Annotated in this window: 58 protein-coding genes, 1 tRNA gene, 1 pseudogene and 1 other annotated feature (1 of these 61 running past the window's edge); of the genes and pseudogenes, 34 read left to right on the top strand and 26 right to left on the bottom strand. The window is 39.6% G+C overall.

Features of this window, described 5'->3' with window-relative positions; genetic code table 11:
- The 5 genes from liaF to HPC67_RS02945 all read left to right on the top strand — a co-directional run.
- Positions 1-628: the 3' portion of a cell wall-active antibiotics response protein LiaF gene (gene liaF, locus HPC67_RS02965; RefSeq protein ID WP_217585935.1), read on the top strand. It extends 104 nt beyond the left edge of the window; 628 of the gene's 732 nt are visible here — the last part of the coding sequence; the start codon falls outside the window, past its left edge; the stop codon is at positions 626-628.
- On the top strand, positions 625-1668 hold the full coding sequence (locus tag HPC67_RS02960) for a sensor histidine kinase (RefSeq protein ID WP_217585934.1): 1044 nt from the start codon (positions 625-627) through the stop codon (positions 1666-1668). The genes liaF and HPC67_RS02960 overlap by 4 nt, the downstream gene beginning before the upstream one ends.
- Complete coding sequence (locus tag HPC67_RS02955; protein ID WP_217585933.1) at positions 1661-2293, top strand: response regulator transcription factor; 633 nt, start codon at positions 1661-1663, stop codon at positions 2291-2293. Before HPC67_RS02960 ends, HPC67_RS02955 begins: the two co-directional genes overlap by 8 nt.
- A 411-nt stretch (positions 2294-2704) precedes the next feature.
- Complete coding sequence (locus tag HPC67_RS02950) at positions 2705-2911, top strand: YuzI family membrane protein (protein ID WP_217585932.1); 207 nt, start codon at positions 2705-2707, stop codon at positions 2909-2911.
- A gap of 65 nt (positions 2912-2976) precedes the next feature.
- On the top strand, positions 2977-3735 hold the full coding sequence (locus HPC67_RS02945; protein WP_217585931.1) for a YjbA family protein: 759 nt from the start codon (positions 2977-2979) through the stop codon (positions 3733-3735).
- Between the two features lie 155 nt (positions 3736-3890).
- On the opposite strand, the gene trpS is transcribed toward HPC67_RS02945, so the two are convergent.
- Complete coding sequence (trpS, locus tag HPC67_RS02940; RefSeq protein ID WP_217586245.1) at positions 3891-4886, bottom strand: tryptophan--tRNA ligase; 996 nt, start codon at positions 4884-4886, stop codon at positions 3891-3893.
- Between the two features lie 55 nt (positions 4887-4941).
- Positions 4942-5120 (bottom strand) — a binding site (T-box leader).
- Positions 5121-5236: 116 nt separating this feature from the next.
- Positions 5237-6163, bottom strand: coding sequence for a polysaccharide deacetylase family protein (locus HPC67_RS02935; protein WP_217585930.1), 927 nt, complete (start codon positions 6161-6163; stop codon positions 5237-5239).
- Between the two features lie 165 nt (positions 6164-6328).
- Between HPC67_RS02935 and HPC67_RS02930 the strand changes: the two genes are divergently transcribed.
- The 9 genes from HPC67_RS02930 to pepF all read left to right on the top strand — a co-directional run bounded on the left by HPC67_RS02930 (position 6329) and on the right by pepF (position 16960).
- Positions 6329-7588, top strand: a complete 1260-nt coding sequence (locus HPC67_RS02930) for a hypothetical protein (RefSeq protein ID WP_217585929.1) — start codon at positions 6329-6331, stop codon at positions 7586-7588.
- Between the two features lie 11 nt (positions 7589-7599).
- The gene (locus HPC67_RS02925) at positions 7600-8271 is read left to right on the top strand and encodes a response regulator transcription factor (RefSeq protein WP_217585928.1); all 672 of its coding nucleotides are present in this window, start codon (positions 7600-7602) and stop codon (positions 8269-8271) included.
- Positions 8259-9665 (top strand): sensor histidine kinase, encoded by a 1407-nt coding sequence (locus HPC67_RS02920; RefSeq protein ID WP_217585927.1) that lies wholly within the window; start codon positions 8259-8261, stop codon positions 9663-9665. Before HPC67_RS02925 ends, HPC67_RS02920 begins: the two co-directional genes overlap by 13 nt.
- A 210-nt stretch (positions 9666-9875) precedes the next feature.
- A complete protein-coding gene (locus HPC67_RS02915) occupies positions 9876-11114 on the top strand; it encodes a putative glycoside hydrolase (RefSeq protein WP_217585926.1) in 1239 nt (412 codons plus the stop codon).
- A 195-nt stretch (positions 11115-11309) separates the two neighbouring features.
- The gene (locus HPC67_RS02910) at positions 11310-11903 is read left to right on the top strand and encodes a GNAT family N-acetyltransferase (RefSeq protein ID WP_217585925.1); all 594 of its coding nucleotides are present in this window, start codon (positions 11310-11312) and stop codon (positions 11901-11903) included.
- A gap of 384 nt (positions 11904-12287) precedes the next feature.
- Positions 12288-12683 carry a transcriptional regulator SpxA gene (spxA, locus tag HPC67_RS02905; RefSeq protein ID WP_156643685.1) on the top strand — a complete coding sequence of 132 codons (396 nt, stop codon included), beginning with the start codon at positions 12288-12290 and terminating at the stop codon, positions 12681-12683.
- Positions 12684-13024: 341 nt separating this feature from the next.
- Positions 13025-13708 (top strand): adaptor protein MecA, encoded by a 684-nt coding sequence (gene mecA, locus HPC67_RS02900; protein WP_217585924.1) that lies wholly within the window; start codon positions 13025-13027, stop codon positions 13706-13708.
- A gap of 181 nt (positions 13709-13889) precedes the next feature.
- Positions 13890-15083 carry a competence protein CoiA gene (locus tag HPC67_RS02895; RefSeq protein ID WP_217585923.1) on the top strand — a complete coding sequence of 398 codons (1194 nt, stop codon included), beginning with the start codon at positions 13890-13892 and terminating at the stop codon, positions 15081-15083.
- Between the two features lie 59 nt (positions 15084-15142).
- Positions 15143-16960: an oligoendopeptidase F gene (gene pepF, locus HPC67_RS02890; protein WP_217585922.1), complete on the top strand. Its 1818-nt coding sequence runs from the start codon at positions 15143-15145 to the stop codon at positions 16958-16960.
- Between the two features lie 118 nt (positions 16961-17078).
- Here pepF and HPC67_RS02885 read toward each other — a convergent pair whose 3' ends face one another.
- The 4 genes from HPC67_RS02885 to HPC67_RS02870 form a co-directional block, all read right to left on the bottom strand.
- Positions 17079-17258, bottom strand: coding sequence for a hypothetical protein (locus HPC67_RS02885; RefSeq protein WP_217585921.1), 180 nt, complete (start codon positions 17256-17258; stop codon positions 17079-17081).
- Positions 17259-18077: 819 nt separating this feature from the next.
- Positions 18078-18980 (bottom strand): ClpXP adapter SpxH family protein, encoded by a 903-nt coding sequence (locus tag HPC67_RS02880; RefSeq protein WP_217585920.1) that lies wholly within the window; start codon positions 18978-18980, stop codon positions 18078-18080.
- Between the two features lie 17 nt (positions 18981-18997).
- Positions 18998-19378 (bottom strand): globin domain-containing protein, encoded by a 381-nt coding sequence (locus tag HPC67_RS02875; RefSeq protein ID WP_217585919.1) that lies wholly within the window; start codon positions 19376-19378, stop codon positions 18998-19000.
- Between the two features lie 83 nt (positions 19379-19461).
- Positions 19462-20040 carry a CYTH domain-containing protein gene (locus tag HPC67_RS02870; RefSeq protein ID WP_246569592.1) on the bottom strand — a complete coding sequence of 193 codons (579 nt, stop codon included), beginning with the start codon at positions 20038-20040 and terminating at the stop codon, positions 19462-19464.
- Between the two features lie 186 nt (positions 20041-20226).
- Between HPC67_RS02870 and yjbM the strand changes: the two genes are divergently transcribed.
- The 3 genes from yjbM to HPC67_RS02855 are packed head-to-tail and all read left to right on the top strand — an operon-like array spanning position 20227 to position 22655.
- Positions 20227-20835 (top strand): GTP diphosphokinase, encoded by a 609-nt coding sequence (yjbM, locus tag HPC67_RS02865; RefSeq protein WP_217585917.1) that lies wholly within the window; start codon positions 20227-20229, stop codon positions 20833-20835.
- Positions 20836-20892: 57 nt separating this feature from the next.
- The gene (locus HPC67_RS02860) at positions 20893-21711 is read left to right on the top strand and encodes an NAD kinase (protein WP_217585916.1); all 819 of its coding nucleotides are present in this window, start codon (positions 20893-20895) and stop codon (positions 21709-21711) included.
- A gap of 41 nt (positions 21712-21752) precedes the next feature.
- Complete coding sequence (locus HPC67_RS02855) at positions 21753-22655, top strand: RluA family pseudouridine synthase (RefSeq protein WP_217585915.1); 903 nt, start codon at positions 21753-21755, stop codon at positions 22653-22655.
- On the opposite strand, the gene prpE is transcribed toward HPC67_RS02855, so the two are convergent.
- Both prpE and HPC67_RS02845 read right to left on the bottom strand, forming a co-directional pair.
- Positions 22645-23385 carry a bis(5'-nucleosyl)-tetraphosphatase PrpE gene (gene prpE, locus HPC67_RS02850; protein WP_217585914.1) on the bottom strand — a complete coding sequence of 247 codons (741 nt, stop codon included), beginning with the start codon at positions 23383-23385 and terminating at the stop codon, positions 22645-22647. The genes HPC67_RS02855 and prpE overlap by 11 nt on opposite strands.
- A gap of 155 nt (positions 23386-23540) precedes the next feature.
- Positions 23541-24710, bottom strand: a complete 1170-nt coding sequence (locus HPC67_RS02845) for an FtsW/RodA/SpoVE family cell cycle protein (protein WP_217585913.1) — start codon at positions 24708-24710, stop codon at positions 23541-23543.
- Between the two features lie 239 nt (positions 24711-24949).
- On the opposite strand from HPC67_RS02845, the gene mgtE reads away from it, so the two are divergent.
- Positions 24950-26305: a magnesium transporter gene (mgtE, locus tag HPC67_RS02840; protein WP_217585912.1), complete on the top strand. Its 1356-nt coding sequence runs from the start codon at positions 24950-24952 to the stop codon at positions 26303-26305.
- Between the two features lie 86 nt (positions 26306-26391).
- Positions 26392-26898 carry a CotO family spore coat protein gene (locus HPC67_RS02835; protein WP_217585911.1) on the top strand — a complete coding sequence of 169 codons (507 nt, stop codon included), beginning with the start codon at positions 26392-26394 and terminating at the stop codon, positions 26896-26898.
- A 99-nt stretch (positions 26899-26997) separates the two neighbouring features.
- On the opposite strand, the gene HPC67_RS02830 is transcribed toward HPC67_RS02835, so the two are convergent.
- The gene (locus HPC67_RS02830) at positions 26998-27453 is read right to left on the bottom strand and encodes a CotY/CotZ family spore coat protein (protein ID WP_217585910.1); all 456 of its coding nucleotides are present in this window, start codon (positions 27451-27453) and stop codon (positions 26998-27000) included.
- Between the two features lie 202 nt (positions 27454-27655).
- On the opposite strand from HPC67_RS02830, the gene HPC67_RS02825 reads away from it, so the two are divergent.
- A complete protein-coding gene (locus HPC67_RS02825; RefSeq protein WP_217585909.1) occupies positions 27656-27868 on the top strand; it encodes a hypothetical protein in 213 nt (70 codons plus the stop codon).
- Positions 27869-27898: 30 nt separating this feature from the next.
- Entirely contained in the window at positions 27899-28276 is a 378-nt protein-coding gene (locus HPC67_RS02820; RefSeq protein ID WP_217585908.1) for a hypothetical protein, read from the top strand.
- Between the two features lie 92 nt (positions 28277-28368).
- Here the strand turns inward: HPC67_RS02820 and HPC67_RS02815 are convergent, their stop codons facing one another.
- The 6 genes from HPC67_RS02815 to HPC67_RS02790 all read right to left on the bottom strand — a co-directional run bounded on the left by HPC67_RS02815 (position 28369) and on the right by HPC67_RS02790 (position 34914).
- Complete coding sequence (locus HPC67_RS02815; protein ID WP_217585907.1) at positions 28369-29076, bottom strand: DUF421 domain-containing protein; 708 nt, start codon at positions 29074-29076, stop codon at positions 28369-28371.
- 317 nt (positions 29077-29393) lie between these two features.
- Positions 29394-29816, bottom strand: coding sequence for a GNAT family N-acetyltransferase (locus HPC67_RS02810; protein ID WP_217585906.1), 423 nt, complete (start codon positions 29814-29816; stop codon positions 29394-29396).
- Positions 29816-30334, bottom strand: coding sequence for a YjcG family protein (locus HPC67_RS02805; protein WP_217585905.1), 519 nt, complete (start codon positions 30332-30334; stop codon positions 29816-29818). The genes HPC67_RS02810 and HPC67_RS02805 overlap by 1 nt, the downstream gene beginning before the upstream one ends.
- 158 nt (positions 30335-30492) lie before the next feature.
- Positions 30493-31218, bottom strand: coding sequence for an alpha/beta hydrolase (locus HPC67_RS02800; RefSeq protein WP_217585904.1), 726 nt, complete (start codon positions 31216-31218; stop codon positions 30493-30495).
- Positions 31219-31373: 155 nt separating this feature from the next.
- Positions 31374-33194 carry an ABC transporter ATP-binding protein gene (locus tag HPC67_RS02795; RefSeq protein WP_217585903.1) on the bottom strand — a complete coding sequence of 607 codons (1821 nt, stop codon included), beginning with the start codon at positions 33192-33194 and terminating at the stop codon, positions 31374-31376.
- Positions 33184-34914, bottom strand: coding sequence for an ABC transporter ATP-binding protein (locus HPC67_RS02790; RefSeq protein WP_217585902.1), 1731 nt, complete (start codon positions 34912-34914; stop codon positions 33184-33186). Before HPC67_RS02790 ends, HPC67_RS02795 begins: the two co-directional genes overlap by 11 nt.
- Before the next feature lie 526 nt (positions 34915-35440).
- On the opposite strand from HPC67_RS02790, the gene HPC67_RS02785 reads away from it, so the two are divergent.
- From HPC67_RS02785 to HPC67_RS02770, 4 genes are all read left to right on the top strand, one after another.
- Positions 35441-38116 (top strand): SpaA isopeptide-forming pilin-related protein, encoded by a 2676-nt coding sequence (locus HPC67_RS02785; protein ID WP_217585901.1) that lies wholly within the window; start codon positions 35441-35443, stop codon positions 38114-38116.
- Positions 38117-38147: 31 nt separating this feature from the next.
- Positions 38148-39833 carry a SpaH/EbpB family LPXTG-anchored major pilin gene (locus HPC67_RS02780; RefSeq protein WP_217585900.1) on the top strand — a complete coding sequence of 562 codons (1686 nt, stop codon included), beginning with the start codon at positions 38148-38150 and terminating at the stop codon, positions 39831-39833.
- A 360-nt stretch (positions 39834-40193) separates the two neighbouring features.
- Complete coding sequence (locus tag HPC67_RS02775) at positions 40194-41051, top strand: class C sortase (RefSeq protein ID WP_217585899.1); 858 nt, start codon at positions 40194-40196, stop codon at positions 41049-41051.
- Entirely contained in the window at positions 41051-41740 is a 690-nt protein-coding gene (locus HPC67_RS02770; protein ID WP_217585898.1) for a class C sortase, read from the top strand. The genes HPC67_RS02775 and HPC67_RS02770 overlap by 1 nt, the downstream gene beginning before the upstream one ends.
- Before the next feature lie 193 nt (positions 41741-41933).
- On the opposite strand, the gene HPC67_RS02765 is transcribed toward HPC67_RS02770, so the two are convergent.
- Positions 41934-42866: a hypothetical protein gene (locus HPC67_RS02765; RefSeq protein WP_217585897.1), complete on the bottom strand. Its 933-nt coding sequence runs from the start codon at positions 42864-42866 to the stop codon at positions 41934-41936.
- Between the two features lie 668 nt (positions 42867-43534).
- On the opposite strand from HPC67_RS02765, the gene HPC67_RS02760 reads away from it, so the two are divergent.
- The 3 genes from HPC67_RS02760 to HPC67_RS02750 all read left to right on the top strand — a co-directional run bounded on the left by HPC67_RS02760 (position 43535) and on the right by HPC67_RS02750 (position 45287).
- A complete protein-coding gene (locus tag HPC67_RS02760) occupies positions 43535-44245 on the top strand; it encodes a hypothetical protein (RefSeq protein WP_217585896.1) in 711 nt (236 codons plus the stop codon).
- Positions 44246-44272: 27 nt separating this feature from the next.
- A complete protein-coding gene (locus HPC67_RS02755; protein WP_217585895.1) occupies positions 44273-44413 on the top strand; it encodes a hypothetical protein in 141 nt (46 codons plus the stop codon).
- 286 nt (positions 44414-44699) lie between these two features.
- A complete protein-coding gene (locus tag HPC67_RS02750; RefSeq protein WP_217585894.1) occupies positions 44700-45287 on the top strand; it encodes a thioredoxin domain-containing protein in 588 nt (195 codons plus the stop codon).
- Between the two features lie 233 nt (positions 45288-45520).
- On the opposite strand, the gene HPC67_RS02745 is transcribed toward HPC67_RS02750, so the two are convergent.
- The 5 genes from HPC67_RS02745 to HPC67_RS02725 form a co-directional block, all read right to left on the bottom strand.
- Positions 45521-45898, bottom strand: coding sequence for a thiol-disulfide oxidoreductase DCC family protein (locus HPC67_RS02745; protein WP_217585893.1), 378 nt, complete (start codon positions 45896-45898; stop codon positions 45521-45523).
- A gap of 22 nt (positions 45899-45920) precedes the next feature.
- A complete protein-coding gene (locus HPC67_RS02740; protein ID WP_217585892.1) occupies positions 45921-47156 on the bottom strand; it encodes a transglutaminase-like domain-containing protein in 1236 nt (411 codons plus the stop codon).
- The gene (locus HPC67_RS02735; RefSeq protein WP_217585891.1) at positions 47157-48134 is read right to left on the bottom strand and encodes an HTTM domain-containing protein; all 978 of its coding nucleotides are present in this window, start codon (positions 48132-48134) and stop codon (positions 47157-47159) included.
- Positions 48135-48160: 26 nt separating this feature from the next.
- Positions 48161-48820 (bottom strand): DUF5819 family protein, encoded by a 660-nt coding sequence (locus HPC67_RS02730; protein WP_217585890.1) that lies wholly within the window; start codon positions 48818-48820, stop codon positions 48161-48163.
- A gap of 89 nt (positions 48821-48909) precedes the next feature.
- On the bottom strand, positions 48910-49209 hold the full coding sequence (locus HPC67_RS02725; RefSeq protein ID WP_217585889.1) for a hypothetical protein: 300 nt from the start codon (positions 49207-49209) through the stop codon (positions 48910-48912).
- Between the two features lie 594 nt (positions 49210-49803).
- Here HPC67_RS02725 and HPC67_RS02720 point away from each other — a divergent pair.
- Complete coding sequence (locus HPC67_RS02720) at positions 49804-50634, top strand: manganese catalase (protein ID WP_217585888.1); 831 nt, start codon at positions 49804-49806, stop codon at positions 50632-50634.
- Between the two features lie 189 nt (positions 50635-50823).
- On the opposite strand, the gene HPC67_RS02715 is transcribed toward HPC67_RS02720, so the two are convergent.
- Complete coding sequence (locus tag HPC67_RS02715; protein WP_217585887.1) at positions 50824-51339, bottom strand: DUF3231 family protein; 516 nt, start codon at positions 51337-51339, stop codon at positions 50824-50826.
- Positions 51340-51469: 130 nt separating this feature from the next.
- On the opposite strand from HPC67_RS02715, the pseudogene HPC67_RS02710 reads away from it, so the two are divergent.
- A pseudogene (locus tag HPC67_RS02710) lies at positions 51470-51748 on the top strand (tyrosine-type recombinase/integrase); the annotation flags it as partial.
- A gap of 73 nt (positions 51749-51821) precedes the next feature.
- Here HPC67_RS02710 and HPC67_RS02705 read toward each other — a convergent pair.
- Positions 51822-51894 (bottom strand) — tRNA-Val (locus HPC67_RS02705).
- Between the two features lie 281 nt (positions 51895-52175).
- On the opposite strand from HPC67_RS02705, the gene HPC67_RS02700 reads away from it, so the two are divergent.
- Complete coding sequence (locus HPC67_RS02700; RefSeq protein WP_217585886.1) at positions 52176-52748, top strand: Maf family protein; 573 nt, start codon at positions 52176-52178, stop codon at positions 52746-52748.
- Positions 52749-52845: 97 nt separating this feature from the next.
- Here the strand turns inward: HPC67_RS02700 and HPC67_RS02695 are convergent, their stop codons facing one another.
- Complete coding sequence (locus tag HPC67_RS02695; protein WP_246569590.1) at positions 52846-53109, bottom strand: hypothetical protein; 264 nt, start codon at positions 53107-53109, stop codon at positions 52846-52848.
- Between the two features lie 120 nt (positions 53110-53229).
- Here HPC67_RS02695 and HPC67_RS02690 point away from each other — a divergent pair, with 120 nt between their 5' ends.
- The 3 genes from HPC67_RS02690 to HPC67_RS02680 all read left to right on the top strand — a co-directional run bounded on the left by HPC67_RS02690 (position 53230) and on the right by HPC67_RS02680 (position 55703).
- Positions 53230-53880 (top strand): tetratricopeptide repeat protein, encoded by a 651-nt coding sequence (locus HPC67_RS02690; protein ID WP_217585884.1) that lies wholly within the window; start codon positions 53230-53232, stop codon positions 53878-53880.
- 101 nt (positions 53881-53981) lie between these two features.
- Positions 53982-54185 (top strand): hypothetical protein, encoded by a 204-nt coding sequence (locus tag HPC67_RS02685; protein ID WP_217585883.1) that lies wholly within the window; start codon positions 53982-53984, stop codon positions 54183-54185.
- Positions 54186-54221: 36 nt separating this feature from the next.
- Positions 54222-55703 (top strand): alkaline phosphatase family protein, encoded by a 1482-nt coding sequence (locus HPC67_RS02680; protein WP_217585882.1) that lies wholly within the window; start codon positions 54222-54224, stop codon positions 55701-55703.
- 81 nt (positions 55704-55784) lie between these two features.
- Here HPC67_RS02680 and HPC67_RS02675 read toward each other — a convergent pair whose 3' ends face one another.
- Together HPC67_RS02675 and HPC67_RS02670 are read right to left on the bottom strand one after the other, a co-directional pair.
- Positions 55785-56981 (bottom strand): class I SAM-dependent rRNA methyltransferase, encoded by a 1197-nt coding sequence (locus HPC67_RS02675; RefSeq protein WP_217585881.1) that lies wholly within the window; start codon positions 56979-56981, stop codon positions 55785-55787.
- A 213-nt stretch (positions 56982-57194) separates the two neighbouring features.
- Positions 57195-57647 carry a hypothetical protein gene (locus tag HPC67_RS02670; protein WP_217585880.1) on the bottom strand — a complete coding sequence of 151 codons (453 nt, stop codon included), beginning with the start codon at positions 57645-57647 and terminating at the stop codon, positions 57195-57197.
- Between the last annotated feature and the right edge of the window lie 24 nt (positions 57648-57671).

The raw sequence follows: 57671 nt of genomic DNA, 5'->3' as shown, positions 1-57671 counted from the left end.
AGCTTTATTTGCGGCTTTGTTTATATATATTGGGAGAAAAAACTACAGTCAATTATGGGGCAAAATTATGTTCTGGCTCGGAGTGGTCGGATTACTTTTGTCGATTTTAAATATGTTGGCAGTACGTTTTTTTATCATTGCAGCCATTGTGATTTTTGTTATTCAATATTCCAAGTCCCAAAAAGAAGCTGATCATACGGCTCCGCATTTACCGGGCTCACAAGACGATATATTTGACCCTGTCGTAAAGATCACCCCTTTATTTAACCATACATTATACGAAGATCAAAAGACTGTTGATATGTCCTATCAATGGAAGGATGTCAATATTCACGGTGGCGTCGGCAATCGGGTGATTGATTTAAGTAATACGGTCCTTCCAAATGACACAGCGATCATATCAATACGTCATTTTGTCGGTAATATCGCTGTCCATATTCCATATGATGTCGATGTTAGTGTTCATCATAGCGCTGTTTTTGGCCGTGCCTTTATTTTAGGGAAAGACCATATAAGATTAATGAATCAGTCATTACATTACCAGACAGAATCGTATGATACAGCGACAACACGCGTAAAAATTGTCACCTCAGTATTTTCTGGAGATATTGAGGTGAAGCGGATATGAACACGGTCATACGCCATGTGTTAACGATTATTTTCTTTACGCTACTAATGTCCTTAATGACGGTGACGATTGTGCTATTGGCGTTCCCACCTGATGATTGGTCGTTGATTTTTGATCGCAAGCTCAATGACATACCTTTTTTAGCCTTTGTTTTTGGTGTTCCGATTATTTTTGGAACCATTATCGGTTTAATTATAAGCTTATATTGGCGTCAACGTCTGAAGCATGTAGAGCATCAATTGTCACACGTGGAAAAGGGACAGTATCCAATTTCGTTTGAAGGGTCTTATCGAGAGCTTGGAACGATTGAAGATCATATTGAACAGATACAGAAGAAAATGCTACAGCAGACCGAACAAGCTCAACGTTTAGCAACGGAACGGGCGAACGATCGGGATAAGATTCTTCAGGAAATTGTCGTCCAGGAAAGAAATCGCTTAGCACGTGAATTACATGATTCTGTTAGTCAGCATCTTTTCGCGGCATCGATGATGATGTCAGCGATTAATGAGCTAGAACCGCCTGATGATCCGTTTGTAGAACGCCAATTGAATATGGTGGAAAAAACGATTCATCAATCACAGCTTGAAATGCGGGCATTACTCCTGCACTTGCGCCCAGTCGCATTAAAAGATAAATCATTACAGGAAGGTATTTCTGAGCTTCTTAATGAACTTACCCAAAAGGTTCCACTGAATATTGAATGGCACACAGAGAATTTCACGATCGACAAAGGGATAGAAGACCAATTGTTTCGTATTCTGCAGGAGTCTGTATCAAATACCTTACGTCATGCAAATGCCTCAAGCCTTGATGTAACACTTATGAAGCGGGACAATTGGGTTATTTTGCGCGTGATCGATGATGGTGTCGGATTTATCGTTAATGACGTAAACAGTGGCTCCTATGGATTGGAAAACATGCGTGAACGTGCACTTGAAGTCGGCGGTACATTTAAGTTAATAAGCTTGCCTAATCAAGGAACACGTCTAGAGGTTAAGGTTCCTGCACTAACAGAAGAAGGTGACGACAATGATTAAAGTATTGTTTGCCGATGATCATGAAATGGTTCGGATCGGTGTTTCCTCATATTTATCCACACAGCCTGATATTGATGTCGTCGCTGAGGCTGATGATGGCGGCGCCGCTGTTGAACGCGCCCTTGAACTGAGGCCAGATGTGATTTTAATGGATCTCGTTATGAAGGAAATGGACGGCATCGAAGCGACGCGGCAAATTATTTCCCAATGGCCTGAGGCGAAAATTATTATCGTAACAAGTTTCCTTGACGATGAAAAAGTGTATCCCGCTCTTGAAGCAGGCGCAACGAGCTATATGTTGAAAACGTCAAAAGCAAGTGAAATAGCCAAAGCGATTCGAGCAACATATGATGGACAATCAATATTGGAACCAGAAGTCGCCGGAAAAATTATGACGAACATGAGAAAACAATCAAATGCCCCTTTACATGAGCAATTGACAGAGCGTGAAAAGGAAATCTTACTACTCATTGCTCAAGGGTACACGAATCAGGATATTGCTGATCAATTATTCATTGCCCTCAAAACAGTGAAAGTTCACGTCAGCAATATTTTAGGAAAGCTTGAAGTTCATGACCGCACCCAAGCCGTCATCTACGCCTTTAAGCATGACCTTATAAAATAATGGTATAAAAAGCCTGAAGGAAGTGCCCTCTCGTTGACCACTTCCTTCAGGCTTTTGTCTGTGATTCGATTGTTAGGTCCGCACAACGCATAAAACAGCTTTCGACCGCATATAATCCTATTTAGCCGCATATATCAGTAAAGCACCGCATAAGTGTAATTTAAGCCGCATAATCAAAAAAACAGCCGCATAACCACCCATCCACACGCATAACCCTGAAAAACGCCGCATAAACCGCCTTGCATGCGACAACGTTTTCCTCATAAAAACAGTACGTCCCACTTTCTTTATGAAGACCTTGCCACTGCGAATGACATCATCTACAAACACACCAACAAACATCACTCATGAATGACGCTCCCAAAGCATATGATTTAAAAAAAGGACCATGGACAAGCGTGGGGTGATGGTGTGGGGTATATTGTGATGTTTTTAATCGGTTTTGGACTAGCTGTTTCCGGAGGCGTCACGCTCATAGCATATATGAATTTTCTACCTGCTGGTGTTAGCTGGCTGGAGTATTTAATCTTTATTAAAGATCGGATAGAATGTTACTTTTTGCCTGTTGGTATCTTCCTAATGGCGCTTGCATTATATCGATTTCCAAACAACCCTTAAGAATATTTTTTTCGATTCATGGTCATAATGTATTTTAAGTTCTAGTAAAAAGCGAGGGTTGTTTTATGTTATATTTGCACGATGTCTGGGTAAATTGGTTTGAAGGTGAAGAAAATGGCTATAATGTATGCTATTTTCATGAGTGGCGTAAAGAAGACAAAATAGAACTCCTTGACCAAGTTCCATTATTGTACATAACGAAGCCGTTATACCAATATATTGAAAATGACATGCATGACATTCCCCAGTCTCTGCTGGATGCGATTTACCGACGTGCATATGCTAGAAAAGGTCAAATTCGCAAATGCCTTGACTATGCATGTGTTGTGACGGATGGCGTGGATATTATGGCGTTAGACACAGCAGGCTATAGCATTCCTATTAAAAAAAGCAGGTTAATTCCACGTCAAGAGCAGCTCGTTTTTGACATGGTTCAGAACATCAAGCCTCTGTCATACCAATTTGATGATAACCATTATGAAAAAAAACATCATATGCTTTCAATGTCACCAGACCTTGTTTTTGGACTGACACGTAGAGAGCGTCAGTTGAAACAGCTCATGATGATGGGACTCGATCAACTCAAAACGGCTAATCGAATAAAGGAATTACGATATTGGTTAACTGAATGGGATCCGAAGCAATATCCGTACATTCATTATATGGATGAGGAAAAGGCGTGGCATACGTTGTATAACAGTGTTAAACATGGGTGGAGTTCAGCGCATGAAGATTTTTGCAAAAAGCTCGTGAAAGGACAGCCGTTCCTTGAAAAAATGTGGGAGTTTGAGCAGAAGCAAAAGCCAACGTCCAAACAGCAGTAAAGTGTTGCACTCAATTGACGCGATTGAAAACAACATCGTATAAACATCCCCGTTTTATTGTTACACAGCTGCAGAACCTCATTTTATCACTGAAAATAAAAGTAAAACGAGCCTACCCCTTCGTAGAAACGATCGGGTAGGCTCGATTTTTGCCTCTATTTACGCTTTTTTACACGACCGAGTCCCATCGCTTTTTTAGCTTTGGCGACTGTTTTATTTGCTGTAAAGGAGGCCTTTTCAGCACCCTCATCAAGAATGTCATCGAGCTCATCGGAGTCAATTAGCTCATAATATTTCTCTTGAATTGGTGCGAGCTTTTCAATGACAGCGTTGGCGACATCTTGCTTGAACACCCCGTAGCCTTCACCTTCATATGCCTGTTCTAATTCAGCAATCGTACGACCCGTACAGCTTGCCATTATCGTTAATAGGTTTGACACACCTGGTTTATTTTCTTTGTCAAATTTAACGATGCCTTCAGAATCGGTTACGGCACTTTTAATTTTCTTTTCAATTTGCTTCGGTTCGTCAAGCATTGAGATATATGCTTTCGTATTTTCGTCAGACTTACTCATTTTCTTAGTCGGGCTTTGCAGTGACATGATCCGAGCGCCGACTTTTGGAATGCTGATCTCTGGTACGGTCAAAATGTCATTAAAGCGGTTGTTGAACCGCTGGGCTAGGTTTCGAGTAAGCTCTAAATGCTGCGTTTGATCCTCTCCAACCGGCACGATATCTGTGTTATAGAGTAAAATATCTGCTGCCATTAACGACGGATAGGTGAGCAATGCTGAAGACACACCTTCTTTACCTTCAGATTTATCCTTATACTGGGTCATACGCTCAAGCTCACCGACATAGCTGATTGATTGTAGCATCCATCCCATTTGCGTGTGAGCTGGAACTTCAGATTGAATGAATAAAGTCGCTTGTTTCGGATCAATACCAGATGCTAAATATAAAGCAGCCAGAGATCGGATTTGCTTGCGTAGCTTTAAGCGATCCTGTGGAACCGTGATTGCATGCTCATCAACGATACAGAAATAACAATTATGATCCTTTTGCAGCTCAGCAAACTGTGTTAGTGCGCCTAAATAGTTGCCTAGCGTTAAAATACCACTTGGTTGAATACCTGAAAAGATTGTCTTCATCATACGTTCGCCTCCAAATTATTTTTAACGACAAAAAAGCCCATCCATTCCCTGTAAAAGGGACGAATGAACCGCGGTGCCACCCTAATTATTCTGCAGCTAATGCAGAATCACTTTAAACGTTAATCAGCTCCAAAGTCCAATTCCAATTTGCCTTGATACTTGTTTCCACCAACCACAAGCTCTCTAAAATTCAGCGGGCAAAAAGTACTACGCCTTTTTCATTGCTAATGATGCTATATAGACTTTGTACCATTATATATACTCTTTGTATGAAGTGCAAGAGGAAAGTCGCCATTAAGAGGTCTAGCAGAGACATTCATGCAACTCGCATTTATGATACAACGTAATCAAACCCCAAATTGTACCGGTGTCATTTCCTCATGAATCGCCTTCATCTCATAACCGTTATCCACAAAATAGTGCAGCAATTTTTCTAAGTGAGCTGCCGTTGTTGGCTTTTCATGCATTAATACGACCAGTGGTTCTTTGTTAAAACGTTCGTTAATTTGCTGGATCGTATTCTCGACAAATTCACCATTTTTATATTGCCAGTCCCTTGAGTCTACATTCCAATCCCAAATGATAAGCTGATTGTGATTCGCTGCAGTCTTAAAAGGGGGTGTGATATAAGGCTTAGAACCATATGGTGCCCTGACTAAATGGGTATTAACCCCCACTGTTTCTTCTATAAAACCGATCGCTTGGTTCATCTCGTTTACAAAATGCTCGGGCGATTTGTATACGTTTGAAATCTGATGTGTGACACCATGTACCCCAAGTGAGTGGCCCTTTTCGTGCATGGACTTAATGATCTCAGGGTTCCGTGTCATATTAGGCTCAAGCATGAAAAACGTCGCCTTGGCATCATATTTATCAAGAAGCTGTAAGATGTCAGCTGATGCATTCGGGTGGGGACCATCGTCAAAGGTTAAATAGACGACCTTCCCTGTTTCTATCGGTTGTTCAGAGGGTTCATCCTCGGTTTGTTCTTCCTTATTTTGAACGTCCTCATTTTGCTCTACATCATTTTTTTCTTCCTCAGAATGTGTTGGGTCTTCATGAGGTGTCGTATCTTCTTTAGGTGATTCTGTCTCTTTTTCAGAGCCCGCCGTCTCCCTGTCATCGTTTGTAATCGAAGCCCCAATACTTTGATCGGCTACGACCATTTGATTGGAAATAAACAGCAACACGACTAAAGTGCAAACAATTAAAATGCCAAGCACTAATTTCCCCCAATGATTTAATCTTGTCTTTTTTTGTGGTGTTATCGACATTTCTCTCTTCCCCTCGACATGTGATATCTATCATTATGGTAAGATAAATAACGATTCACTGAGTTACATTAAAATGACAATATATCTGTAACCTTTTTGCCATTTTTAATGGCGTGCAGTGCGATATACTATACTATTAGGATTGATGATTAAGGGATGATTAAGATGACGATATGTTTGAAACGGCTTTTCTTTATAGGAGCGTTTATCACGCTAGGAGGGTGTTCGGTATTTCATGCAAATACGGATTTAATGTCACCCCCTCAGCTATCCGTTGCAAAAGAAGAAATTAGGCAAGCGATTTCGCTCTATTTGCCAGAAAACGTTGAGCTGCAAATGCCATTAAATCATCAGGATGGCAGTCCGATCGAGCTTGTTGATTTAAATGGAGACGAAGAGGATGAAGCGGTGGTGTTTTATAAATCCCAAGGCCAAGCTGATATCGTCAAAGGCATTGTGTTACAAAACAACAACGGTTGGGAAAAAATCGCAGATATAAGAGGTGAAGGAAAGATATTAGTTGATTTAACGTTTGATGATTTGACGGACGACGGTCATAAAGAAATACTTGCAGGATTTGCATATACGGAGGACTCGAAGGATTACGGGTTAATTGTCTATGACATCTTTTCAAGTTCGAAACCGAGCATTTTACTCAATAAACCGTATTCACATTTCCTCGTTGATGCGTTTGAACAAGTAGAAAAGAATAACCTCGTCATTATTAAATTTGTTAAAGAGCACAAAAATACAGTGTCCTTATATGACTATCGAAACGAAGCTATTGTCGAAGTTGATCAACTGGAATTAGATCATTATATTAATGGCTACTACAATGTGATGAGTGGTCAAATAACTGAGAAACAAAAAGGTCTCATGCTTGATGTCGGCTTAGGGGCGCACTCTGCCCAGACGTTTATCATTTCTATAAGCGACGATGAAATGACAAATTGGTTCAGCTTTGATAACGATCCGACGTTTAAGGCATCGGCCGTATTGAGTGCGGATACGAACGGAGATGGCATTCTTGAATACGGCATATTGGAAGAGCCATATATGGAAGAACCGCTCCCATACGCGACGACGCCATTTATTACGGTCTATTATCAATTACATGATGATGGATCATCTCATGTTGTATCCAAAGCGTACTATGATTATGAACATCTTTATAAAGTGTCAATTCCATTGGATTGGCCGAGACTCCAAATTGACCGGTCGGATGACCGTAAACGCATTGAAATAAAACCCGCAGGAACAGATGTCGTGTTTTTGGATGTTTATGTCTCAGAGGATAAGCGACCACGCGGAGATGGTTGGTTTGTTTTGGCGGAGACAGAAGAGTTTGTATATCTATCTAAAACAACTAAAAAAGAAAATCGGCGGTTGTTTCAGCTGCTACAACCATTAGATATGGCTAACTGAGGGATGACGTTATGGAAAAGATACTAATCATTGAAGATGAAGCGAATATTAGAGGGTTTATTACTATTAATTTAAAACGATATGGTTTTTACGTTTTAGAAGCAGCATCTGGAGAAGATGCATTTCAAATTTTAGACGCGCATCAAGATATTTCGATTCTTGTTTTGGATATCATGCTACCAGGGATGAGTGGATTTGAAGTGGCAAAACGTATCCGCGAAACAAATGAACGTATTGGTATTATCATGCTCACGGCGAAAACGATGGAATCAGACAAAGTATTTGGTTTGGTGAATGGTGCTGATGATTATATCTCAAAGCCATTTAGTCCTAATGAACTCATTGCAAGAATCAATTCCCTTTTACGGCGGGTTAATGTCATTGAGCATAAAGTGGATTTAGGTGTGCAGCTAGATCGAGAAAAACGCTGTTTGCGAAAAGATGGCGCCACGATTGAACTATCTCCTACAGAGTATCAAATTTTATCAATACTTGACCTTGCTAAAGGGAAGGCCGTTAGTCGAAACGACATCTTAGATGATGTGTGGGGATTAGATTTTCCTGGCGATCCGAAAATCGTGGACGTGAACATTCGCCGAATTAGACGAAAGATAGAAGATTCACCGTCTGTTCCAGAACATATTCAAACCGTATGGGGCTATGGGTACAAATGGGAAAAATGATAAAACGGAAGCCTGGAATCCAAAAAAGGCTGATGAAAATCCACTTCATTGTTATTACGTTAACGGTTGTTTTATTCGAATGTGTCGTCTTTTTTAGCTTGTACCAATATTATTATAAAAACACAGAGCAAATCGTGTTATCACACGCAAAAAACTCAGCTAATTTTGCGACGCGATTTACAGATCTTTCACCATATAACCTGAAACATAAAATTCCGGATATGATTAGAGAATTTCAAATACAGGGTGCAGAAATGCAAGTTGTTTCACCAACAGGAACGATCCTAGCTTCGTCAACAGGGTTTCTCCAAGAGCATACAATAGATAGCACCACACTTAAAAATGCGTCTATTGAACAGCCAAGTGTATGGAAGGGAAGGAATGACGAGACAAGTGAACGGATTATGGCAATCGTTGTTCCGGTCAAATTTGAAGGCCAGCCAGCAATCTATTTTCGCTATGTAACATCATTATCTAATATTGACCATGCTGTACAACGACTAAGTGGTCTGGCAATTACGATTGGATTGAGCATTATTGTGGTTGTTTTGCTGTTAAGTCGAGCATTGGCAAAAAAAATTACGGCGCCTTTATCAGATATCACGGAAGCTTCCAAGCGATTTGCCAGAGGTGACTTTGACACGAGTATTAATGAGAACTATATTGGCGAATTAGGTATACTTGCAAAATCCTTTAATGAAATGAGCCACGCACTTTTAAAACAGGAACAGGTGAAAGACCAATTTATATCTTCCATTTCTCATGAACTACGGACCCCTTTGACGAGTATTAAAGGATGGAGCGAGACGTTACGCTTCGGAGATATGGACAACCATGAAGAATTGAATACAGGCATTACAATCATCACGAATGAAACAGAAAGGCTCATTCAATTGGTAGAAGAACTATTGGACTTTTCAAAAGTGAACCAAGAGGTCTTTCAAATTGATCCTCATAAATTTAGCATAAATCAATTAATAACAGAGGTCTCACAGCAATTTGACAAGCAATTGAAGAAAAAAGGAATTGAATTGACTGTCTATGCAACTAACAATGTTGACATTGTTGCGGATTATAATCGTCTGAAGCAAGTATTCGTTAACGTGCTCGATAATGCCATCAAGTATAGTCACATGAATAGCTCAATTAACATTGAATGCGCGATAAAAAAGAATTATTGTACGGTATCTGTTGAAGATTTTGGCCAGGGTATAAAGGCTGCAGATTTACAACACATAGCGACGCCTTTTTATAAACCAAATAATAACGTGACAGGAGCAGGACTCGGATTGGCGATTAGTAAGCATATTATTGAACGTCATCACGGGCAGCTAGTGATTGACAGCATATATGAAAAAGGGACAAAGGTGACGATTAGCCTACCCATAAAATAAAGGCTTGACCTGTATCGTCACTATCATGTGGTGTAACTTTTTTGCCTGATGAACCGTCTCTTTAGAAGACTAAATGCACGTGTTGTTCAGTTGTGCGCATAGAAAACGTGAAAATATTGGAAAAACGCCATCTTTTTATGTTTTCTATTCAATTTTATATGCGTGTCATATATAATAGAAACCTAGACTATAATAGGAGATTGATAGTACATGAACCGTAAACAATTAATAATACCATTGACATGTATGTTAGCTGCTCTGGCACTGATGTTTGTACCTTTTGATTCTACGAAAGTGCACGCTGAATCACAAGAAACGGCCAAATCGATTGGTTTACACAAGGAACGACAAACAGCAATCGAATTACTTGATGAACAAACAGATTTTAAGCGGTTCACGTATGATTCAGGTCTCCATTTTGAATATCCTGATGCAGTTCGCGGTATCTATGTAACGGGTCCTTCAGCAGGTGGTAGTAGATTTGAAAGGTTGTTAAAGCTTGTTGATGAGACCGATTTAAATGCGATGGTTATTGATGTCAAGGAAGACCATGGTAATTTAACATTTAAGCCTGAAGAAGGATCACCATATGAAGACATTGCAGTCAACTATATAAATGATCCGCGGGCAATGCTAGAAGTGCTTGAAGAGAAGGGAATCTATCCGATTGCTCGAATTGTTGTTTTCAAAGATTCAGTGTTAGCTAAGAGCCGACCTGAATTATCGTTTAAAGAAAATGGCAACGTTTGGGTGAACCGTAAAGGAGAAGCCTTTGTGAATCCATACATGAAAGAAGTATGGGAATATAATGTAGACATTGCTAAAAAAGCAGCTGAGCTCGGTTTTAAAGAAGTTCAGTTTGATTATGTTCGTTTTCCTGAAGGATTTGAGCGCTATGCCGATCAATTGGAATTCGGCACAGGCGACTATTCTGATTTTGAGCACGGCGGTGTCAAACGACGTGTTGAAGCTGTTACTGACTTCGTAAAATATGCAAAAGAAGAACTTGACTATTATGATGTTGATGTGTCAGTTGATATTTTCGGATATGCAGCAGATGTTGTTGAAACGCCTGGTATCGGCCAAAACTTCTTGAAAATATCTGAAAATGTTGATGTGATTTCATCCATGATCTATCCGAGTCATTGGACCAATAACTATTTTGGAATTCCTTTTCCAGATAAAGAACCATACCGCTTGGTGACAGAGTATGCGAAAGTAGAAAATGAGCTGTTAGCACAGTTAGAAGATCGCCGTCCTATTTCTCGTCCTTGGATTCAAGATTTTGATGCACCGTGGCTGTATTCAGGCGCAACATTCCGCTATGGCAAAGCTGAGGTTGAAGCACAGATCAAGGCGTTGAATGAGAATGGGATAAACGAATTCCTTCTTTGGAACCCTGGCAATACGTATACAGAAAATGTTGATTACACACCAACAATGAAGTAGGGTAGCAACAATGTTCATTTGAACAAACAAGGGTCTATTTTAAAGACATTTACTGAAATTAAAAGGATGAAGTAGGTGAGTGGTTCTCAATCGCGTTCAGCATGCATAACGGCTATATTTTCTGAAAAGGCCGGTTTAACATCAGAGGAAATGTCGTGTATACTGAAAACGATTAAATAGTGAAGGAGACGTTTAATGGATTGGTATGAAAAGTTGAATCAATATTTCCCGATAGAAGAAATGAAGTCGCAGGCACATATGGAAATGCTTCTCGATGAAAAAGCAGACGTGTACCATAAAGATGAAGGGCCGTATCACGTATTAATGTATGCTGAGTTTGACACATTCATCTTCATTGATTATGTATGGGTTTCCTCTAAATCACGGGGACAAGGCATTGGACACCAGCTTATAGAAAAGCTGAAAATGCGCAACAAACCGATCATTTTAGAAGTTGAACCTTTAGATTATGACGACACAGATACAGCTAAACGGCTTCATTTTTATCAAAGGGAAGGGTTTACCCATGCACAATCTATTGGTTATAATCGCCGTTCATTAGCAACAAATGAGAAAACCCCAATGGAAATATTATATTGGTCACCTGCAAATGATACGGAACATGTCATTTATGAACAAATGAAAAAAATGTATGAAGATATTCACACGTATAAGGATAGAGAACTGTATGGAAAATCCTATCAGCCTGTTGATGAAGTACTCGTTTTTGATAAAAACAGAAGTACGAACAACATTTTTGATCATCTAAAGGAAGCCAATCAGGCATAGGCTAGAGACGTGCCGGATGAGTTGATCTCGGCATGTCTCTTTTTTTACATAATACATTTTGGAAAAAGTTATATAAAAAAGGTTTAAACTAACATTATTGGGGAACTTTAAAGATAAACACGAAAGGTCGTTTCGTTCAGTTGTTCCAAGTGTTATATACTTGATAAACTAAAATATATATGCTTGATCAACAAAAAGACAGTATTTAGGGTCAAAATAAGAACAAATTGTGAACATTACCGTTAATTTTTGTCTTTTTTTTGAAATAACCTACCTTTCGCTTGACAAGTATAGTATAATTTAAATGAAGATAAATTAAACTTATTATCAAATAAGATTGAAATATGTTTAAAGCATTATTTCAGAATGAGGAGTGAGATTACCATGGTCACACTATACACCTCGCCAAGCTGCACGTCTTGCCGAAAAGCAAAATCTTGGTTGGAAGAGCACAACATTCCGTTTACAGAGCGGAACATATTCTCTGAATCGTTGACGATGGACGAAATCAAGGAAATCTTACGAATGACTGAGGATGGAACAGATGAAATTATTTCCACACGTTCCAAGGTCTTTCAAAAGCTTGATATCAATATCGATCAATTACCACTGAAGGATCTATTTGATTTGATCCAAAAAAATCCGGGCTTGCTTAGACGCCCAATAATTCTCGATGAAAAGCGTCTACAGGTCGGTTATAATGAAGATGAAATACGTCGATTTCTGCCAAGAGAAGTACGTACCTTTCAGCTGCGTGAAGCACAACGAATGGTTAATTAATGCCGTGTTGATAGACAATATGTAAAATAGATAAAAAAACGCAGGTTAGTTACATCATGATCTGCGTTTTTCTTGTGATTTAGAGCGGTTTTTTAGTGACAAAATAAGTTTAATCGTATAAAATAGGATATTAATTCAGCAAAACTAGGCATTTAAATTTTCAAAATGCCGTACGATATCATACAATGGAAAATAAGACGATATATATAAGCACAAAGTCAATCGGATGGGGATAACCCTTTTACCGAAGCGGCACGAATTTATACGCGTTCCATCCCATTTCTAGATCAGTTAGATATTGGTGGAGCTTGCCAATTCAAAAATGAAGGGGGAGAATGTTTATGGAAATAGAACGCATTAATGAAAATACGGTTAAATTTTATATCTCATACGTTGATATTGAAGATCGTGGATTTGAACGCGAAGAAATCTGGTATAATCGCGAACGGAGCGAACAGCTTTTTTGGCAAATGATGGATGAAGTCAACTATGAGGAAGATTTTAATGTTGATGGTCCGTTATGGATACAAGTTCAAGCGATGGAAAAAGGCTTAGAGATTATTGTAACAAAAGCACAAGTATCCAAAAATGGTGAACAGCTGGAGCTTCCTGGAGAGAACGGAAAGACGATTGATTTAGGTGTCGATGAAAAAATTGAAGATTTGCTTGAAGACAAGTTTGGCAACGAAGATCAAGATTCATCTGAGGAGAATGAGGATGATCACTTGTCACTTACGTTAAAATTCCGTGATTTCGAAGACGTCATTCAATTAAGTCATTATATGTCTGGTGAATTAGAGCACGTTGAAAACAAGCTCTACCATTACAACGATCAATACTATTTATATGTTGCATTTGACGAAGAACTGATGGACGATGATGCTCAGGAAGACGTTATGAGTGTGTTGTTCGAGTTCGCTGAGGACACAGACATAACGGTTCATGTACTCGAGGAGTACGGCAAAACAATCTTTACAGATGATACGTTTGCCCAAATTAGAACACATTTTCCCGCACGCATATAGACACTTGTTAACGCAGGTGTCTATCTTTGTTTTTTTATAAATACCCCTCAAACCCAATTTCATCTTCTGTAATCTGCATCACATCAGATCTATTCCATGATGCTGCAACACTTTTTCATTTTTCCAATTAAACACACTTTACCCCACAATCAATAGGATTTAACGGAGGTGCATGTTAGTTATGCTGCAAGCTAAAAATGAATATGGCAAAATGGTAACACCGGCTTTATTAACGCGTCAAGATATAGCGAATGAAAGGCATAAACCGTTTTCCTGCCCAATCTGTCAACAGCCCGTCATCTTAAAGGCCGGTTCAAAAATGATTGCCCATTTTGCGCATCGATCTAGTCGTGATTGTCCCAATCAAGATCAAGGAGAAGGACGCTATCATGAAGAAGGAAAACTCCTCTTGTATCAATGGCTTCGAAGACAATTCTCTCACACGGTCCTCCTAGAAAAATGGCTCCCCGATATTCAGCAGCGACCAGATATTTATCTTACTATTGGTGAACGACAAATAGCGATAGAATTCCAATGTGCGCGCATGTCACTTGAACAAATTGCCAAGCGTAATAAAGGATACCAAAACAGACGTATTACCCCGATATGGATTTTAGGTGCAAGTCATTTAAAGCGTATTCAACAGCATCATATTCGATTGAGCCCGTTTACAAAGCAGTTTATTCATGATTTTTTTGCCGGGCATCCACCTGTATTATATTTTTTTAATCCTCATTCCGCCGAGCTTGTTATCATGAAAGACCTTTATGAAGTAAATCCCTCGCAAGCCATTGGACAACTGAGCTTTAATCGCATTCATGAACTGTCATTTAGTGACTTATTTAAAGCAAACGGCTTATCGCTACATACATTATTAACGTTGTGGGAGAAGGAGAAACGTCGCTTTCGTTTGACGGTACCTCAGCGGCTATACGGCAATAATCTCGTTTGGCATCAATGGTTATATGAGAAGCGGTCACATCGAGATAGACTGCCTGCGATTGTATACTTACCCGTGTCGTCACAGCACTTAATGATAACCCCGCTATGGAATTGGCAAAGTAGGCTATGCCTCGATTTTCTTATCCCTTTACCAGTTGGTCACACGTTTACACTTCAGCAATGCATCCGCTTGTTAAACAACCATATATTTCCTCAAATTCGTTCTACTCAACTTAAACCCACTCATAAAAGCCATCCAATTAAACAATATTTACAATGGTTCATCCACCTGAATATGATCACCGAAGTGTCGCCCAATGTGTTTGTAAAACAACTTCCTATTTTAGAGCCCGATCATATTGAAGCAAGTCTTCGTGCCGATCAACAATTATTACAGAAACTTTATGAAAAATTGAGCGCAATAGAAGCATGAACGATGATTTTTCAGTTATAATAGTAATGTATACCAATTTTTGATTTGGAGGAGATATGATGGCGGACGCCACAAAGGAATTACCAAAACGTGATGAGATTCCTGTTGAATTAACATGGGATTTGGAAGATATTTTTCCAAGTGATAATGCATGGGAAGAAGAGTTTAAAGCGTTAAAAGAAGCTTTTCCGAAGATTGCAGAGTATCAAGGTAAGCTTGGAGATTCAGCTGAAACGCTTTTAAATGTTTTTCAACTACAAGATCAATTATCTGAACGTTTGGGCAAATTATTTACATATGCACATATGCGTTATGATCAAGACACGACGAATGGATTTTATCAATCGCTCAATGCTCAAGCTGAATCGCTTTTAACGTTAGCGTCCAGCTCAATGAGCTTTATCGTTCCAGAAATTCTTGATATTGACGAAGCGGATTTACATCGCTTTATTGAGGAGAATGATGGTCTAAAGCAGTATCAGCATATGCTTGATGAAATCAATCGTCAACGTCCACATGTTTTAAGTCAGAAAGAAGAAGCGCTACTCGCTCAAGCTTCTGAACCGATGGGAAGCACGTCTCAAACATATATGATGCTGAACAATGCTGATTTAACGTTCCCGACGATTAAGAATGACAAGGGAGAAGATGTTGAGCTCACTCATGGACGTTATATCGGTTTTATGGAATCACAGAATAGAGATGTCCGTGAAGGTGCGTTTAAAGCGATGTACGACACATATGAAAAATTCAAGCACACCTTTGCATCAACACTTGCTGGACAAGTCAAAGCAAGCAACTTTAGTGCCAAAGTACGCAACTATGATTCTGCACGACATGCAGCACTGGATGGCAACAATATTCCAGAACAAGTATATGATAATCTTGTAGAAGCCGTGAACGAACGCCTGCCGTTGTTGCATAGATATGCTGCATTAAGGAAAAAAGTACTTGGTGTTGATGCATTGCATATGTACGATATGTATACACCGTTAATTCAAGATGCAGATATGAAAATTGATTACAAAAAGGCACAGCAATATGTGGTTGACGGTCTTGCACCACTTGGTCAAGAGTATGTCGATATCGTCAAAGAGGGCTATCAGAATCGCTGGATTGACGTTATGGAGAATAAGGGTAAGCGTAGTGGTGCTTATTCATCCGGGACATATGGCACGAATCCATATATCTTACTGAATTGGCAAGATACCGTGAACGATATGTTTACACTTGCACACGAGCTCGGACATTCTGTGCACAGCTATTATACGCGTGATGCACAACCATATCGCTACGGCAACTATTCAATATTTGTAGCAGAAGTCGCATCAACGACGAATGAAGCTTTACTTAATGAATACATGCTCAATCACCTTGAGGATAAACAACAAAAGCTGTACATCTTAAACAATTTCCTCGAAGGCTTCCGTGGGACAGTTTTCCGTCAGACGATGTTTGCGGAATTTGAACATGAGATTCATAAACAGCAGCAAGAAGGTGTCGCGCTAACAGCAGATAAATTAAGCGAGATCTACTACAACTTGAACAAAAAATATTTTGGTGAAGACGTTGTGTCAGATGATGCAATTGCAATGGAATGGGCACGAATTCCTCATTTCTATATGAATTATTATGTTTATCAGTATGCTACAGGCTATTCAGCTGCAACGGCATTGGCTGCTGACATTCTTGAAGGAAAAGAAGGCGCAGTTGATCGTTACATTAACGATTTTCTACGTGCGGGTAGCAGTGATTATCCAATTGAAGTGCTTAAGAAAGCAGGCGTAGATATGACCTCAAAAGAGCCGATTTTAGCTGCGCTTGATGTATTTGAAAAGAAGTTGACTGAAATGGAAGATATGCTCTTGAACGATTAATGATAAGAGAAGCCGCCTGAGATCGTAAACTCAGGCGGCTTCTTAATATGATTAAACATAGACACATGGATAAGCATTTTTGCAAAGTGAGAGAAATAAGCACATAGTGGGTGTTTTGTTAGCGCATGCGGCCACGATACGTATTTCGGTGTGAAAATGAAAATATGGTCGCATAGATAGATATAAATAAAAGCGGTAACGTAATGTAAAGTGGGATGAGCTGCATTAGCCCGAAAATGTTCAATACAAAGGCGACGATTGTTAAAAAGAAAAAAATAACCGGGTATAGATTGCTCATATTGATCAGCCCCCATCCAAATCTAATTATTAATATATAATATGGTGTCTAAATCTCAAATAGAAGTATGACATCTTTGTGAACTGTATAACAAGGTATTGATTACAGAAGGAAAATCCGCTATTATAATAAGTGAGATCAATCCCAAACAATAAACCCCTTTGTTTGCTGTGTGAAATCTCCCACCCCCCTTTGTTTTTTATAAAACAAAGTATGAACGGGCATACACATCGTGTATGCCCGTCTTTTTTTTGTGTATTGATCACAAAGAGGCGGGGCAAGAGAAGACTATTTACATGAAAAATGACGCTGAAAGACGAGTTGGATGACGGAGGTGCTGCTCTTCTCGTTTATGCGGCTGGGAGAGCGGATATGCGTTTGGATTGCGATTTATGCGTCTCGATGGGCGGGTATGCGTTTGGATTGCGATTTATGCGTCTCGTTGAGCGGATATGCGCTTGAATTTTGATTTATGCGTCTCGATGGGCGGTTATGCGTTTGAATTTCCAGTTATACGTCTCGTTGAGCGGATATGCGTTTGGTTTGCGATTTATACGTCTCGTTGAGCGGATATGCGGCTGGATTTCCGTTTATGCGGCTTGAGCATTGTTCGTCTTTTGCATTAAGCCTTTTGTTATGTCACAGCCTCAAAACGACAAAAAACACACCTTGAGCTTTTTAGCCCTAAAAGGTGTGTACCCGCTTGTAAACTGAAACATTCGAACGAATTAGTTTTAACCTATATCAAACGTTGTCACTTATAGAAGATCTATGTTTAATACACAATAGACCCATTTTATTTAATGATACTTGCGCCATTCAGTCTCGTGATCGATATTCCCAGAATGATCCGTGATTCGTGACATGTTTTTTTACTTTTTGTCTGATTTGTAATTTCTTCAGTTCCCGTTCAGCTTTTGTCGTTGACCAATCATATACGACAGCGATTTCTTTTGTTGCCACAACTTTATAATGTGATAAAAGCAGCTCTAGTGGTGGCGTTGTTGATGGGATGAGGCGTTTATCGAGCATTTGCTTGAGGACGCGTACGTATATCTCATATGGGTACAAACCAGATATTTTAATGCCCGGCTGCTCTGATGTCGGATTAAAAAACACCATTGTAGGGATGTAGTCCACGTTCATTTCATTTGTTAGCTTAAAGTCACTTTGGAGTGCTTTTTTGGCTGTATCAGAGTACAAATCGCATTTAAACTCTTCAATGTCTAGCTTTGCTTCTTCAGCACAGTTTAACAAGACGCTCTCTTCTGAGATGTTTTGTTTTTTCAAAAAGGCATTTTCTTGAATCTTTCTTAAAAAAAGCCGTCCTGCTTTTTTTCCTTGGAGTTCAGCCGCCTTTATGGCTAGTGACGCTCTCCGTGGGGAAATAAATGAATGGTCCTTCCACACATTCGTATCGCAGCTCATACCTGTACGTAATGCTGTTCGTTCCCACATATCCTTGAGTTTGCATGGTTTATCAAACGGTTCAAGATTCATAGCAAAAACATGACCGCTGACAATTGGGCGTATCGTAAAAAATCGCCCATACTCAATGCTTAATTTTTTTAAGTATGGTTCGAGCGACCAGCACTCGGCACAGAGGGGATCAACAAATACATACAATTCTAATGGTTTTTTAACAACATTAACATAACTGTATGCTGCTGACGATGTGTTTGCATATTCAAAGCGTTTGAGCTCATCATGATACGAATTCACATCGATTCTCCTTTCTGTTATTCGGGTGTATTCATCATATGATTGGCGGTCATCGTTAGTTTTTCAAACATGGCAGTCCGATATGGTTCTGGAACTTCAGCTTCTTCCAGAGCAGCATCCATACATGCGAGCCAGGCATCCCGTCTTTCAGGTGTAATTGGAAAAGGCAGGTGACGGCGTCGCATCATTGGATGACCTCTTTCTTCTGTATAAGCCTTTGGACCACCAAAGAATTGTGTTAAAAACATACGCTGTTTGCGTGCTGTTTCAGTTAAATCTTCAGGGAAGATAGGTGTGAGCAACGGATGGTTGCCAACACGGTTATAAAATGCAGTGACGAGACGATCAATGGTTTCATAACCGCCAATCGCGTCATATATTGTTCCATGGGTAATCATAGATTAGCTCGCTTCCTTAAAATTGATATAATGATATTGTATCAACGGCGTTAACACGGGGCAACCGAAGAGGGCTCAGGCCGTTATTGACTCAACTCGGTAAACAATCGCTCAATTTTATTTGGTGTCTTGCGGATAGGAATGTTATGCTCAGAAAGTAACTCATTAAAGACGGTAGAAACAGCTTCTTGCGTCGGTCCTTCCACCTCAAGCTCAAAATCCTCTACATCGCTATAGTGACTATGATCAAGCACAACGAGGACACCTTTATAACGCGTCTCCCAACGTTTGGTCGTTAATTGACCGAACAGTGAGAGTGCTTCTGATGCGATATTCATGCTGTTGAGCTGCTTGCCGGTATGAGGGTGGAAGCTGATATGTCCGTTCAACCATTCATGTGCTTCATCTACATTCAACCTATCGTGGGTTTCTAAAAGGCCATCAGGGTGTGGTTCTTTTAAAGTGAGCGTGTACGTTTGTTGTGTTTCTCGAATTCTTAACGCAGACCGCTTCCCCTTAAGCTCAAATTGATCTGTTTCAAAGTAATAATTTGTTTGCACCCGTGGCAACTCAGGGAAGTCAAGCTGTGACTTTAGGTGCTTGAATTCTGTCTTAGTTAGTAAATTTTTATATTCAATTTCTATTTCTTGTGTCAAAATCATCAGCCTCACATTGTGTTTCTTTAAAAAATGAATTATACATGATTATGCCGAATACGTGACTATTATGCAAAACATATCCCTTATCAAGTCGTTACATTAGCAAATTGTCGCTTAGAAAAATCAATTAAGAACGTTTTGTGGTAAAATAAAAGATGTGTGTTGATTAATTGTTAGGTGGTGGCTATGATGAACTGGGAAGCGTTACTTGCACCATATAAACAAGTCGTTGAAGAATTAAAAGTAAAGCTAAAAGGGATGCGGGCACAATTTGAATATGAATCGAGACATTCCCCGATTGAATTTATTACCGGGCGGGTTAAGCCAGTTCAAAGCATTTTAGAAAAAGCTGAGAGCAAGCGCATTCCATTGAATACTATTGAACAAGATATACAAGATATTGCTGGTGTTCGGGTCGTGTGCCAGTTTGTTGATGATATTTATACTGTCGTTGATATGCTCAGAAAAAGAAACGACCTTACGATTATCGAAGAAAAAGACTACATAGCTCAAAAAAAAGAAAGTGGCTACCGCTCATTTCATATGATTATTGAGTACCCAGTCGGAACAATTCATGGTGAAAAAATGGTTATTGCTGAAATTCAAATTCGTACGCTCGCAATGAATTTCTGGGCAACCAATGAACATTCATTGAATTATAAATATAAGGGAAGTATCCCGAGTGATATAAAGGTTCGACTCCAGCGAGCAGCAGAGGCTGCTTTTAAGCTTGATGAAGAAATGTCCAAAATACGTAATGAAGTTCAAGAGGCACAGCGAATTTTTCATCGAAAATAATATGTGTTAAATGATGTACATATTGACTGTCTTATATTGGAAAAGGAGAGGAAAACGTTGAAATTTGCGATTGTATCAAAAGGAGATGAGCGTTCGGAAACAATAAAGACGAGGTTAATCGAGCAGTTGACAGACTATAGCCTCACATATGATTTAGATCATCCCGATCTTGTCATTTCCGTTGGTGGGGACGGTACGTTTTTAGAGGCATTCCACCGGTATATTCACTGTTTGAAAACAACCGCATTTATTGGCGTTCATACAGGGCACCTCGGATTCTACGCGGATTGGGTGCCGAGCGAGGTTGATCAGCTTGTTGAAGAAATCGCTAAAACGCCATTTCAAATTGTTGAATATCCGTTGTTGGAAGTTATTATTCGCTCAAAGTCAGATCGGGTAGAAGATCGATTGCTCGCTTTGAATGAAGCGGCCATTAAAACGACGGATGGTTCGGTCGTTTTTGACGTTGAAATTAAAGGAGAGCATTTCGAGACATTCCGTGGGGATGGCCTATGTATTTCAACACCTTCAGGAAGTACAGCTTATAACAAAGCGCTCGGTGGGGGCATCATACACCCAGCCTTGGAAGCCATTCAGGTTACCGAAATGGCTTCTATTAATAACCGTGTGTTCAGAACAATCGGTTCACCGCTTATTTTACCAAAGCATCACACGTGCTTGTTGAAGCCGCTCGTTGATCGCAGCTTTTTATTAACCGTCGATCATATAACAGACACATATACGAATGTGAAATCAATACAGTGTCGTGTTGCGAAAGAACGCGTGCGCTTTGCTCGTTTCCGTCCATTCCCATTTTGGAATCGGGTTCGTGATTCGTTTGTAGCAGAAGATGATCCGACACTTCCTAGGAGATAGAACATCATGATCATAACAACGTCACTGGAGGCAAGCAAGCTGTGAATTGGAAAATAGATCAAATGTATGACGGTATGACCATTAAATATTACTTGCGTCACGTTCATCATTTTTCACGTCGGCTTATGAAGGCAATGACAAAAGAATTGGGCGCATTTAAAATCAATGATGTGGAACGTTTTGCTTATGATGTGCTCCATACAGGAGATATGCTGTCTGTGCAATTTCCTAATGAGACGCGGAGTGAACATATTTGTAGCCAAGACATACCGCTTAACATCATATATGAAGACGATGCTGTTTTAGTCCTTGACAAGCCAGCAGGGATGGCAGTTATGCCTTCTATGAACCAACCTAATGGAACGTTGGCAAATGCTTTAGCAGGATACTATGAACAAAATCGTCTCTCTTATACAGTCCACATCGTTACGCGACTTGATAAAGACACGTCTGGGCTTGTACTCGTTGCTAAGCACCGATATGCTCATATGGTGCTCTCCGAAGCACAAAAAAACACGAGCATTAAGCGGTCCTATGTAGCGATTATACAAGGCACTTTACCTGTTCAGGAAGGCGTATTTACCGCTCCGATTGGGAGAAAACAAGACTCAGTCGTGGAACGTGTTGTGAGACCTGATGGTCAGAAAGCTGTCACGCACTTTCAGGTACGTGAAGCTTATGCAGATCATACGGTTGTTGATGTACGCCTTGAAACAGGGCGTACACATCAGATTAGAGTTCATTTTTCTCATGCAGGCTATCCGCTTGCAGGTGATACACTGTACGGTGGTCGTCAAAGGATGATTATGCGTCAGGCTTTGCACAGTACATTTCTTGAATTTGAGCATCCTATAACGAAAGCGTGGCACTCATTTCATTCACCCATTCCACCGGATATGCAACAGGTTTGTCAGGCGAGCAGCTTTGCCAGTGTTAATTCGTAAAGCTGAATGCATGTTGTTGAAACGGTTGCTCTGAGGGGATGGATATTGTCGTTTCCTCAGGCAAGCGAAAAGCTGTTAGTGCATTGCCAAAAACACATCCAGTATCAATATTAATCGTTTTGTTGACGAAGCGTGGCTCAAGCACAGGGGTATGACCATAAATGATCCAGCGCTCACCGTTGTAATGCTGAGCCCAGTCACGTCGCACCGGTCGTCCATCAGGGTGTTTTTCACCAGTTGTATCGCCATACAAGACGAACGATTTTGCTTTTTGATCTGTGCGACCGATGTATGCTTCTTTTATGCCAGCATGTGCGATTACGGCATTGACGTCAGGAAGTACGAGATAAAGGGGTGCTTGCTCATATAAAGTCATAAAGGCGCGTTTAATACGCGTCTGTTCTGCTTCTGACAATGCGTTATACTCAGCAACCGTCGTTTCTAAACCGTGCTTTTGCTGGACGGCATTACCTTTAAAGAAACGGTAAAGCTTGTTGCAATGGTTACCAGGAACATAATGTGCTGCTTTGGCTTCAAGAACCATATGTGACACAATTTCAATGACTTTAATCGATTGTGGACCACGATCCGTTAAATCTCCGACAAAAACGGGCATACGCCCTTCAGGATGGCGATAAACGTCGTTTGCAAAGTGGTATCCTAGCGACTTAAATAACTGTTCGAGCTCAGAGAAACAACCGTGAATATCTCCAATGACATCAACCTTCATGGAATGACCCCCTCCAAAATATCATGTGCAATAGTGCCACTTTATGGTTGTCATTTCAGTTAGCATCTATCTTGTTGACTTTAATTGTGCCGCCTAAAAATAAAACAGGCGAGGTAATCTCACCTGTTATCATTTATAAATTGCCCTGAATGTCGTTATTCAAACATAAATGTTTTCGTTCGAGAATGAACGTTTAAAACGATGCCGATTGCCATGAGGTATGTGAGTGTTGAACTCCCACCATAGCTGAGAAATGGCAACGGTAATCCTGTAATTGGTAACAGCTGAATAGACATCCCAATGTTTTGGAATATTTGATAGGCAAACATTCCGATAAACCCAGTAACGAGATAACTGCCGTAGCTTTCGTTACTTAAAATGGCGACGTGAATCATCCGGTAAATTAAAAGGAAAAACAAGATGATGACAAAGCTTGCTCCGATAAAACCGAATTGTTCGGCGATCGCAGTAAAGATCATATCGGTATGTTTTTCAGGAACATAAACCTCCATCGTACTAAGCCCTTTGCCTCCGAGTTGCCCGGATCCGATCGCAAGCATAGCGAGCACAAGCTGATAACCGGAATCAGGATATTGCTCGGGATATATCCAACCATAAAACCGACTTTTAATATGGTTAAAGACACCTTCCTCAAGAAATTCCGATATAGGACCTGGTATAAAAATCCATACCGCAACCGCAATGCCAATCAATACAAGTACCACCCCTAATATGCCAAACATAACCCGCCATCGAATTCCTGAGACAAGGAGCATAGCACCCGTGATACTTGCAAGCACAAGCATGCCACCTAAATCTGGCTGTACTGCAATTAAGGCCATTGGTGGGAGGGACACGAGCATGATTTTGGCAAATAACCAAAGATCAGTTTTAGTCGTTTGGTTGACATATTTCTTGTTATGACTGAACATAAGATGTGCGATAATTAATACATGGACAATTTTATATAATTCGGCGGGCTGTATCGTCCCCATACCTGGTAGAATAAACCAACTGACAGCATTGTTGGCCTCGTGTATAATGCCAGCAGGAAAGCGAAAAAACAGCATAAGCAATGACGTCATACCGATACCATACAAAACCCAGGTCACTTGTCGAAAACGATCATAGTCAATAAGCATTAATATAAAGATGAGGATACTGCCTATGATGTACCATTGCCCTTGTTTAAGTAAAAAGTTTTGGTTGTCATATTTTGCTGGGAGATATGGATCAATTGTATATAAAGCGAATAAACTTGTTAAACCAAGTAGAACGACAATTAAAATCAATGTATAATCTATATTTGTGTTTTGGTTTTTCATGGATTTGACCTTGCTTTCTATATAATTGCTTACATGTATTCTAACATACATGTGAAAAAGCATTTAGCATGAATGAAAAAAACATTATAATTTGATTCATTAACTAGTGTACATGAAAAAGGCGAAAACGAGAAGTATCTATTTATAGGGTTGAAAAACGAATCATGATTAACTTCTAACCTTAGCTGGGTAATTTAGCTTTAAGTACGGATGGATTTTCGAGTGAAGGACGTGGGAAAATGGAAAAAGACATGCGATATCAATCTAATAAGGCATCACTGGAGACGTCTTTAAATATAGACAATATGACTCAATTCCGTGACCATTTTCTCCATAGGCATCCCTATGATCAAGCCACGTTTTTTATGGAACAGGATCAAGCAAAACGGATGCAATTATATGGGTATTTGTCACCTGAGGAAATGGCCGAAATGATGGAAAATATTGAACGGGAAAATACCGAGACATTTTTTATTGAAATGGATCCACAATTTGCCGCAATGGTCCTCGGTAAAATGAGTGCGGACGATGCCGTTGATATTTTAAATGAATTGGAAAAAGACCAGGTCGTTAGCTTTCTGACCCTGATGGATAAGGGTCCAGCAGATGAAATTAAACAGCTTCTGCATTACGAAGAAAAAACAGCTGGAAGTATTATGACAACAGAATTTGTTGCGTTATTTAAAACAAAGACGAAAGACGACGTCATGAAGCAGCTTAAGCGTGAGGCACCTGAAGCTGAAACAATTTATTATTTATACGTATTGGATGAGTATAATCGGCTTGTAGGCGTTACCTCTCTGAGAGATCTCATTATAGCAGATGATACGGAAAAGATTGAAAATGTTATGAGTGAGAATGTCGTATCGGTATCGGTTGCGACCGACCAGGAAGATATCGCGCAAATGATGCGTGATTATGACTTTCTTGCGCTACCTGTTGTTGATTTTCAAAATCATCTTCTTGGTATTATAACGGTTGATGATATTCTTGATGTTATGGATGAAGAAGCAAGTGATGACTATTCAAAGCTTGCTGCTGTTTCTGATACAGATAGTCGAACCGATAATCCTTTTTCGGCTGCGAAAAAAAGATTACCTTGGCTCATTATTCTTTTATTTCTTGGGATGTTTACGGCAAGTTTAATTGGAATGTTTGAGGAGACAATTGCCCGTGTCGCATTACTTGCCGCTTTTATACCAGTCATTGCTGGTATGGCAGGGAATACTGGAACTCAAGCTCTTGCTGTCGCTGTAAGAGGTATAGCAACTGGGGACTATGGCCGGGAAGGTAGGATGAAGCTGCTTGCGCGAGAAGCAGGAACGGGAGCAATTATTGGACTTGTGTGTGGAGTCACTATTTTTGTTGTCATTGTTTTATGGCAGCATAATTTATTTTTTGGAATACTTGTTGGCATTGCGATTATGATGACGTTATTTGTTGCGACAATATCTGGCTCAATTATTCCAATTCTTATGGATAAGTTAAACATTGACCCGGCTGTTGCCTCAGGACCATTTATTACGACGATTAATGACCTTCTATCAATTATCATCTATTTTGGCTTGGCTACGTTGTTTATGAATTTTTTATAGTTTATACGTCATCATCCTTGGGCACACCGTGATTGACTGACTCATATACTGTGGTGAATGAAATGCTAGAAAAGGAGCGAATCACCATGGCCAAAAAGCGGTATGCCAAATCCCCGTTGCTTTACGTTGAACAGCCTGGCATTGAGAAACCACAGGCACGTATGCAGCATCAATATCAATCGCCTAAAAAAAAGCGTGATGATCAAAATGCGCACAAAACAGATACGCAAGCTGCATATAGACCTAAAAAAAGCAAATCAAGCTGGAAGCAGCAAAAGTCTGTTCCTTTAGAGGCGGAAGAAGAACAGGCGTTAGAGAAGGTAGACAATTCTGTGGAACAGAGTGAGTCAACCGAAGACGAAGACAAGACATTTAAAGAAATGACGATTGAAGAAAAGGTCGGTTATTTAACCAATCGATCTCCCTATGCCCCAACATTAAGATGTCTCGTTAAGACAGATGAGCGCACATATCGGGGGATCATGGTGAAATTGGAGGACGACACTGTATTTATGCGTGTCGGTCGTAGAACATCTACGACACAAATCCAAATGGAAGCGATACAAGATATCCAGTTACTTGGATTACTCTAATTCAATGTAAATAAAAAGCACCAGTGAAAAGCACACATGCGGTCTTTTCACTGGTGTATTTTTGTGAAATGAGAATGACGTTAGCTTATAATACTTTTACTAAAATGCTGAGATGGCAGGTAGGCACGTAACGTGGCAGAAGCAATTTAGGTCAACTGTTATACAAATGCCTGTTGACTGAAGGTGACCTGTGAACTGTGACACAGGGCATTCTGGCTTTTCATCTGGATCGTGCGGGTCACGTAACAATTCAAGTACCGCACAGCAATCGTTGTCAACTCTTTTAACTCTGAAGTAGAAGCTGCCCACGATGTCACGAATATCATCAGGATCTGCACCAAACCCTAAGAATGGTTTACATCCATCCTTGCAGTATAATAGAACCGGTACAGTGTCCAATCCATTTCCGCGATCACCTTCACCTAATAAATCATTAATTGATTGCTCACAACTTGTTTCACAACAATTCTCCACGATATCCTGTTGCGCATCTGCAATCTCCTTTAGAATATCACATACGCAATTTCCAGTATCATGCACTTTTCCACAACCCATACATGATGACTCCTTTCTATTGTTTATTTCTAGAGCTTTCTTTAACAGACTATGTAAATGACGCATGTTGGTGTGGGCAGGCGTGCAGTTTATAAATGTCTTTTTTAGGGAAAAGGATAAATAGATGGGCGATTGTCCATACCATATATATACCTAGGACATATACTATCTCCGAAACCATATGATAAAGGAGAGACGTTAAATGTCTGACGATAAAAAAGTAATTCATGTGAAAGATCTTGTCATTAAAGCAGAAAATGTGCATATTGAGCCGACTAGAAAGCGCCATCGAGATCCGTTTTTCCGCCGACCACAAGGCGTAGAAGCTGCTGAAGAATCATCTGAGAGAGATTATTCTAGAGAAGATGACGAAAGCTCTGACCGTGATCATCGTAAACCTTTTTCCTGGCTGTAATACCATTATTGCTGAAATGAGGTGTATTAGATGGGATATATCTTACCAGTTTCGCAGTATCAATATGGACAGTATCATACGCGTGATTTAAAAAAGCGTAATCGGCCGTTTTATGTAGAACGGACGTATAAAGCGGCACTTGAATCTGCTTACGAAGATGCAAAGGATAAGGATACTGAAGAAAACAGCACGCCATCCTTAACAGCTCACCGTAGAGATGAACAGCAAACACAAGGTGTTGATATGATGGTGATGAATGGTTGCAATGGTTTAGCATATCAGCACCCATCTATGACACGAATAGCCGATTATAAGAGTCTGACGCAACAGGTCCACTCCAATCGATATCGAAACAGTGCAGTCACTGATGCGAATAAGATCGGCCATTCATACAATCTGCAAATTTAACTCACTCTAATATACCTCAGACACAATCATCCCCTTACACAAATGAAGCATAACGTGTAAGGGGAAAAGATGATGGTATGTGTTTGATTCGTTTAATCTTTTTGACGTTTGGATTTTTTCGTGAATCCTTGAACAAGTAACGTGTTACCATCTGAGTACTCACAGTAAAACACATCCTCGATATGATCGAACCCTTGGCTTTTGAGTTCGGTCATTAGCCACTGTTCTGTAAGGCCAGCTTCCTCTAAATTATCTTCCAGTAGCTCGCCGTCTTCAATTAATGAAAAGGGTAAATAGACCGTTTGTGGAGCAATGTTTAAGTCTTTTTTATTTGGTGTTTGATAGGCGGATTTTTTGAGAACTGAGAGCTTACCGTCTGTTTCAAGAACACCATATTCAACCTCTTGTATAGAGAAGACGTCTTTCTCTCTTAACAGCTGCTGAATCTCTTCGAAGGTCAATTTATTTTTTTTCATTTCTTCTCTAATCAGTTCACCGTGATGAATCATGAGAGAGGGCTTCCCATCTAAAAAATAACGCGTACCTTGGAATTTTTGGGTGATAAATTCGACAGCGTATAACAATAATCCCCATAAAATAATTACGAACCCGATCTCTGGAATGCCAGCTTTATCATCGAATAACGCATTACCAACAAGCTCGCCAATAACGACGGCCGAAATAAAATCAAACGGCGTTAGCTGGGATAATTGGGTTTTACCTAATATTTTTGTCAAAACGAAGAGGGCTATAAACCCAAAAATCATATCCGCTGCCATTTGTCCGTATTCTTGCAACATGATGATACCCCTTGTATAGTATATTTAGACTTCATATGAAGCCTATTTATTCAAAGTTATTGGCAATTTGTGAAATAGACGCACATTCTGAGTTACCTGCACTGAAAGGTAACGGGATTATAGCTGAATGTATGTTAGGGTTGATATATTGAACCTTAATAACTTCATAAATGTTTATTTTTAGCTTGACCAAAACAACAAAGATCATGCAAGTATAATTTCAATTGGGACTGGTACAAAACTGATAACAAAATAAAAAAACTAGGGCTTATTTGGTGAAATGACATCTTTAGCATTTCACACAAGCGCCTAGTTTTTTATAATTGTTTAATCATTGTTACGTGCGGTATACCTGCATCAATAAATGGTTCAGAGACTGTTTTATAACCGAGATGTTTATAAAATTGCTCAGCATGAGTTTGGGCGTTTAGCTTTGCTTGAGGAATGCCATGTTCAGCGATGACACGTTCCATTGCTTCAATTACTTGCTTGCCATATGACTGCCCACGTGCTTCCTTTAAAACAGCAATTCGCTCTAACTTTCCGTACTCATCGAACAGTCGGAGACGGCTAGCAGCAACCGGTGCTTCATGAACATAGCCGACAAAATGAATGGCTGTATCATCAAAAGCATCCATTTCAATCTCCACTGGTACATGCTGTTCTTCTATAAAAACGATTTCCCTTATTTTAAATGCTGCTGCTTTTTCTTTTGGTGTGTGTGCCCTTCGAATCTCCATTAAGCCTCGCTTCCAAACTGAAACGTTTCATATACAGTCCACGTACCGTTTTCAAGTTGATAAAGGAGATGAAACCGATCTACAACATCTTCATAAGCGATATGCTTCATTCCTAAGCTCCCATAAACATCAGAATATTCATCTTCACCTAGTTTTTGTGCTACCGTAATATGGGGAACGAATTGGTATTTAACATTTTGTGGAAAGGGTTCTTCATGCATTTTCTGATGGAGATCTTCTAATTGCTTTATTGGATCGACCTTCATATAAACGGTATTTGTAACAGGTGCAAACGTACTCACTTTGTTAATGTGAATTTTAAAAGGTGCGGTTTTGGATGCAATGCGATCAAGCTCAGGTATAAGTGCTTCAATCGTGTCATCATCTGCTGAGAATTTTTCTTTAAGGGTAATGTGTGGCGTAATGAGAGCATAATGTGGGTCGTAGCGTTTCCTCAAAGCATTTGCATCATCTTGGATGGTTTTAGATGGAAAGATAGCGATTCCGTAATTTGTCATAAGCTTTACCTCCTATAATAAATTAAAGGGCCGTCCAATATAGATCATTGAACAATAATTGAAGCCTTACTTCACTTATAATTTATAGTATACCAAAAAATATTAGATATTGGGTGATTTAGCAATAGTGTTAACATTTTATTTTCCCGCATGTAAGCTTAGTCAAACATATTTGTTAAAATTTCCGGGAGCTGTTTTTGCCAATAGGTCCATGTGTGATCTGCTCCAGTTTGTTCTTTGTATATATAAGAAGCGTTTTTTGCTTTAAGCAGCTCTGATAGCTTTTGATTTGGCGTCAGAAAATCCATATGTCCATCTTTTGTTGTAGAGACGTTTGTTTCCTCCGTCCCAATTGAATGATAGATATCAATTGAGTGCAGGTTTTTAGCGGTATTAACGGCTTCTATGACAGTATCATTAACAAGCGGTGATTGCATGATGATTTTACCGAACGTGTGTGGATATTTCAGCGCCGCCATCAGTGCCATTGTTCCACCAAGAGAGTCGCCCATTAAAGCACGTGATTGTCCCATGTGGTACGTCGGTAGAGATTCGTCTAGTAACGGTACGACTTCATGGACGAGAAATTTGATATAGGCCTCGTGCTGCTCGCCATTAGGATGATATTTTTTCAACCGATCATAGCGATCTTTATAATGAATACCGATAAAAATGGTGTTTGTAATGCTGTAGTCTGCATGCAATTGATCACTTAATGTTGCAATTCGACCTAACTGAAAATAGTCATCACCATCTTGCATAATACATAAATGATATTTGTAAAGCTGGGAAAATGTTTCTGGTTGGTAAATTTTCAATGTCATTTGTTCATTTAAATAGACACTATCTATATGCTTTTCCTGCATTAAACCTCTTCTTGCCACACGCGTCACTCCATTGTTCAAAATAATGTGTTGATTCTGCTTCATACTACTATTTTATCGTAGAAATCGCAATTTTTAAGATGGTGATTATCGAGTGAACGTCCCCAAAAAGCCAATTAATGATGACCGGCTATGGGGACGTTATTGCACCATTTCTATTGAGCGGCTTGTTTAAGCTGCCCTTTATATAAGTCGTAGTAATGGCCGCCATTAGCAATTAATCTGTCATGATTCCCTTTTTCAACGATGTGTCCGTCTTCAAGCATGATAATTGTATCCGCTTCTTGAATCGTATTCAGTCGATGAGCAATTACGAAGCTCGTTCTTCCGTTCATAAGCCGTTTAAGTGCATCCTGAATTTTGACTTCAGTAATGGTATCGATATTACTTGTCGCTTCATCGAGTATTAAAATTGCTGGCTTGGCTAGGATGGCCCGAGCAATTGTAAGTAATTGCTTTTGTCCTTGACTAATACCACTCCCGTCCTGGTCAAGCATTGTGTCATACCCCTTTGGTAGTTTGGTAATGAAATCATGTGCATTAGCGTCTTTGGCTGCCAGGATGACGTCTTCGTCTGTTGCATCAAGTCGACCGTAGCGGATGTTGTCCTTAATGGTTCCGCGAAAGAGATAGGCATCTTGTAAGACGAATGCCATATGCGAACGCAGACTAGAACGTTTAATCTCTTTAATATCAATGCCGTCTAGTGTAATTAGACCTGTATCATAATTATAAAAACGAGCGATTAAGTTGATGATTGTTGTTTTGCCTGCTCCCGTATGACCAACAAACGCAATCGTATCACCTGGTTTCGCCTCAAACGTCACATCGTTTAAAATCGGCGTATCTTCATACGCAAAATCAACTTGATCAAAGCGGATATGCCCGTTCGTTGATGGTAACGTGCGAGCTGTCTTTTCATCGGTTTCTTCCTGTTCCTCGTCAAGAACATTGAACACACGCTCTGCACCAGCAATTGCCGAGAGGAGGATGTTAAATTGATTGGATAGTTCATTCAGTGGTCGGGTAAACTGTCGTGCATATTCGGTAAAAATAACGATTACACCAACTGTAATGACCTGTTCGATCGCGAGGATACCTCCTGCAAGTGCTATAAGGGCAAAGCTAAGGAAGTTTAAAACGTTCATTACTTTAGGAATAAATCCGGTAAACGTCATCGCCCAAAAATACGTATGCTGCAGCTTCGTGTTACGTGCTTTAAATGCTTCAATGACCCGTGCTTCTTGGGAATAGGTTTTAACGACATGCTGCCCTGACACTGTTTCCTCAACGTAGCCGTTTAAGTCGCCAAGATCACGCTGTTGTTTTTTGTATAGCGGTCCCGTACGACGTGTAATCCACCGCATAGCGATGAACATGAGTGGAATGATCGTCATCGTAATAAGCGTTAGAAGCGGGCTTAAATAAAGCATGACAGATACAGTCCCGATTAATGTTAATACACTGGAAAACACCTGTATGACCGACTGGTTCAGTGTATTGTTAACGTTATCGATGTCATTTGTAACACGACTCATCAGTTCACCAGACTGTCGTTTGTCAAAATAAGAAATTGGCAGTCGATGAAACTGCTCAAACAAATTTTTACGTAACGTATAAACGGTTTTTTGAGCAATGCCGACCATCCAATAATTTTGGAGAAACACGGATAATGAATGTCCAAAGTAAATAATGATTAACCAAACGAGTAACATTCCAAGCCCAGATATTTGTTTTTGTTCGATATACTTATCGACGCCAACTCCGACCATGAAAGGACCGAGGAGGCTAAGCGCTGAGCTTATGATAACCATTAAAATAACGAGTGTGAGCTGGACTTTTTCTCTAGCTAAATACGACCAAATACGTTTAATCGTTCCCCAAGCGTTTTTGGCTTTATCTCGCTTGTCTTGACGTATATGCTCGAGTGGGATTTTGTCATATTGAAACGGCTCTTTTAATCGATTAAGTGCCATAGACATGCTCCTTTCCAAACTGCGAGGCCACTATTAGGCGATACAGCTCAGATTGATCCAATAAGGCATCATGTGTACCATGGGCTAGAATTTGACCTTGATCCATTAATAAGATGCGATCCGCTTTAATAGCGGTTGCTATTTTTTGCGTAATAATAAGTGTTGTACAATCGTACGTATGAAGCGCCTCAAGAAGTCGCGCTTCTGTAGCAAGGTCAAGTGCACTAGTACTATCATCTAACATTAAAATCTTAGGCTGGCGTATTAAAGCTCGTGCAATCGAAATACGTTGTTTTTGACCACCAGACAAGTTAACCCCTTTTTGACCGACCCGAGTTTGATAGCCTTCAGAAAGTCCAGCAATGAGCTCATGAATTTGGGCATCACGTGCCGCTTGCTCGACATCTTCCTGTGTGGCATGTTCCTTCCCCCAGGCAATATTATCAAAAATCGACCCACTAAATAAAAGCGGATTTTGCGGGACGTATCCGATGCTCCGTCTTAATCCAGATAATGTGAACGATTCAATTGGTTCATCATCGAAGAGAATATTTCCTGTTTCAGCATCGTATAGTCGTGGGAGTAGTTGAAAAAGCGATGTTTTCCCAGACCCGGTTGAGCCGATGATTGCCAGCTTCTCTTTTGGTTCCACAGAAAAGGTGACGTGATCCAATACATAGTTATCTGTATTGGGATACATAAAAGAGACATTTTTAAAGCTGATGGCGCCATTTTTGATTGCAGCAGGCATCTGTGTTTCTTCTTCATCAATTGGGTTGACCTCGACAGTCAGAACATCACTGAGTCGCTCTGAGGATGCTTTCATACGTGAAAATGCCAGTATGATAAACGTAAACATCGAGATGGCCATTGCAACACGCAAGGCATAATTCACAATGGCGACGACATCACCAACATTCGTTGTTCCAGCAAGTGTCTGCTTGTTGCCGTACCAAAGAATAAATACGAGGCTAAGATTCATTACAAACAGCAATATTGGCATCGACGCTTCAACAAATCGAAATGCCTTTCGCGTTGAAAGCGCTAGATCCGTATTCGCTTCAATAAAACGGTTTTGTTCATGATCGCGTCGGAGAAACGCCTTCACAAGACGCATGCCACTTAAATTTTCTTGCATAACACGATTAACAGAGTCGACATGTTTTTGGACGTTATTAAATAAGCGAGACGCCTTTTTAAGGACCCATAATATAAAGGCAATTAATAAAGGAACGGTTACGAGAAAAATCAACGCAAGTCTCGCATTTACGATAAACGCCATAACAACGCCACCGATAACGAGCAGTGGTGCCTTAACCATTATCCGAAGTCCCATGAAGACCGTATTTTGAATTTGCCGAATATCATTCGTGAAACGTGTCATTAAGCTAGAAGTGGGATAAAGCGATAAGAGTCGGAATGAAAAGGATTGGATTTTTTTAAATAGGGCTTCCCGAATATCATAAGCGAAGTGGGAGCTCGTATGGGATGCGAAGAATGAATTCAGTACCCCAGCCACAAAAGTGAATATGCTGAGACCGATCATAATGGAACCCCACATGATGATATGATCAATATTTTCTTTGACGACCCCATCATTAATCATTTTCCCAAGAAAGAATGGCAGCAACAGTTCAGCGACTAATTCAAGCACTGTTAATGTATAAGCAACAATAATAAATAATTTGTATGGTTTCAAAAATGAAAAAACTTTCTTCACACAGTCACCTCCATGATGAACATATATATTGTATCATTATAGAGTTTTTGAATCTCTTTTTCCATTCATGAATCCTCGCAAAGAAATGCGTACGTCTTCATTTTTTTATTCAAACACTTTTAATCAGCGAACATAATTTACTGTGTTGCGCATATCATTCACTTGTGCGTTCTTTAAAAGAAACAAAAACCAGTAAATCTAAGTAAAACATCAATATTTGGAGCAAATAAGGCTATTTTGTTCTTTATAATGAAAAATAGGCGGAATTTGCCGTTTTTTATAACGAACAAAATATTTTATACTCTAGGTAGTGTTCTTTATTAAGAATAAAAGTGTTTTAAAAAGAACGAACGCTTTAGCAATCAACAGTACATAAGGGAGGTTGAACAACGGCATAAATCTTATACCAATCAAGGATTGTAGACCAATTTATTGCATGCGTCATGAGGGACGTACAAACGAGTTGCTCATTTAAACGCTTTGAAAGAAGCGTTGAGCATGGTGTTAACAGGAGAGGAGGGAAAGGATGAAGCTCAAAGTCATTTATATTATGGCGGTGACACTATTAATCTTTCAACTATTTACGATGAATTTAGGATTAATAGCCGAGTCTAAAACTGAGCAAAAAGGACCGATCGATGTCACGTTTGTTGAACAACATGATGGCGTCATTAAGTGGGAAATAGATGCGACAGATATGCCGCAGGATGATACCAAAGCGATGACGATTATGTTTGGTGTTGGTCAAACGCACGGTGATATATCCGTTAATACTGCGACAGTAATAGAAAGTGGATATGTCATTGATGATTTCTCGACCGACCACGCTGGTGTAGTAGAGATAGCTACAACCATCACAAATCCTGAACAAACGGCTTTTGAACTTACCGTAGAGGTTGATCAAGGAGAGGTTTTGTTAACCGCAGCGGCTGAGGCTGTCATTGAACAGCAAGATCCACCAGTCGAGCAAGAAGAGCCATCATCTGAATCTGAAACAGAAGAAGAGCCTTCAGAGGAAGGTTCAGACGACACGACAACGGATGAAGAAGAAACGACTGAACGAGATGATCAAACAAATGACGAACAGGGCACTGAGGATGGTGCCAATAGTGAAGACGATCAGGCATCAGCTATTGAAATGCCAGCATTTACAGCGACAAAAACGCCTAAAGCACTGCCTGGTGTCATGAGCGGAAGCAACTGGCCAGACCCGGGCTCGTTGAAGCTCGACAAACAAGCAGCAGAAACAGCGGATTATGGTGAATGGGAAGTCGAACTTACACTAGAAGGTAAGAACCTAAAGACGAGTTCAGACATTGTCATTGTTTTTGACCGATCAGGTAGTATGGCAGGCTCTAAGCTGCAAAAAGCCAAAACAGCCGCCAAACAGTTCGTAGACAATTTGTTAATTCCAGATTCAACAACACGCATTGCCCTCGTGCCGTTTAACCGGACACATGGCACGGTGACCGACTTTAAAGGCTATCAAAATAAATCAACGTTAAAAAATGCCATTGATGGTATTACAGCCACTGGAGGCACGAACATTCAAGCAGGCATTCATCAGGCGGATGCGCTTCTTAATGGAAGTACAGCTGATCAAAAAACAATAGTGCTGTTAAGTGATGGATCGCCGACGTATAGCTTTAAAGCAGGTAGTGCGACATCACATTCATGGCCAGGGAATAAGTATGATTTCCTGTTATCAAATTTTGACTATGGAAACGAACTTGGAAATGGGAGTGACTACGATTATCCGACTGGTTTTTTAGGTTTTTTTGATGAGAGGTATACGGTGGATGGTTTCAGAGTTACTACAAATGGAATTCCCACTCTTTCAGAAGCGCACCACATCATGAATGCCGGCATTGGCATGTATTCAATCGGTCTTGGAGTTGGCAATAATTCTGACGCTTCATATGTACTGGAAAACAGTCAAAACAAAGGGTATTACGAAGGCGGAGAAGATGACTTAACTCCGATATTTGAAGACATTGCTGCCGCACTTAATTATCCAGCGACAAATGCCGTCGTGACAGATCCGTTAGGTGATATGTTTAATCTCGTTGCAGATGGCGGTTACGGGGGAACCAATTATGACGTCTCGCATGGAAGTGTGTCATGGGATGCGGCTTCAGAGACGTTTACGTGGGACATAGGCGACATTAAAGAGGGAGACGTCTATTCTCTCAAATATAAAGTGGTCATTGATTGCTTTAAGGATCCGGAAGGTCAAGTGATGTATCCGACAAACAAAACGACACCACTGAATTATACCGACTTTAACGGGGATGCAGCGACGAGACAGTTTCCAATTCCAGAGGTTGGGCTTGACACTGGTAAAATCACGAAAAAAGGCTATCGAGTTAATGTAGATGGCGATCCGATTGACAGCAATGGAGACGTCGTCTCAAGTCCAGACCAGGCCGAACAATTGTATACAGAGCTCTATGGTGATGACTTATCGTTTAATGAGACATATGACGTGACAGCGAACGTCGTACCAGATTTTACATTAACAGTTGGCGACAATCCAACCCCAGTTGAACTCACTTCAGGGAACGCATGTGTCGCTGTATGGTTCGGTTACGCACGAACGGATGAACTCGTCGCTGGAGATGTGACGGCAACATATGTGGATGAGGATGGGAATGTCATCGCAGACGAGGACGTGTACTCAGGCCAGATAGGCGATTCATACACAACGGAACAAAAACAAATTCCGGGATATGAATTCAAAGAGATGGATCCGAATAGTGCACCTGCTTCTGGAACATTTCAACTAGAGGAACAAACGGTAATTTACGTTTACACGAAGAAGCTTGGTTCTGTCACGATTCAGAAGGTTGATGAAAACGGAGATGCGCTTCAAGGAGCGGAGTTTGTTTTATCTGATGGCAATGGAAATGACGTTGCGACTGCCATTTCGGATGAAACTGGCACGATCGTCTTTGATGAGCTTGAATGGGGAACGTACACAATCAGAGAAACGAAAGCGCCAGACGGCTATCGTTTACTTTTAGAAGAGATCACTGTTGAAATAACACCAGAAGCGTTGCACATTTCAAAAGAAGTTGAAAATACGTTGCAAGAATGGGAGATTCCAAAGACAGGCGGAATCGGAACACTAGGATTTTATAGTGTCGGAATTTTAATAATGGCTGCAGCAATATGGTTTGCCATCCGACGGCGTAAGGCTTAATTTACGACCTTAAAATAGGAGGGAATATGAGATGAAAAAACGTTTTTCTATTTATCATGTTTTGGTGGCGGTTCTTCTACTGAGTTTAATGCTTCCGGCTGCGCCTGTGAGTGCTAATGGTGATCATAATAATGATTACAATGGCTCATTAACAATTCATAAGTATGAAAGAGAGCCAGGTGCTGAAGACGGTGCACCAGGTGATGGTACAGAAGGACAGGAACAGGATGTCCCTGACGATGCTGTTTTATTAGAAGGTGTCACATTTAAAATTACACAAACACACGCTTTTGATCCTATGACAGATGAGTGGACAGAAGTAACAGACGGCGCTGTTTTCCAAGAAATAACAGATGCATATGGTGAAGCTCTATTTGCCAACCTGCCACTAGGGCGGTATAAGGTTGAAGAGATTGATGGTCCAGATCATGTCAATCTAAATCCAAATGATTATTATGTTGATATTCCAATGACAAGTCAAGACGGATCAGAGGTTAATTACAACGTTCACATTTATCCAAAGAACGAAATTATTCGTGGAGCTGTTGAGCTTACTAAATTCGATGGTGATACGGAAGGGGTTCTTGCTGGGGTTAAATATGAATTATACAATGCAGCGGATGACACGCTTGTTGAAATGGATGGTGTGACTCAATTTTCGACGGATGCTAATGGTAAAGTTCGTATTGATGGTTTAGCATACGGTGATTATTACTTTAAAGAAGTTGAGACGCTTGAAGGATATGTGCTAGGCGACCAAAGAATTGAATTCTCTATTACGGAAAGTGGTAGCTTTGGCCCTGCACCTGAATTCACGCATGAAGGTACTGTCGTTGTAGAAAGTGCGGTTAACTATAAGTCCCCTGAAATTATTAAAGAAGTCAGCGAGCCAGAGGTCAATCGTGGCGATATTGTCACATACACGTTAACGATTGATATTCCAGGTGACATTTCAGACTATAATAGCTTTGTTGTGACAGATGTTCTAGATGACAATCTCGAATTTGCAGGCAATGAACAAAGTCCAGACGCGTTCACATTTGCAGAAAATGGGCAAACATTAACGTGGACTGTGACGGACTTCTCACAACTATCAGGTCCAGGTCAAGTGACACTTCAATTTGACGCAAAAGTAAAAGAGGATGCTGAAGTTGAAATCATTAACAACAAAGCAAAAATTGATTTCGAAAATGAGCATGAGCATGAAGGAGAAAAAGAAACAGATGACACGCCGATCGAGCTAACAGACGGTGGTGTTAAGGTTATTAAAGTTGATGCCAGTGACCATAGCATTAAATTGGCAGGTGCCGAATTTAAACTGACTGATGCTGATGGCAATACGATTGATGCAACAGGCACACTTATTAAAGTGAACGGTACTCTTCATGATGGGCTCTTGGAAAATCTCGTAACCGATGAAAATGGTGAAATCACAATTACAGGTCTGAATGTCGGTACGTATTATTTAGAAGAAACAAAAGCACCGACGTATGAAGAAGATGGCGAAATAAAATCCTATCGTCTGTTAAATTCGCCAATCGAAGTGGAAATTGTTAATAATGAAACAGCAGAATATACAGTCGAAAACTCCAAGTCTGGTTGGCTACTCCCTAAAACAGGCGGAATTGGAACGGTCCTGTTCACGATGGTAGGCTTGACATTAATGGGTGCAGCGCTTGTATTGTATATTCGCCGCAAACGTGTTCAAAGTGTGTAAATGACCTATACAAAGAGGCTGGGATATAACTAATAGTTTAACGCAAAAGACGAACAATGCTTAACAATAGCTCCGGAAATATACGCAGACTCCTGCGGGAGGAAGGCATAGGTTAGACCCCGCAGTGCGATAGCACGAGGAGGCTTACCAGCCGCCCGCGGTCGCCTAAGTTCGGTCACGTCCTGTGACCAACGCCGACACTAAAACATCATGTTTGTCGGTCGCGAAGTATATTTCCGGAGCGGTGGTATTGTTAGGTTTTTCATTGGATTAAACTTCTATAAACCCAGTCTCTTTTTAACCCAATCAATTCAGTCGATTAATCGTCCATTAATTTAAGGTACAAAGGATGGATTCATATTGATTAAGAAAGTTATCATTCCACTTATTTTCATAATCGGCTTGGCGGTTTTTTCTTATCCTATTATTGGAAACTGGATGAGCACACAAGCACACCATACAGCGATACAGAAGCATGAAGCCGCATTAGAACAAATGACGGATGATGAAAAAAATAATTTGCGTGAACAAGCAGCGACATATAATGAAAAAATTAATGAAACTGCGACCCCATTGACAGATCCCTTCTCAGATCAAGGTGAAGACCAGACAGTCGCTTCGGGCTATTTTAACATGCTCAATGTCGGTGAATCGATGGGCAGTCTAGAAATACCGAGTATTGATGTGAATCTACCGATCTACCATGGTGTGAGCAATGACGTACTTGAACAAGGGATCGGACACATGTCAAATTCGTCATTACCGATTGGTGGAGACGGCTCTCATGCAGCATTAACAGCTCATCGTGGCTTGCCGAGTGCCAAGCTTTTTCGTGATTTAGACAAAGTCGGTGAGAATGAACATTTTTACATTCATACGCTTGATGAGACCCTTGCTTATAAAGTTGATGACATCCAGGTGGTACTACCATCCGAAACAAATTGGCTAGAGATGGAGGAAGATGAAGACTACGTAACTTTAATTACGTGTGAACCTTATATGATTAATACCCATCGTCTTTTGGTACGTGGCAAACGCGTTCCAATGGAAGAACAAGTCGCTTCATTTGCCTCAGATCAATCAACAGACATAGGTTCGTCTTCCAATGCTCAACCTATATCAGAATGGTCACTTGTTATAATCGGTGTGATCGCACTCGTGTTGATTATATTATTTTTTACGTATCGTAAGAGAAAGCGATTAAAAGAGGGATTATGATGAAAAAGAACTTCTGGATTGTAATATTATTTTTCATTGGTCTGGTGATCCTTATTTATCCACACGGTGCTCAATTGGTGAACGAGCAAATTCAAAAATCACACGTCAAACAATTTAAAGAAACTGTTGAGTTAATGCCTCCTGAAGAGATCAATCATCACGTTAATTCCGTTAAAGAATGCAATGAAGCCATTTATAACAATGAGGACGGCTTACATGATCCATTTACAGAAGCGTATGACAGAAGCCGCATCGAGGAGTGTAAGGATACACCTGATGACGGCACGAATATTGCTTCTATCGAAATTCCGAAGCTCGACTTGGAAATCCCAATTTATTTAGGTTCGACGGAAAATGAATTGTCAAAAGGTGTAGGCCATGTAGAAGGCTCATCACTTCCAATCGGTGGCAACAGCACACACACCGTGTTGGCAGGACACCGCGGAATGGGGACGAAGGTAATGTTTCGCCATTTGGATGAGTTAAAGCGTGGGGACACATTTTTCATTTATACACTCGAAGACAAACTAGAATATCGGGTATATGATGTTGAAATCGTTCTACCCCATGAAACAGACAGTTTACAAATTACGGATACTGAAGACCGCGCATCACTAATTACCTGTCATCCATACGGATCAAATAGTCATAGACTTTTAGTTCATGCCGAACGGGTATCAGAAAAGTGAAGTGCTCGTCATCATGCCCCTTTATAATATGTTCTGTGACGCTTACCAATGAGACGGTAAGCTTTTTTGTTATTACGGTTGCTGATTATACTTTTGTAAGTGATACAAAATAATGCTCCCTAGGTCTAATGAACTGGGGAGCAATTTTTACATGCGCTTTTACGAAACATAGACAATGATCTTAAGTTCAATGTTATTTCGATACAGAATAATCGACATCTAAATACAGTTGTCCGTTTGCATCTTTAAACACATTAATAAAAAATTCTTCAGGCTCATTCATTAATGTCATCTGGAAATTGGTGTCTGACAAAAGGTGTAGTTCATATTCCCAATTCAGTGTTTCATATAGAGCTGAATAGATAAGGTCAAGGTCATATATGCTTGTGTTGTAAAGCGCTGTACGAACTTTAATGACGTCTTGATGACCTTCATCAAATTCTTGTATGAGGTATACTTCCGAGTCTATAGGAAATGGGAAATAGTCAGGGAAATCTCGTTGTGGCAATTCTGCAGTCTGAATAAATGTAAGCTCTTCAAGAATTCCAACATGAGGGACATCTGAGAACATATGGGTTTTATCTGTACTATTATCATCCTTTTTTTCTTCAGTTGAATCAGTATTATTTGTCGAATTGTTTCCAGCGTCATCTTGTTGGTGATCTTCAGATGCGACCTCTTCTTGATCTTCGTCTGTCTTTGTCTCTTGAGCCTCAACCTCTTCTGTGGTGCCGTACGTGACAGAAACGGTTGGTATATTCGTGTTATGAATTGCAATTGTGAAGGTGGTGTCATCCCCCTTGAATTCTAAATGATAATTGCCATTCGCGAGTTCGTCGCGGGTGACTTCATACGCTTTTTTTATGCCAAAACTATCGTACATAAATTTCAGGTCGTCTTTCGTCATGTCCTTTGTCTCATACATAACTGTTGTCGTGTGAGCGGTTTTATCTTCAATGACATTGTAGATCGTATAAGATTTCGGAAAAGGAACATCATCAGGAAAATCATCTGGCAATTGTACGCTAGCCGTCATGTCATTTTGAGGTGTTTCATCATTCTTATCACTTTGTTCGCCACTGTCCATAACGAAATCTTCAAGATAGGCACATGATGTTGTAAGCAATAATAGTACACATCCAAAACATATAAGGGTGATGCGTTTGGTCAAAAAAATCAGCTCCTAAACTGTTATATGGATATATCTTAATGAATCGAGGTTAAACAGTGGTTAAATTTTCGTTGATTTTATAAGAATCGACGAATTAGAAAAAATAGTTGTTCATTTAATTTTATATGAAATGAAAATTTAGCAGGAGTTTGCCGTGTCAATATCGAATGGATTATATATAGTAATGTCATGACAATGGAGGTGACCAACAATTAAGATCATGTTATTCTGATTTCTCCGCTCACGAAGAGCAGACTCCAATATAAATTCCACCAAATGTAGTTGAATGATTGACACCGCGTTTTGACTTCTTATAAGAGCAACCACAAATTTGACCGAGGGGCGCTGCTCATATATTTACTTTCGATTCAATCCTTCAAAATATATACATAAGACAATCCCACGTTTACCTTGTAACAAGTCATAGAAGCAATGTTCGCCATGGAATACCTATGCCAAATATAAACCTTATATCGAAACTGTTTGAAATATTACCGATTCAGCCTTCTCATAACTCGAGATGATTGACAGTTTAAATACTTTTTAAAAACCAAAAATTTCATGTAATATTTTAAAACCAACCTCATATATTAGTACAAACACAGAAAGGTTGGTGAAGAAGTATGATGAAAAAAGTTGGCATGCTACTTCTGTCCTTGGCCTTAGTTGTTTCTGTTTTGGGAATTGCTTCTAGTGTATCTGCTGCATCGCATGGTAAACAGGGGGTTCTTCAGTCAGTTGAAGGTTACACACAGCATTTAGGAGAATTGGCAAAGCATGATCAGGAAGCGAACCAATTATTGAAGGAATTCAAAGCACTTGACCGCGTTAAACAAGAGAAGCTGATTCAGTACTTGAATGATCCAGAATTATTCAGAGCATTAATAGAGAAGAGTAACGCACTAAATGCAGGGGAATCTGTGGCTTTAAAAAATGGCGATGTATTGATTCGGAAAGATTTGACTATTACTGTAGATGAGGGGGTAGAAGAAGTCCCTGATCTGCAGGCAACGTATTACCGTAGAGCAACTTATACGGTTACCCAAGAGATATTTGGACTTAAGATCACAAAGCTTAGTTCTTATGTGAGGTATACGCATAATGGCTACCGAGTTACAAGCACATATGGTAATGGGGCGTATGTAACAAACTACAATTTCGGTGTAAAAATTACTAAAGATGTTAGAAGTCATTATCACACATCGGTTCGGGCTTATAGCACAACAATTTGGGAAGGTGCCTTCGCAAGGTGGACGCCAATTGTAGTAAGTAAAGAGCAAAAAGTTTGGGGTACGTATTGGAACACGGCTGGCGGATACCTTATTAACTTGTAAATAATATCATGAAAAGAGAGGATTTTTATGAAAAAGTTAATTTGGATTATTGTGAGTGTCATATTTGTTGGTGCGGCAGCTTTGTCAATTGGATTTGGTCTATTTAATGGTATGGATTCAGGTAACGAGGTGCACACTGAAAACATATCCGACGTGATCGATGAGTAGATCGTGAATTTAATAGCTTCATATCGACAACAACTAAAGGCTTAACTTGATTATTATAATAGACACAGAATAAACGTATGCAAAACCCCATCTGGACCTAGGTGGGGTTTTGTTTTGCATTTGTTATTTTCTTATGTGTGTTATCTGAAAACATAATGGAACGACTTTTTTATATGTTGATGTTTTTGAAATGTCTAGCCTCTCGTGGACGTAACACTATGGAAGTAGTATATTTTAATATGTAAGTAGTAGGCTAAAGACATAAACTTCGAGAGGTGCATACATAATGAAAAAACTGTTACGACTGGTGTTGCTGGCTACAATGGTGATGATTGCGTTATCAGCTTGCAGCAATTCAGCAGATGAAGACAAGAAAGAAGATAACAGTGTGTTTTTAGGAGACAAGGCTGCTCCGAATGAGATGATTTTTATTTTTGATTACTCATGTCCTTATTGTTCTATATGGATGGCAGATTATTTGCCGACGGTACAGGATGAATGGATTGATTCAGGAAAAGTGAAATTTCGTATGATCAGTGTTGGTTTCTTAAATGAAGCCTCTGTTCGTTTAGCAAGCTTGGACCATAATTTGCAGAAGCATTATCCCGCTTCATATTTTGATGTGGCGTTTGATATTTTAAAAGATTCACTTGAGGAAGATGACCAATGGGGTACCGACCAATACATTAAAATTGTTCTCGATGAGCACGAGTTGGACATGGATCGATTAAACGATGAGGTTGATATCGATGTTAAGACAGAAGAAATACAGGGTAAATATGATATTGAATTCGTACCAACTGTTATTTTAAATGGCGAAAAAGTTGAAGATCCGATGAACTTAGATGACGTTGAATCGCTATTAAATGAGTAGCTTGTCCATCTGATGCATCATCGAAATATTGCTAAAAAACCCTAACGGTTGCGGGGTGATCCGCTCCGTTAGGGTTTTTGAATGGCAGCGAAAAAATCATCGGACCTTTTCCTGATAGCAAATTTAAGATGAATACACTTAAAGGCTACAGTTTCACTAAGCTAATTTAATAAAATAGACTAAGCTTTTTGTTTCTTTGGGCTCGTATATTCTCGTTCCAGATGTGACATAACCTATGATAAAAACATATCCTTCATCTTGGGAGTCATCATTGGGCATGCTTTATTTTTTATAATTTCCCTCCTTCTCTTAGCTACATACTGGTAAACAGCATCCCTGATCTTTTTAGGTATTATTTTTGTTATTATTATAGGCTTAAAAAACCAATTGATTGAAGCTAACAAATGGATAACCGCATTAGAGTAAATATATGTTTTATTGTTGTAAATATATATCATACTATCTACGTCAGGATTACGTTGAAAGTTATTTTTGGTCCATTGGCTATTAAAATCTGTGATTTTTAAATCAGGATTTTTATTCATACGAACAACTAGCCTAATAAATCGACTACACATATTACATTCTCCATCGTAAATCAGAACGTTCATTCTAATCACTCCGTCCAAAGTATCAATCAATGCCCAAATATGTTGCCAAGACACCGATAAAGGCAAATATATATATGATACCTAGTGTATAAATGAGTACATTCCCTTCTTTTCTGATTAAGGACATTATTGTCGCTAACAATATAAGAGGGGATGATAGCAGTGGTAAAATTGTAGACAACATCATATCGCGTATAATATATTCATTAATGACTTCCATCAAAAGCAACGCAAATCCGAAATTGAAGCTCACTGTCTTAATTTGATAAGTTAGATTTTTATACCATTGAAGATGCTTTCCTTTCCATTCCCCAAATAACATTGGATAGGATGTTTTCTTTTCTTTACTATGGATTCGCGGATAAATTGGTTGTAAAAATGGGGCTTTACCATCAAAGGATTCAAATCCCCATGCAATTTCTTTATGGTCAACACAGTTTTTTATGACAAGGTCTGAATAATCAGTAGCATCTTGATATGCTGGAGCTAATTCCCTTTCAGGTTCTATGGAGAATGCAAACCTTTTTCCCTCGTGATCTCCGAAGTATTTGTTTTTATTTTGAAAAGCACCGTAATATATCGAAGTAGATATGTTGATAAGAGGGTGATAGTATGGCTTTATCCGCCCCATGCTAGCATCCATCGGAATCCACCCTTCTTTATCAATGAATATTTCATTCCAAGAATGGGGTGAGAATTTCTTGAGTGCCCAGGTCCCATAAAGTACTTTTGTAGGAATGCCTAATGATCGGCAATAAGACGCAAATAATGCTGCAAACTCACCACAATCACCGCTTCCTCTGTTTATAAAATGAGAGACACCTCTTTCATCAAAGCGAGTGGAATATTTGTAAGTCTTGGTCAGATGTAGGTAGATCATTTTTGCTTTTTCCATATCTGTTTGAGCATTACCAACGATCGACTCGGCTTCTTTTTTTATCTCTTCATTTACTGGTATTAGTTTGGTAGATCTTAAGAAAAAGTTCTTTTCCTCAGTCGTTATGGAGGCGGGAAAACGATGATCTTTATGACTGCCATAATATTTAATAGAGATATTTAACTTTTGGTTAGGCTTTAAATTAAAATACCAAATAGTATTTAAAAAGCGATATTCGGTTATTTTTTCGGGTTCGATGTTTGAGTCAATTGTGATATGTTGTTGTGTATTGGCTTCCTTAGGTTTTGAAAACCATAGTTCAACATGATCATGAGTCGTATTTTTGTAGGAATAGTTGATTTTATAGTTTTGTTTTTTCAATTAAACCACCTCATTATTGATAGAGCTAGGTCGCAAATTTGTTATTTTTCGTTTATTCATCTTATTAACGAGTCTGTTTTTCCTAATAAGGCTATACCCTTTGTCGTACTCATCATCTGAAAATAATATCACTTCAATTGCGATCATAGCTGCTGAGAATGTTACCAATCCCATTGCAAGTGCAATACCTAGGTGAAACCCTATCATCATCACGACAACGATATATTTCGTCCATCTATTAAACAATAAAAAAGGAAAGGCTAATTTAACTACTATGGATGCATAAGTGAATAACACGATCAGAAAAACATTACTTGTTAAAATCTCTGCCCAAAATGGCTTAGAAAAGGTATCAACTTGAAGGATGTAATATAAGGCAGTTCCGTTATTCCATTTTTCCCCCATAATTTGAAAGGTAGCAGAGAGGAAGTACATAATACAAATTTGAATGATGACAAATAATACTGCGAAGTTATGAAAAATCGCTTTGATTTCTGGAGGGATCTTTAGTAAAGGCATGCTCGGTCTTTGCTTGAACTTAAACGAAAAATAAGCAGTTGTGTTCATAAAAGTCATGTACAGTAAACACAAGACCATTATGTTGTCCCCACCATCAGTAATTAAAGGATTCCTGCTAACTATTGATAGAAAGAAAATGTAGTTTAGCACATGGATAAATTTCCCGCCGAATCCAAATGTGAACAGTAGGGCAAAAAATATACCAGCGTGATACAATATTTCAAAATAAAGAAGGGAATCATTTAACGCATATATCGACAGAAATACGTGATTGGTAGAATTGTATATGTCATCAGAAATAATACCAGTATCAAACCAAAAGAAATGTCGAATACTATAATTTATTACATAGTTATATAAAATTATGATGCCGAATAACATTCTTAACAAGCTTGCGCCTTTTAGATGATTATAATGTGTTAGCTGATCGTATAATTTATTGAATTTATTTTTTAACATTGTTCACACCTCTTTCAATGCAGCTTCTATTTTTTAATGGACGTTACTGTCTCATAATCTCTCCAATCATATTCCACATATAAATCGTTAGGCTTGAAAGTGTTGTCGTTTCGTTTGGAAAAGGGTACAGGCGGGTTATTTATTAATCTAACTTTAACTTGATCAATATGATCTGGCTGCTCAATTAATTGCGCCATAGAAAAACTGAATCTATAAAGCACTTCCATTTGTTTTTCATTTAATGTCTCATCAATTTCATCGCTATTAACTTTACTAGTGTTATTTGTATCACTTTCTTTCACTTTTTGATTATATTTATTTAATATTTCATCCTGCTCATATAAATTTTGAATTAATCCAGTTGGCACTCTTGCAGCTCGATTAAATGGACTGAAGCTATTTTCTTGATTACGTTCTAACAAAGGCTTACCGATATCAAACCAATCTGATTCTTCGCCATTTTTGTTTTTAACTTTTATCGCAATACCATCAGTATGTGAGACAGGATCTGGAGCAAATAGATTCCATGACTGGTATAACAGGGGCGTTTTATAATTGTCGGTGAAATTTTTAAATTGCAAGGACACAGGGTTTAATGGACCTGTTGAAATAAATATGATTGCAAAGTGAAAAAGTGTAAATAAAGACAACATGCATATTAACACTATATATATCTTCTTTTTCATATTGTTCGTCCGCTCCTATCCAAATGTAAGAGGGAAGTAGAATAAAAGAAATTACGGTTATAATTTTCTTATTCTACTTCCGTTTTTAATTAGTCAAAGATAACGTCTAGTTCCGTACTATACTCATGTTGCTGTGGCATTTCCCATCGACCAGCTACTTTGTCCCAAGCCCATCCAGCGGCTTTTGTCCCAAGCTTATATGCAACGCCTGCTGCAAATGCAACACCAACAACTGCTGGAACAGCTTCTGGATTCACTTCTTCTACTTTCGTAGATGTTTCAAAGTTCGCTTGTTCTACATTGAAGCTTTTAGTAGCGTCAGCTGAGACAATCGTTCCCCCGGTAATAAGCAATGATGCGATTAATACTGCGATAAATGCTCTCTTCATCATATCCCCCCTTTGTAAAAAGATCCCTTGCAAGGATAGGCACATTATATTATATCTAAAAATTTAAAACAATATAATTCTATAAAAACAGTAGCATTGTTGCAATTATTACATATATTTTGAAAGGTTGTATTTCAATAGAACTAGTTCTTTTGGACTAAAGTAGAATGAAAAAAGGGGACGATTATAATGCTTCACTTTTGTAAGTGAGTCATTAGAAACGTCCCTTTGTATCTCTATTAATAAAGTAGCTTTGGATGGATGATGCGTAATTGCATTCTGTAATTTTTTAGCTAGATGATTGCGACTCCTACTGTCTAGGAATCTAAGTGCTTTATGTAAGTAGGACGATAACGTTTATAACGGGTATAACTTAACGGGCCGAAGACGGCGTTATCTAAAAGGGAAGTATCTTTTTCGGAAATGGCTTTATGAAATCCTAATATAGGGATCCTGTAACCCTTATGCAAATGCTGTGCTGCAAACAAAATACGCTGAAAAATTGTAAAATAATTACAGTGCATAATGAGAATAAATCATTCTAGAAGTTAAAAACTAAATCAGTATCATACTTTTATTGTTGAGGTGAGGAAAATGTTTAACCATGTAAAAGAGCTACAATATAATGCTAAGCCTTCTCAGCCAGATCCTGTTTACGCTAAAAAGTTGCAAGAAATTTTAGGCGGGCAATATGGCGAAATGTCTGTTATGATGCAATATCTTTTCCAGGGGTGGAACTGCCGCGCAGAATCTAAATATAAGGATATGATTTTAGATATTGCTACGGAAGAAATTGCTCATGTTGAGATGATTGCCACGATGATTGCTCAGCTTCTAGATGGTGCTCCAGCTAATGAACAAGATGCCGCAGCTGGAGATCCAGCTGTTCATGCGGTACTTGGTGGAATGAACCCTCAGCATGCTATTGTAAATGGATTAGGTGCTCAACCAAATGACAGTGTAGGTTACCCTTGGACCGCACGTTATACAGTTGCAAGTGGAAATTTGCTAGCTGACTTTAGAGCTAACTTAAATGCTGAATCTCAAGGAAGACTTCAAGTATGTCGTCTTTATGAAATGACTACAGATCCTGGTGTAAAAGACATGCTTTCTTTTTTAATCGCTAGAGATACCATGCATCAAAATCAATGGATGGCAGCGATTGAAGAACTTGAACAAACACAAGGAGCAGTTGTACCAAGTTCTTTTCAGTCTTATGAAAAACAAGAAGTGTCCTATGCCTTTATGAATTTTTCATCAGGTGAAGAAAGTGCAGATGGACGATGGGCGAAGGGGCAGTCCTTAGATGGGAAATCACAATTTGAGTATGTGAAAACCCCTAAAGCAATGGGGCAAAAACCAGAGTTACAACCTGCACCAGCCTTCATTCATGGAACGCCTCCTTTAAATATGAGGAGCAATTAAAATGCACATCACACTATGAACATTGACAAATAATTTGTCTAGAAGATTAAAAAGCGCACAGGAAAACCGTGCGCTTTTTAATATAGCGTCTGTTAACAGTATTTTTAAGGTAGCTCTTAAGAAGTCCTTATATCAAGCGACTTTTTAAATCTACTTACAATGCTCCTACAACGTGAGAGGACAATTGATTTATTTCTCTTCATCAGCTTGACTATGGTGAAGAGGAGGTGGAATTAACCAACCTTTTTCCTTATTCAATCTAAGAATTCTAGCACCGAAAGTTGCTTTTTCAGTATGGAACTGACCAAACATCATAGCAATATCTTCTCTGATACACTGGCCCATTACCTGACTGGCAGATACTAATGCCATAGAATTATCACGCGCAATCGCAGCAGCAATCTCTGGATCCTGAAAACGAGCACCGATTGGGATCTCCTCTAATTTCGCTTTAGGACGGTCTGGTGGAGCTGGTGGTAAACCAACACCATTATCCTTTAACAATTGTTCAAGCTGTTTTTCCTCTTGTTTCCCCTGACTGATCATGTCTTCCATCAACTTATACAAATCATTATCTCCAATATGATTCAGTTTGGTTTGATAGGCAGCAATAGCACCTTTGACGGTTTGTAAAGCTGTCCAGGTAGCAAATACCTCTCCATAGTGCATAGGCTCATTAGTAGGATTTCCACTCAGAATTCCCATAATCATCCTCCTAGAGTTGAATTATTATATTACAAACCTATATTACCCCTTAACTAAAAGCAGTATTCATCTAAAACAGAAGAAGTTAGTTGATGTCGTATAACGATGTCAAGATCCCCGGAATGTTCTTCGAGTTTTAAGTAGGCTTTGTAAACAAATAGATGTGCCAAAAATTCGATTTCACGATTTGCGTCATACTCACGCATCCATATTAATTGCAAATAATGTTGACGTTGTTAAAGTCTCAGCACGGTTAGGACATGCTAACCCACGGATAACACTTGAAACGTATGCACACTTATTACCTGATGAACAGCATGAGGTTGCGGATCTATTTGATGGGGTTTTAGAGACTCATGTTAGCAAAATGTTAGCAAATGACAAAAACACGGGTAATCCTGTCAAATAACTGAACTGTATCAGTAAATACAAAAAGCCTGTAACCCTTGATGCGTATGGGTTACAGGCTCCTGTACAAGTAGTGATTCCGATTGGGCTCGAACCAACGACCTCTACCCTGTCAAGGTAGCGCTCTCCCAGCTGAGCTACGGAATCATGGGATTAAGTTGTGGTGCTGTGTTTCTGTCGACAAATAATAGTATATGTAATTTGGGTCTTAAAGTCAATAGATTATTTGAAAAAAGTTTCAGGTGATTATTATCGATTGGAAAACATCGATTCGTTCAGTACAATAATCATGTATATAGAAACAACTTTTAATTGAAACACGCGCAATCCAACGTTTAAAGTGCGGTTAACCATGATACATAGGAAGTCAATTATATCATGGAGAGAGCTAATCGGACAATTCGTCTATTGAAGGGAGGCCTAAAAGAATGCGTAAACAACTTATATTAGCATCATCATCGCCTCGGCGTCAGGAGCTGTTGCGCCAAGTCAATGTACCGTTCGTTGTACGTCCGGCCAATGTTGATGAATCACAAGTCATGACAATAGATCCGGTTGATAAAGTGAAGCAGTTGGCAATGCTAAAAGGGAGACATGTCCATCTGAAGCATTCAGATGAAGTGATCTTAGCTGCTGACACGGTCGTCTCCTATAATAACTCTATTTTTGAAAAACCTCAGAATCAACATGAGGCGCGCGAAATGATGTCTGCTTTAAGTGGTAAGTCACATGACGTGTATACCGGAGTTATGATTCGTTCCTCAGATCATGAAGTTACTTTTGTTGAGCGGACGCAAGTGGAATTTTATGAGCTAACAGAAGCGGAAATAAATTGGTACATATCAACCGATGATCCTTATGATAAAGCGGGCGCCTATGGCATTCAAAGTCAAGGTGCGGTATTTGTAAAAGGCATAATAGGGGATTACTTTAATGTTGTCGGGTTGCCGCTATCGCGCACAGTCAAGGCATTAAAGGAATTTGAAATATATCCTCAGTAATTTTGGGATATTTGTCTTTTTGTAATAAACATGAATGTGAATTAGAAATGAGACATGCCCGCCATAGAAAGAGGGCATGTCTGCTTTAAAATGTATCTTATTGGTTTTGTTGTAGCTCCTGTATATCTCCCCGTGCGTTATGCAATTGTTCAAATGCCTGTTGGAATTGGGGATTTTCATTTGCAAATGATCCGGCACTAGCTTGAACGCCTTGCAAAGTTTGTTCAGCTTTAAAGAGCTGCTTTTGTGCCTGTTCAATCACATCTTCATCACTACCTTGGGCTTGGTCGATCGCCTTTTGAGCCGCTTTTATAGATGCATGAGCTTCCTGAATTGATTGGTCAAATGCTTCATTGGACAACATGATCACCTCTTCAATAGAATAGGCATAGTGTGTCCTGATGATAAGAGATTTATGTAACATATAAGCAACGATGAAAAGTGGGTAGCGAGATAGCGGTATAAAAGGAGGGATAAGTGTATGAAGGTGATTAAACAGCGGCTTCAACGGGCGTTTACTTTTTTGGAGCAGGGGAATTTAAAACAGGCAGAAATTTTATATCTCGAATGTCTTGATGGCATTGATGATCAAGCATCACTATTATTTGAACAAGCATTACACGGATTAGGCTATGTTAAAAGTGAGCAAGGGCATTTTTCGGAAGCGCGCGATCTGTATTTGAGGCTGATCGACTTGGCGGTTAAAAAAGGAGATCAGGAAAATGAGGCGATTGCTTATCATCAGCTAGCAATGGTTGAACGCATGGCCGGCCGCTATGATGAAGCACTTTATAATTTTTCAAGAGAGCAGATGGTTTATGATGCGAAATATCCCCATTTTCATCTCGGGTATGCTGCCAATTTTTATGAGCGAGGTTATATTCATTTCATTCAAGGCGCATATTTTGATGCGGAGCACTTCATCCAAGCATCACTCGATCATGCCCTTCAGTCCAAGGATCAGATTGCGATTGGTTGTGCGTGGCGCTGTCTTGGAGATATTGCGGTAAAGACAGGTGAAAAACAGGCTGCCCTAATGCATTACGAACAAGCTAAGCATTATTTTCAGCAAGCTGCCCATTCGAAAGCAGTTTCCGAAATAGAAGAAACTTTATCTAAGCTCACTCAATAGGTATATGAAAATGAGCACGTGCCTTTTAGATTAGGCATGTGCTTTTTGTATACCTTAAAGGTGATGACATAAACTAAGCGCACCAATAAGGAGGGATTTCTATGGATAAAAATAATAATTCGGATGTGGATCAGGAAGCAATGATAAACCAAAGCCGCAAATCTGGACTAACGTATAACGAAGCAAAGGCCTATATTGCCCAAACGACTGGTGGTAGAGGCACGCATATATACAGTGATACAGACGTTGAAGCGGTGAAGCAGAAAAATGCTGAGTCCATGGCAAATAAAAATAATCCTTCATAATTTATGCCACTATGATATATACAGAGGATGAATGCGATGAGTCGAGATGAACACAATCGAAAGCCTATCATCATGCTTAATATTGATTCACTTATGCCAGCTTCACTTGAAATGGCGATGCAAACGGGTCGTGCGCCAGCCTTAAAGTTTTTTGTGGAGAATGGTCATTATACGCCCAATATGGTGACGTCATTTCCAACGATGTCTGTGACCATTGACAGTAGTTTGTTAACAGGAACCTATGCAGATGCGCATCGCATAGCTGGATTAAATTGGTTCGATGTTGAAAACGAGACGTTTGTGAATTATGGGACTGGATTTCGTGAAACATTTCGTATTGGGGTGCGTCAGTCGATTTACAACATGCTCCACATGCTGAATGAGGTGCATTTAAGTGACGATGTTGAAACAATTTATGAAGCACTGGATAAAAGTGGATGTACGTCGGCCTCAATTAATTCATTTGTATACCGCGGACACCTAAAAAGGACATTGCGTGTGCCAAAGCTTTTGAGAGCATTGACACCTTTTACAAATGAAGGGCAATGGACAGCGTCAACACCGTCATTTTTCTCACTCGGGACTTTTGGGAAATTGCGATCTAAAGGATTTCCGAGTCAAGTTGCTGCAGGTAACTATAAATATGTAGCACGCGATCTTGCGCATCTCATACGTAACGACATGTTACCAGAGTTTACATTTTGCGTTTTCCAAGATATGGACCTACGTCTTCATTTCAAAGGCCCAACAGATATGAAAATGATTCAAAAAATAGATCGGCGGCTGCAAAAAATTCTAAATCTGTATAATAGCTGGGACGATGCACTTAAGCAAAATGTGTGGATCATCATTGGTGATAACGGACATTCTGCTACAGGCACTGATCATCATGACGTTGTTATTGATCTAAGGAAGCTATTGAAGGATTACCAAATCGCTCACATACAACACCCGTCTCTTGAAAAGGATGAGGTAGCCATTTGTGTTAATCAGCGAATGGCGTATGTGTATGCTTTGAGAGACACACTCAATATGGACACGCTCGTTGAGCATTTAAAGAAGGATGAACGGATCGACATCATTGCATGGAAAGAAAAGGGAGGTGTCCGTGTCGTTTCTGGCATGGGGACAGGGGAGTTATATTTTCGGTCCAATGGTGCGTATACTGATTCGTATGGACAAACTTGGCATGTCGAGGGGGATTTGGCGCTCCTTAATATTGAACAAAATGATGATGCGCACCTTCTGTACGGCGATTTTCCTGATGCCTTGGCTAGATTACATGGCGCTTTAAATTCGCATAAAGGTCGCTATATTGTCGTCAATGCAAAGCCAGGCTGTGAGTTCAAGGCACAATTGACCCCATCTCATATAAGTGGAGCGGCGCATGGCTCCTTGCATAAGCAGGAGTCTCATGTGCCACTCATTATTGCTGGCACAGACGAGCGTCCGTCTCATGCGCGAATTATAGACTTGAAATCATTTGTCGTCGGACTGGCGAATAGAGAGGGGGAATAGTAGGCGATTGATGTGATAGCGTGTAATCGGCGAGTCCGTAAAAAAATCGGCGCACCACTTACCGGTCCGCCGATCTCATCGTTATTTACCCTTTTTTATAATAAGCACTTTCAAATAGTTGCCTTCTGGAAAGCGTCGATCCACATGAAAATCTGTTGGAAGGGAAAATTCCTCAAGCACTTTATAAGATGTTCCCGTTTCTTTAAAAGCTTTTTGAATGAAGCCTTTGAACTTTTTCATATTGAATGTCGCGTTATTGGTGGAGGCGACGATGATGCCATTGTCTCCCGTAATTGCAATCGCTTCTTTCATTAAGTCTGGGTAGTCTTTGGCTGTACTAAATGTGTGTTTTTTTGAACGCGCGAAGCTAGGTGGATCAAGAATGACCATGTCAAACGTCAGTTGCTTTCGTTTGGCATATTTAAAGTAATCGAACACGTCCATGACGACGATGTCTTGCGCCTCAAAGTCGAGTCCATTAACACTAAATTGTTCAATTGTTTTTGGTTTGCTTCGTTTGGCGAGATCGACATTTGTTGTCTTGGACGCTCCTCCTAATAAAGCGGCGACTGAAAATGCGCCCGTGTAGGAGAATGTATTTAAAACGTACTTTTCCTTCGCATAACGGTCGCGAATAGCTTGTCTTACATCGCGTTGATCGAGAAACATACCGACCATCGCCCCATCATTTAAATCAATCGCATAGTTCATGCCGTTTTCCTTCACAATAAGTGGAAATTCTCCTCGTTCGCCAGTGACAAAGTCGTCATCATCGATGTATTGCCCCTTCGTATCAAAGCGTTTTTTCTCATAAATCCCTTTGAAATTACCGAGCTCCTCTAATGCTTGAAGAGCTTCCTCTTTAAAGCTATAAATTCCTTCACTATACCAATGGATTAAATAAAATCCGGCAAAGTAATCAATCGTCATGCCGCCAATGCCATCACCCTCGCCATTAAAAACACGAAAGGCTGTCGTATCGGGGTCAGAGAAAAAGTGAGCCCTTTTGTTCAAGGCAGCGGCGAGCATTTTCTTGAAAAAAGCTGTATCGATTACTTCTGTTTCTTTATTGGTTAACACCCAGCCAATCCCTTTATTCTGTTTGCCGTAATAGCCCTTTGCGATAAAGCGCTGTTTATCATCGACCAGATGTATGAGGCTGCCTTCAGATATCGTGACGTCCTTATTTTTAAGCGTATCTTTTTTAATGAGCGGGTATCCTTTTTGGTATAGATCGGTGTACGCCTGTTTTACAGGGAGATTGTATATTTTTTTCAATGTGTGTCATCCTTCGCTAAGTGTCTTATGTTGTTTGTTATTATCCCATGATTGAAGCTAAAAAACAAAGGAATAGAGCAGATAACTAGTGGACAGCTTACTGAATGCTGCTAAGGGAGGGGAAGGTATGTATCATGAGATGAAAAAGGACTGGCAAGGTGAATGGCACTTAAGCTCAAGGTGGTCACCTATACCAGTCCAATATTCAGCCAGTTATTGAATCGGCTCGCGTCTACCAAACATAAACAGTTGAATGCACAGTGATAATCCACCAGTAATTGCTGCGATGACGACGTGCGCGACTTCATTTTTAGAAAATCGTTTTGCAACAAAATAAAACGCGTAAAGAGCGAAAATAACCGGTAGGAAATATAATGGTGGTATTAACCATGCTAATAAAATAGAAGATACCAATGCAATCCCCGTGATTAAGGTCAGTTTTCCTCTAATCGATTCATGAACGTCATTTTCAACGAGCATTGTTAGAAGAAGCATGTTGGCAATTGGAACCCACGCCAACCATGCTTTGTCTTTCATGCCAAATTTTTTCGCAATGTTAAACAGGCCGATTGCCATAAGGATGTAACCTATGATTGAGATGATGCCTAGGATGAAAAAAAAGATCATAAAGCCAGCAAACATAGCGAAAACAACACTGTCTTCCATATTTTTCACCTCCATTTAAACATT

The organism is Lentibacillus saliphilus, assembly GCF_019093865.1.
GTDB lineage: Bacteria > Bacillota > Bacilli > Bacillales > Amphibacillaceae > Lentibacillus_B > Lentibacillus_B saliphilus.
The sequence above is the reverse complement of the archived record's forward strand: the minus strand, read 5'-3'. Positions and strand labels throughout refer to the sequence as shown.

Excerpts from the sequence above, each read along its gene's own strand:
- mgtE (WP_217585912.1), top strand. The coding sequence starts at position 24,950 with ATGGAAAAAGACATGCGATATCAATCTAATAAGGCATCACTGGAGACG.
- HPC67_RS02810 (WP_217585906.1), bottom strand. The coding sequence starts at position 29,816 with ATGGAGATTCGAAGGGCACACACACCAAAAGAAAAAGCAGCAGCATTT.
- HPC67_RS02745 (WP_217585893.1), bottom strand. The coding sequence starts at position 45,898 with ATGAACGTTCTGATTTACGATGGAGAATGTAATATGTGTAGTCGATTT.
- HPC67_RS02725 (WP_217585889.1), bottom strand. The coding sequence starts at position 49,209 with ATGAAGAGAGCATTTATCGCAGTATTAATCGCATCATTGCTTATTACC.
- HPC67_RS02795 (WP_217585903.1), bottom strand. The coding sequence starts at position 33,194 with ATGGCACTTAATCGATTAAAAGAGCCGTTTCAATATGACAAAATCCCA.
- HPC67_RS02935 (WP_217585930.1), bottom strand. The coding sequence starts at position 6,163 with ATGTCGATAACACCACAAAAAAAGACAAGATTAAATCATTGGGGGAAA.
- HPC67_RS02760 (WP_217585896.1), top strand. The coding sequence starts at position 43,535 with ATGATGAAAAAAGTTGGCATGCTACTTCTGTCCTTGGCCTTAGTTGTT.
- HPC67_RS02830 (WP_217585910.1), bottom strand. The coding sequence starts at position 27,453 with ATGGGTTGTGGAAAAGTGCATGATACTGGAAATTGCGTATGTGATATT.
- HPC67_RS02750 (WP_217585894.1), top strand. The coding sequence starts at position 44,700 with ATGAAAAAACTGTTACGACTGGTGTTGCTGGCTACAATGGTGATGATT.
- HPC67_RS02930 (WP_217585929.1), top strand. The coding sequence starts at position 6,329 with ATGACGATATGTTTGAAACGGCTTTTCTTTATAGGAGCGTTTATCACG.
- HPC67_RS02895 (WP_217585923.1), top strand. The coding sequence starts at position 13,890 with ATGCTGCAAGCTAAAAATGAATATGGCAAAATGGTAACACCGGCTTTA.
- HPC67_RS02820 (WP_217585908.1), top strand. The coding sequence starts at position 27,899 with ATGGGATATATCTTACCAGTTTCGCAGTATCAATATGGACAGTATCAT.
- HPC67_RS02805 (WP_217585905.1), bottom strand. The coding sequence starts at position 30,334 with ATGACAAATTACGGAATCGCTATCTTTCCATCTAAAACCATCCAAGAT.
- HPC67_RS02835 (WP_217585911.1), top strand. The coding sequence starts at position 26,392 with ATGGCCAAAAAGCGGTATGCCAAATCCCCGTTGCTTTACGTTGAACAG.
- HPC67_RS02785 (WP_217585901.1), top strand. The coding sequence starts at position 35,441 with ATGAAGCTCAAAGTCATTTATATTATGGCGGTGACACTATTAATCTTT.
- HPC67_RS02955 (WP_217585933.1), top strand. The coding sequence starts at position 1,661 with ATGATTAAAGTATTGTTTGCCGATGATCATGAAATGGTTCGGATCGGT.
- HPC67_RS02755 (WP_217585895.1), top strand. The coding sequence starts at position 44,273 with ATGAAAAAGTTAATTTGGATTATTGTGAGTGTCATATTTGTTGGTGCG.
- HPC67_RS02825 (WP_217585909.1), top strand. The coding sequence starts at position 27,656 with ATGTCTGACGATAAAAAAGTAATTCATGTGAAAGATCTTGTCATTAAA.
- HPC67_RS02680 (WP_217585882.1), top strand. The coding sequence starts at position 54,222 with ATGAGTCGAGATGAACACAATCGAAAGCCTATCATCATGCTTAATATT.
- spxA (WP_156643685.1), top strand. The coding sequence starts at position 12,288 with ATGGTCACACTATACACCTCGCCAAGCTGCACGTCTTGCCGAAAAGCA.
- HPC67_RS02735 (WP_217585891.1), bottom strand. The coding sequence starts at position 48,134 with ATGTTAAAAAATAAATTCAATAAATTATACGATCAGCTAACACATTAT.
- HPC67_RS02715 (WP_217585887.1), bottom strand. The coding sequence starts at position 51,339 with ATGGGAATTCTGAGTGGAAATCCTACTAATGAGCCTATGCACTATGGA.
- HPC67_RS02700 (WP_217585886.1), top strand. The coding sequence starts at position 52,176 with ATGCGTAAACAACTTATATTAGCATCATCATCGCCTCGGCGTCAGGAG.
- HPC67_RS02685 (WP_217585883.1), top strand. The coding sequence starts at position 53,982 with ATGGATAAAAATAATAATTCGGATGTGGATCAGGAAGCAATGATAAAC.
- HPC67_RS02780 (WP_217585900.1), top strand. The coding sequence starts at position 38,148 with ATGAAAAAACGTTTTTCTATTTATCATGTTTTGGTGGCGGTTCTTCTA.
- trpS (WP_217586245.1), bottom strand. The coding sequence starts at position 4,886 with ATGAAGACAATCTTTTCAGGTATTCAACCAAGTGGTATTTTAACGCTA.
- HPC67_RS02720 (WP_217585888.1), top strand. The coding sequence starts at position 49,804 with ATGTTTAACCATGTAAAAGAGCTACAATATAATGCTAAGCCTTCTCAG.
- HPC67_RS02845 (WP_217585913.1), bottom strand. The coding sequence starts at position 24,710 with ATGAAAAACCAAAACACAAATATAGATTATACATTGATTTTAATTGTC.
- HPC67_RS02670 (WP_217585880.1), bottom strand. The coding sequence starts at position 57,647 with ATGGAAGACAGTGTTGTTTTCGCTATGTTTGCTGGCTTTATGATCTTT.
- HPC67_RS02960 (WP_217585934.1), top strand. The coding sequence starts at position 625 with ATGAACACGGTCATACGCCATGTGTTAACGATTATTTTCTTTACGCTA.
- HPC67_RS02690 (WP_217585884.1), top strand. The coding sequence starts at position 53,230 with ATGAAGGTGATTAAACAGCGGCTTCAACGGGCGTTTACTTTTTTGGAG.
- HPC67_RS02945 (WP_217585931.1), top strand. The coding sequence starts at position 2,977 with ATGTTATATTTGCACGATGTCTGGGTAAATTGGTTTGAAGGTGAAGAA.
- HPC67_RS02875 (WP_217585919.1), bottom strand. The coding sequence starts at position 19,378 with ATGATTACCCATGGAACAATATATGACGCGATTGGCGGTTATGAAACC.
- HPC67_RS02920 (WP_217585927.1), top strand. The coding sequence starts at position 8,259 with ATGGGAAAAATGATAAAACGGAAGCCTGGAATCCAAAAAAGGCTGATG.
- mecA (WP_217585924.1), top strand. The coding sequence starts at position 13,025 with ATGGAAATAGAACGCATTAATGAAAATACGGTTAAATTTTATATCTCA.
- HPC67_RS02815 (WP_217585907.1), bottom strand. The coding sequence starts at position 29,076 with ATGTTGCAAGAATACGGACAAATGGCAGCGGATATGATTTTTGGGTTT.
- HPC67_RS02870 (WP_246569592.1), bottom strand. The coding sequence starts at position 20,040 with ATGATTTTGACACAAGAAATAGAAATTGAATATAAAAATTTACTAACT.
- HPC67_RS02730 (WP_217585890.1), bottom strand. The coding sequence starts at position 48,820 with ATGAAAAAGAAGATATATATAGTGTTAATATGCATGTTGTCTTTATTT.
- HPC67_RS02770 (WP_217585898.1), top strand. The coding sequence starts at position 41,051 with ATGAAAAAGAACTTCTGGATTGTAATATTATTTTTCATTGGTCTGGTG.
- HPC67_RS02915 (WP_217585926.1), top strand. The coding sequence starts at position 9,876 with ATGAACCGTAAACAATTAATAATACCATTGACATGTATGTTAGCTGCT.
- pepF (WP_217585922.1), top strand. The coding sequence starts at position 15,143 with ATGGCGGACGCCACAAAGGAATTACCAAAACGTGATGAGATTCCTGTT.
- HPC67_RS02885 (WP_217585921.1), bottom strand. The coding sequence starts at position 17,258 with ATGAGCAATCTATACCCGGTTATTTTTTTCTTTTTAACAATCGTCGCC.
- prpE (WP_217585914.1), bottom strand. The coding sequence starts at position 23,385 with ATGAAGGTTGATGTCATTGGAGATATTCACGGTTGTTTCTCTGAGCTC.
- yjbM (WP_217585917.1), top strand. The coding sequence starts at position 20,227 with ATGAACTGGGAAGCGTTACTTGCACCATATAAACAAGTCGTTGAAGAA.
- HPC67_RS02925 (WP_217585928.1), top strand. The coding sequence starts at position 7,600 with ATGGAAAAGATACTAATCATTGAAGATGAAGCGAATATTAGAGGGTTT.
- HPC67_RS02910 (WP_217585925.1), top strand. The coding sequence starts at position 11,310 with ATGGATTGGTATGAAAAGTTGAATCAATATTTCCCGATAGAAGAAATG.